The sequence below is a fragment of the Mycobacterium sp. SMC-18 genome, assembly GCF_045310895.1.
Lineage (GTDB): Bacteria > Actinomycetota > Actinomycetes > Mycobacteriales > Mycobacteriaceae > Mycobacterium.
In genome coordinates this window covers 1-56,406 of the sequence record NZ_JBJIAL010000030.1, presented here as the reverse complement: position 1 = coordinate 56,406, position 56,406 = coordinate 1, and the positions used below count along the sequence as shown (strand labels likewise).

Annotated in this window: 51 protein-coding genes and 1 pseudogene (1 of these 52 only partly in view); 37 read left to right on the top strand and 15 right to left on the bottom strand. The window is 68.4% G+C overall.

What is annotated here, in order from left to right; all coding sequences use genetic code 11:
* Both ACJH6J_RS21985 and ACJH6J_RS21980 read right to left on the bottom strand, forming a co-directional pair.
* On the bottom strand, positions 1-1,004 hold the 5' portion of the coding sequence (locus tag ACJH6J_RS21985; protein ID WP_212814085.1) for a winged helix DNA-binding domain-containing protein. The gene continues 175 nt to the left of window position 1, outside the view; only the first 1,004 of its 1,179 coding nucleotides appear in the window; it begins with the start codon at positions 1,002-1,004; its stop codon lies off the left edge, out of view.
* Position 1,005: 1 nt separating this feature from the next.
* Positions 1,006-1,293 (bottom strand): hypothetical protein, encoded by a 288-nt coding sequence (locus ACJH6J_RS21980; protein ID WP_212814087.1) that lies wholly within the window; start codon positions 1,291-1,293, stop codon positions 1,006-1,008.
* Between the two features lie 112 nt (positions 1,294-1,405).
* On the opposite strand from ACJH6J_RS21980, the gene ACJH6J_RS21975 reads away from it, so the two are divergent.
* The 5 genes from ACJH6J_RS21975 (at position 1,406) to ACJH6J_RS21955 (ending at position 7,198) form a co-directional block, all read left to right on the top strand.
* Positions 1,406-1,894: a lipoprotein LpqH gene (locus ACJH6J_RS21975; RefSeq protein ID WP_371824553.1), complete on the top strand. Its 489-nt coding sequence runs from the start codon at positions 1,406-1,408 to the stop codon at positions 1,892-1,894.
* Positions 1,895-1,960: 66 nt separating this feature from the next.
* A complete protein-coding gene (locus ACJH6J_RS21970) occupies positions 1,961-3,685 on the top strand; it encodes a hypothetical protein (RefSeq protein ID WP_212814089.1) in 1,725 nt (574 codons plus the stop codon).
* The gene (locus ACJH6J_RS21965; RefSeq protein WP_371824552.1) at positions 3,667-4,869 is read left to right on the top strand and encodes a CHAT domain-containing protein; all 1,203 of its coding nucleotides are present in this window, start codon (positions 3,667-3,669) and stop codon (positions 4,867-4,869) included. The genes ACJH6J_RS21970 and ACJH6J_RS21965 overlap by 19 nt, the downstream gene beginning before the upstream one ends.
* Entirely contained in the window at positions 4,869-6,161 is a 1,293-nt protein-coding gene (locus tag ACJH6J_RS21960; protein WP_212814095.1) for a hypothetical protein, read from the top strand. Before ACJH6J_RS21965 ends, ACJH6J_RS21960 begins: the two co-directional genes overlap by 1 nt.
* A complete protein-coding gene (locus ACJH6J_RS21955; protein WP_212814098.1) occupies positions 6,158-7,198 on the top strand; it encodes a hypothetical protein in 1,041 nt (346 codons plus the stop codon). The genes ACJH6J_RS21960 and ACJH6J_RS21955 overlap by 4 nt, the downstream gene beginning before the upstream one ends.
* A 1-nt stretch (position 7,199) precedes the next feature.
* Here the strand turns inward: ACJH6J_RS21955 and ACJH6J_RS21950 are convergent, their stop codons facing one another.
* The 3 genes from ACJH6J_RS21950 to ACJH6J_RS21940 are packed head-to-tail and all read right to left on the bottom strand — an operon-like array spanning position 7,200 to position 12,359.
* Positions 7,200-8,576 (bottom strand): alpha/beta hydrolase-fold protein, encoded by a 1,377-nt coding sequence (locus ACJH6J_RS21950; RefSeq protein ID WP_212814100.1) that lies wholly within the window; start codon positions 8,574-8,576, stop codon positions 7,200-7,202.
* A gap of 39 nt (positions 8,577-8,615) precedes the next feature.
* Complete coding sequence (gene lysX, locus ACJH6J_RS21945; RefSeq protein ID WP_212814103.1) at positions 8,616-11,948, bottom strand: bifunctional lysylphosphatidylglycerol synthetase/lysine--tRNA ligase LysX; 3,333 nt, start codon at positions 11,946-11,948, stop codon at positions 8,616-8,618.
* A gap of 51 nt (positions 11,949-11,999) precedes the next feature.
* On the bottom strand, positions 12,000-12,359 hold the full coding sequence (locus ACJH6J_RS21940) for a DUF1844 domain-containing protein (RefSeq protein WP_212814105.1): 360 nt from the start codon (positions 12,357-12,359) through the stop codon (positions 12,000-12,002).
* 260 nt (positions 12,360-12,619) lie between these two features.
* Here ACJH6J_RS21940 and infC point away from each other — a divergent pair, with 260 nt between their 5' ends.
* The 4 genes from infC (at position 12,620) to ACJH6J_RS21920 (ending at position 14,697) form a co-directional block, all read left to right on the top strand.
* Entirely contained in the window at positions 12,620-13,219 is a 600-nt protein-coding gene (gene infC, locus ACJH6J_RS21935; RefSeq protein ID WP_082981636.1) for a translation initiation factor IF-3, read from the top strand.
* Between the two features lie 69 nt (positions 13,220-13,288).
* Positions 13,289-13,483 carry a 50S ribosomal protein L35 gene (gene rpmI / locus ACJH6J_RS21930; RefSeq protein WP_020103309.1) on the top strand — a complete coding sequence of 65 codons (195 nt, stop codon included), beginning with the start codon at positions 13,289-13,291 and terminating at the stop codon, positions 13,481-13,483.
* A gap of 42 nt (positions 13,484-13,525) precedes the next feature.
* On the top strand, positions 13,526-13,915 hold the full coding sequence (gene rplT / locus ACJH6J_RS21925) for a 50S ribosomal protein L20 (protein WP_029121325.1): 390 nt from the start codon (positions 13,526-13,528) through the stop codon (positions 13,913-13,915).
* 41 nt (positions 13,916-13,956) lie between these two features.
* Positions 13,957-14,697 carry an RNA methyltransferase gene (locus tag ACJH6J_RS21920; RefSeq protein ID WP_212814108.1) on the top strand — a complete coding sequence of 247 codons (741 nt, stop codon included), beginning with the start codon at positions 13,957-13,959 and terminating at the stop codon, positions 14,695-14,697.
* A 7-nt stretch (positions 14,698-14,704) separates the two neighbouring features.
* Here ACJH6J_RS21920 and ACJH6J_RS21915 read toward each other — a convergent pair whose 3' ends face one another.
* Together ACJH6J_RS21915 and ACJH6J_RS21910 are read right to left on the bottom strand one after the other, a co-directional pair.
* Positions 14,705-15,946 (bottom strand): acyl-CoA dehydrogenase family protein, encoded by a 1,242-nt coding sequence (locus ACJH6J_RS21915; protein ID WP_212814110.1) that lies wholly within the window; start codon positions 15,944-15,946, stop codon positions 14,705-14,707.
* A gap of 4 nt (positions 15,947-15,950) precedes the next feature.
* Entirely contained in the window at positions 15,951-16,979 is a 1,029-nt protein-coding gene (locus tag ACJH6J_RS21910) for an oxygenase MpaB family protein (RefSeq protein WP_212814112.1), read from the bottom strand.
* A 203-nt stretch (positions 16,980-17,182) separates the two neighbouring features.
* Between ACJH6J_RS21910 and ACJH6J_RS21905 the strand changes: the two genes are divergently transcribed.
* The 3 genes from ACJH6J_RS21905 to pheT are packed head-to-tail and all read left to right on the top strand — an operon-like array spanning position 17,183 to position 21,671.
* Complete coding sequence (locus ACJH6J_RS21905; protein WP_212814114.1) at positions 17,183-18,085, top strand: adenylate/guanylate cyclase domain-containing protein; 903 nt, start codon at positions 17,183-17,185, stop codon at positions 18,083-18,085.
* A 56-nt stretch (positions 18,086-18,141) separates the two neighbouring features.
* Positions 18,142-19,185: a phenylalanine--tRNA ligase subunit alpha gene (pheS, locus tag ACJH6J_RS21900; protein WP_212814116.1), complete on the top strand. Its 1,044-nt coding sequence runs from the start codon at positions 18,142-18,144 to the stop codon at positions 19,183-19,185.
* Positions 19,185-21,671 (top strand): phenylalanine--tRNA ligase subunit beta, encoded by a 2,487-nt coding sequence (gene pheT / locus ACJH6J_RS21895; protein ID WP_406802541.1) that lies wholly within the window; start codon positions 19,185-19,187, stop codon positions 21,669-21,671. The genes pheS and pheT overlap by 1 nt, the downstream gene beginning before the upstream one ends.
* A 106-nt stretch (positions 21,672-21,777) precedes the next feature.
* On the opposite strand, the gene ACJH6J_RS21890 is transcribed toward pheT, so the two are convergent.
* Positions 21,778-24,480 (bottom strand): AAA family ATPase, encoded by a 2,703-nt coding sequence (locus ACJH6J_RS21890; RefSeq protein ID WP_346415125.1) that lies wholly within the window; start codon positions 24,478-24,480, stop codon positions 21,778-21,780.
* Positions 24,481-24,534: 54 nt separating this feature from the next.
* Between ACJH6J_RS21890 and ACJH6J_RS21885 the strand changes: the two genes are divergently transcribed.
* The gene (locus tag ACJH6J_RS21885) at positions 24,535-24,990 is read left to right on the top strand and encodes a helix-turn-helix domain-containing protein (RefSeq protein WP_061007338.1); all 456 of its coding nucleotides are present in this window, start codon (positions 24,535-24,537) and stop codon (positions 24,988-24,990) included.
* On the opposite strand, the gene ACJH6J_RS21880 is transcribed toward ACJH6J_RS21885, so the two are convergent.
* Entirely contained in the window at positions 24,977-25,798 is an 822-nt protein-coding gene (locus tag ACJH6J_RS21880; protein ID WP_061007337.1) for an alpha/beta fold hydrolase, read from the bottom strand. The genes ACJH6J_RS21885 and ACJH6J_RS21880 overlap by 14 nt on opposite strands.
* A gap of 160 nt (positions 25,799-25,958) precedes the next feature.
* Between ACJH6J_RS21880 and ACJH6J_RS21875 the strand changes: the two genes are divergently transcribed.
* Genes ACJH6J_RS21875 through ACJH6J_RS21855 form a run of 5 tightly spaced genes read left to right on the top strand, consistent with a single transcriptional unit; the run spans position 25,959 to position 30,746 of the window.
* Positions 25,959-26,822, top strand: coding sequence for an alpha/beta fold hydrolase (locus ACJH6J_RS21875; RefSeq protein WP_061007336.1), 864 nt, complete (start codon positions 25,959-25,961; stop codon positions 26,820-26,822).
* A 9-nt stretch (positions 26,823-26,831) separates the two neighbouring features.
* Positions 26,832-27,551: a hypothetical protein gene (locus tag ACJH6J_RS21870; protein WP_406804514.1), complete on the top strand. Its 720-nt coding sequence runs from the start codon at positions 26,832-26,834 to the stop codon at positions 27,549-27,551.
* A gap of 11 nt (positions 27,552-27,562) precedes the next feature.
* On the top strand, positions 27,563-28,393 hold the full coding sequence (locus ACJH6J_RS21865) for an alpha/beta fold hydrolase (protein WP_061007341.1): 831 nt from the start codon (positions 27,563-27,565) through the stop codon (positions 28,391-28,393).
* 5 nt (positions 28,394-28,398) lie between these two features.
* Positions 28,399-29,319: an NADP-dependent oxidoreductase gene (locus ACJH6J_RS21860; protein ID WP_061007340.1), complete on the top strand. Its 921-nt coding sequence runs from the start codon at positions 28,399-28,401 to the stop codon at positions 29,317-29,319.
* On the top strand, positions 29,319-30,746 hold the full coding sequence (locus ACJH6J_RS21855) for an NAD(P)/FAD-dependent oxidoreductase (protein ID WP_212814122.1): 1,428 nt from the start codon (positions 29,319-29,321) through the stop codon (positions 30,744-30,746). The genes ACJH6J_RS21860 and ACJH6J_RS21855 overlap by 1 nt, the downstream gene beginning before the upstream one ends.
* A gap of 58 nt (positions 30,747-30,804) precedes the next feature.
* Here the strand turns inward: ACJH6J_RS21855 and ACJH6J_RS21850 are convergent, their stop codons facing one another.
* Entirely contained in the window at positions 30,805-31,833 is a 1,029-nt protein-coding gene (locus ACJH6J_RS21850) for an alcohol dehydrogenase (protein ID WP_406784949.1), read from the bottom strand.
* A gap of 29 nt (positions 31,834-31,862) precedes the next feature.
* The gene (locus ACJH6J_RS21845; RefSeq protein ID WP_061010623.1) at positions 31,863-32,891 is read right to left on the bottom strand and encodes a zinc-binding dehydrogenase; all 1,029 of its coding nucleotides are present in this window, start codon (positions 32,889-32,891) and stop codon (positions 31,863-31,865) included.
* 174 nt (positions 32,892-33,065) lie between these two features.
* On the opposite strand from ACJH6J_RS21845, the gene ACJH6J_RS21840 reads away from it, so the two are divergent.
* The 14 genes from ACJH6J_RS21840 to ACJH6J_RS21775 all read left to right on the top strand — a co-directional run bounded on the left by ACJH6J_RS21840 (position 33,066) and on the right by ACJH6J_RS21775 (position 46,339).
* Positions 33,066-33,617, top strand: coding sequence for a TIGR03086 family metal-binding protein (locus ACJH6J_RS21840; protein WP_020103331.1), 552 nt, complete (start codon positions 33,066-33,068; stop codon positions 33,615-33,617).
* Positions 33,618-33,676: 59 nt separating this feature from the next.
* Positions 33,677-34,711, top strand: coding sequence for an N-acetyl-gamma-glutamyl-phosphate reductase (gene argC, locus ACJH6J_RS21835; protein WP_061007331.1), 1,035 nt, complete (start codon positions 33,677-33,679; stop codon positions 34,709-34,711).
* Positions 34,708-35,913, top strand: coding sequence for a bifunctional glutamate N-acetyltransferase/amino-acid acetyltransferase ArgJ (gene argJ / locus ACJH6J_RS21830; RefSeq protein ID WP_207546778.1), 1,206 nt, complete (start codon positions 34,708-34,710; stop codon positions 35,911-35,913). The genes argC and argJ overlap by 4 nt, the downstream gene beginning before the upstream one ends.
* A complete protein-coding gene (argB, locus tag ACJH6J_RS21825) occupies positions 35,910-36,794 on the top strand; it encodes an acetylglutamate kinase (RefSeq protein ID WP_064857959.1) in 885 nt (294 codons plus the stop codon). The genes argJ and argB overlap by 4 nt, the downstream gene beginning before the upstream one ends.
* Positions 36,791-37,978 carry an acetylornithine transaminase gene (locus tag ACJH6J_RS21820; protein WP_167837869.1) on the top strand — a complete coding sequence of 396 codons (1,188 nt, stop codon included), beginning with the start codon at positions 36,791-36,793 and terminating at the stop codon, positions 37,976-37,978. Before argB ends, ACJH6J_RS21820 begins: the two co-directional genes overlap by 4 nt.
* Positions 37,975-38,904, top strand: coding sequence for an ornithine carbamoyltransferase (gene argF / locus ACJH6J_RS21815; RefSeq protein ID WP_135355142.1), 930 nt, complete (start codon positions 37,975-37,977; stop codon positions 38,902-38,904). The genes ACJH6J_RS21820 and argF overlap by 4 nt, the downstream gene beginning before the upstream one ends.
* Entirely contained in the window at positions 38,901-39,374 is a 474-nt protein-coding gene (locus ACJH6J_RS21810) for an arginine repressor (protein WP_133428208.1), read from the top strand. The genes argF and ACJH6J_RS21810 overlap by 4 nt, the downstream gene beginning before the upstream one ends.
* A gap of 26 nt (positions 39,375-39,400) precedes the next feature.
* Positions 39,401-40,600 (top strand): argininosuccinate synthase, encoded by a 1,200-nt coding sequence (locus ACJH6J_RS21805; RefSeq protein ID WP_293022047.1) that lies wholly within the window; start codon positions 39,401-39,403, stop codon positions 40,598-40,600.
* An 88-nt stretch (positions 40,601-40,688) separates the two neighbouring features.
* Positions 40,689-42,107: an argininosuccinate lyase gene (gene argH / locus ACJH6J_RS21800; RefSeq protein WP_406804513.1), complete on the top strand. Its 1,419-nt coding sequence runs from the start codon at positions 40,689-40,691 to the stop codon at positions 42,105-42,107.
* 6 nt (positions 42,108-42,113) lie between these two features.
* Positions 42,114-43,547, top strand: a complete 1,434-nt coding sequence (locus ACJH6J_RS21795) for a tetratricopeptide repeat protein (protein WP_406804512.1) — start codon at positions 42,114-42,116, stop codon at positions 43,545-43,547.
* 124 nt (positions 43,548-43,671) lie between these two features.
* On the top strand, positions 43,672-43,962 hold the full coding sequence (locus ACJH6J_RS21790) for an HNH endonuclease (RefSeq protein ID WP_371824575.1): 291 nt from the start codon (positions 43,672-43,674) through the stop codon (positions 43,960-43,962).
* A gap of 4 nt (positions 43,963-43,966) precedes the next feature.
* Positions 43,967-45,526 carry an HD domain-containing phosphohydrolase gene (locus ACJH6J_RS21785; RefSeq protein ID WP_212814144.1) on the top strand — a complete coding sequence of 520 codons (1,560 nt, stop codon included), beginning with the start codon at positions 43,967-43,969 and terminating at the stop codon, positions 45,524-45,526.
* Positions 45,527-45,578: 52 nt separating this feature from the next.
* Complete coding sequence (locus ACJH6J_RS21780; protein ID WP_212814146.1) at positions 45,579-45,977, top strand: nuclear transport factor 2 family protein; 399 nt, start codon at positions 45,579-45,581, stop codon at positions 45,975-45,977.
* Positions 45,974-46,339 carry a DsrE family protein gene (locus tag ACJH6J_RS21775; protein WP_212814148.1) on the top strand — a complete coding sequence of 122 codons (366 nt, stop codon included), beginning with the start codon at positions 45,974-45,976 and terminating at the stop codon, positions 46,337-46,339. The genes ACJH6J_RS21780 and ACJH6J_RS21775 overlap by 4 nt, the downstream gene beginning before the upstream one ends.
* Here ACJH6J_RS21775 and ACJH6J_RS21770 read toward each other — a convergent pair.
* Complete coding sequence (locus ACJH6J_RS21770) at positions 46,333-48,126, bottom strand: ABC-F family ATP-binding cassette domain-containing protein (protein ID WP_212814150.1); 1,794 nt, start codon at positions 48,124-48,126, stop codon at positions 46,333-46,335. The two genes, ACJH6J_RS21775 and ACJH6J_RS21770, sit on opposite strands and share 7 nt — an antisense overlap.
* A 131-nt stretch (positions 48,127-48,257) precedes the next feature.
* Here ACJH6J_RS21770 and ACJH6J_RS21765 point away from each other — a divergent pair, with 131 nt between their 5' ends.
* The 3 genes from ACJH6J_RS21765 to ACJH6J_RS21755 all read left to right on the top strand — a co-directional run bounded on the left by ACJH6J_RS21765 (position 48,258) and on the right by ACJH6J_RS21755 (position 51,963).
* Entirely contained in the window at positions 48,258-51,230 is a 2,973-nt protein-coding gene (locus ACJH6J_RS21765) for an acyl-CoA synthetase (protein WP_212814152.1), read from the top strand.
* 88 nt (positions 51,231-51,318) lie between these two features.
* Positions 51,319-51,750, top strand: coding sequence for a hypothetical protein (locus ACJH6J_RS21760; RefSeq protein WP_212814154.1), 432 nt, complete (start codon positions 51,319-51,321; stop codon positions 51,748-51,750).
* A 6-nt stretch (positions 51,751-51,756) separates the two neighbouring features.
* Positions 51,757-51,963 (top strand): Trm112 family protein, encoded by a 207-nt coding sequence (locus ACJH6J_RS21755; RefSeq protein WP_212814156.1) that lies wholly within the window; start codon positions 51,757-51,759, stop codon positions 51,961-51,963.
* Here the strand turns inward: ACJH6J_RS21755 and ACJH6J_RS21750 are convergent.
* From ACJH6J_RS21750 to ACJH6J_RS21740, 3 genes and pseudogenes are all read right to left on the bottom strand, one after another.
* Positions 51,960-52,583 carry a TetR family transcriptional regulator gene (locus tag ACJH6J_RS21750; protein ID WP_406804511.1) on the bottom strand — a complete coding sequence of 208 codons (624 nt, stop codon included), beginning with the start codon at positions 52,581-52,583 and terminating at the stop codon, positions 51,960-51,962. The genes ACJH6J_RS21755 and ACJH6J_RS21750 overlap by 4 nt on opposite strands.
* The gene (locus ACJH6J_RS21745) at positions 52,580-53,398 is read right to left on the bottom strand and encodes an ABC transporter permease (RefSeq protein WP_406804510.1); all 819 of its coding nucleotides are present in this window, start codon (positions 53,396-53,398) and stop codon (positions 52,580-52,582) included. Before ACJH6J_RS21745 ends, ACJH6J_RS21750 begins: the two co-directional genes overlap by 4 nt.
* Positions 53,332-54,100 (bottom strand): annotated as a pseudogene (locus ACJH6J_RS21740) (ABC transporter ATP-binding protein). The gene ACJH6J_RS21745 and the pseudogene ACJH6J_RS21740 overlap by 67 nt, the downstream one beginning before the upstream one ends.
* A 69-nt stretch (positions 54,101-54,169) precedes the next feature.
* On the opposite strand from ACJH6J_RS21740, the gene ACJH6J_RS21735 reads away from it, so the two are divergent.
* Both ACJH6J_RS21735 and tyrS read left to right on the top strand, forming a co-directional pair.
* Entirely contained in the window at positions 54,170-54,781 is a 612-nt protein-coding gene (locus ACJH6J_RS21735; protein ID WP_406802552.1) for a DNA-3-methyladenine glycosylase, read from the top strand.
* Positions 54,782-54,819: 38 nt separating this feature from the next.
* The gene (gene tyrS, locus ACJH6J_RS21730) at positions 54,820-56,118 is read left to right on the top strand and encodes a tyrosine--tRNA ligase (protein ID WP_318987244.1); all 1,299 of its coding nucleotides are present in this window, start codon (positions 54,820-54,822) and stop codon (positions 56,116-56,118) included.
* Positions 56,119-56,406 lie beyond the last annotated feature (288 nt).

Below are 56,406 nucleotides of genomic sequence, written 5' to 3'. Positions count from 1 at the left end.
CCGACGACACGGCCGTCCCACCACACTGTGGGACCGGCGTTGCCCGAGCGGTCGAACAACTGGCCCGCGTGCGGGCCGAGATACCAGGAACGCACCTGCCAGCCCATGACGGTCGGGTCCAACCCGGGCAGCAGTGCGCCCCTGGGTGCAACCGGGGGAGTGTCGTCGAGATCGTCGGGTAGGACGAATCCGGCGTCATCGCAACCCTCGAGGGCGACCTGCACCGCGTCGATCGAGCGCAGTCCGTCACGCGCCCACGTCAGTGTGTGACCGAACCACCACTTGATGTCAGTGGCCGTGGCCGGCCCGAACGTGCGGAGCCAGGTCCGCAGCAAGGTGTCGCGTGCCGCATCAGGCTCCATCGCCACGACGGGTTCAGCCAGCCAGTGCGACGCCGCGGCCCACAGCGGCCGCGATGTCGTCCACATGCCGTCGTTGGGGCCGCGCAGGATGTGCCCCTGCGCGGACAGCACCGTCATCACCCGCGGGGCGACGGGAGTGCTTCCGCCCCAGGTCTTTCCGGGCGCCGGATCCCAGCTGCCCGCCAACTCGGGCAGCGCGGCCCGCAGCGCGGCAGTGCCGGCCGTCAAACCCGCTTCCAGGTGCTGACGCACCGCAGCCGATGCCAGCTCGAGCCACGCCGCGCCGTCGGCCGCGATACCGGACTTCTCGATGTCACCGATCAGCCGCTTGCGCTCGGTGGTGGCCACGCGGTCGCTGGCCGCCGCCTGGACCGCAGGCAGGTCCGCGGTGTGCACGACCCACAGCGTCCGGCGCATGGCCATGTGCTTGACCAACTGCCGGTCCCGGTACAACGCCGCATCGAGATCGTCCACGACGAAACCGGGCAGTCGGGCCCACAGGGAGAGGTACGGAGTTGCCGGATCGGTGCCGTGCAGGCCGACCAGCGCCCGGGTCACCTCGGCGGGGCTCGAGGCCGAATCGCTCAGGAAATGGCGTTGCGCCAAGCGTTTGCGGCGCTCGGCGATGGTGAAGGTACGCAAGTCAGCCGTCGTGCATCGAGCGACGGATCTGCTCGAGGCGTTCCGCGGCAGCTTTCTGGCGCGCTTCGTACTGTTCCTCGACCGAACGGCCCTCGGGGGTGTCCGCGGCCAGCTCGGCCGAGCCGATCGCGGTGCCGTACCGGTTCTCGATCTTCTCGCGCACCGACTCGAAGGTCGGGACACCGTCGGGGGTGTAGCCCGGATCGACAGGCGGGGACACCGGCACCGGGGCGGGCGCCGCATCCAATGGCACGATCTCGGCGTCGATGGGCTCGGTTTCGTCGGCCATGGCTTCACCGTACCGCGCCACAAAGTTGGGATCGGTAGCCGCGGCGCCCGCGTGTACTTACCGCACGACGACGCCACTGGGGCGGCGTAACGAAGAAGGGAAACCCTCTGACATGAACATCAATCGCACTCTGGCCGCTGGTATCGGCATGCTGGCCGTGGGCGCCACCCTCATCGGCTGCTCCACCGACAAGGCGGACGGCCCGAAGGCGTCCGGTCCGGGTTCGGTGAGCAACGGCGGCGGCAACACGGTCGTCAAGGTCGAGGGCCAGGACCTGGCCGGCCTGGACCTGAAGTCGGTGACCTGCGTGAAGCAGGGCGGCAGCATCAACATTGCCAGCGCACCCATCGGTGGTGGCGCGCAGGGCCTCGGCGTCGTCATGACGGACGCTTCGCCGCCGAAGGTGCAGTCCCTGGGCCTGGTGGTCGACGGCAACGCGCTCGCGGTGTCGGAGATGGGCGGCATGAAGACCGGCTCGGCTGACGTCAAGGTCGACGGCAGCACGTACACCATCACCGGGCAGGCCGCCGGTGCCGACATGAAGAACCCCATGGCGGGGATGATCTCGAAGAACTTCGAGATCAAGGTGTCCTGCGGCTGACATGCCCGGGGCTGCCCGAGCGGCGGGTGCAGACCATGCATCCGCCGCTCGACCTATGATTCGGCCGTGTCGATCACCGGCGAACTCGCCCGCGCCCGCGCGCTGATGTTCGCCGCCGACGAGCAGACAGCCAAAGAACTGCTGCTGTCGCTGATGCCCGCCATCGAAGCCGCCGACCGCGATGACCAGATGCTCGAGGTCTTCGCCCAACTCGGCGAGATCTATCTGATCCGCAGCGCCCTGGACGGGGTGCGCGAATGCATCCGTCGTATCGACGACTGCCTCGACATCTACGCATCGATCCTGGCCGGCCGCGCGCCGGCCGAGATCGTGGCGCAGATGACCATGACCCCGGAGGACGCGGATCACATGCTCAGCCGCTACCGCCGCCGGGCCACCTTCCTGCGGACCGGCCTGTCCGCCGCGATCGGCGACCACGAAGGGGCGGCCGCGTCCCTGACCGCGCTGGACGGCCCGTCCCCATACTCCGATCTGGACGACGAACACACCTATCTGCTGACCCACGCCCGCATCCTGTGCGCGCTCGCGCTCTGCGACGACGATCTGCACGTCCGTTCGGTGCCGCTGTGGGAGGACGTGCTCGCCGCGATCGCTCCGCCGGCCACCACCCCGGAGCGGGAATACCTCTGGCTCGCCGGGGCGCTCGGCTACGCACGGTTCTGCATCGACACCGGCAAGGTGGACGAGGCGTTGCCGTGGCTGCGCCGCGCCGAGGCCCGGGCGCAGGCTCGGGGCTGGGAATTGGCCGCGGCCCGAGCGAAATTGGAGCGGGCGGCGGTGAGCTGGCTGGCCGGCGACCAGGAGGGTACGGAGGCGCTGCTCACCGCCGCGTATCCGGAGATCGCTCGCCAGGCGCGGGCCCACGAGGTGTCGCGCTGCTGGCTGTACTTCGGACTCACCCGACTGGCCGCCGGTGCCCTGCAGGCCGCCGACGAATGCTGGGGACACGCCGAACGGCACTGGCGCGAGCTGGGCAAGCCGCTGCACGTGCACCGCATCTTGTTGCAACGCAGCTGGATCGCCATCTTCCGGGGCCGCTACGACGACGCCCGGGCTCTGATCGATCAGGCCCGGACCTGCCTGGATTCCTCACCGCGCAGCAGCTGGTTGCAGTACGCCCGGCTGGATGACCAACTCGGCACCGTCTGGCGTGCCGAGGGACTGGCGGATCTCGGCTTCGATGCCGCGGGTGATCCCGCCGACACCTGGGCACAGGCCGAAGCCCGCTACCGCGGTGGGCTCGGGACGTGGTCCACCGAACCCGGCACCGACCAATACCGTTCCGGCATGGACAAACTGGCCGCTGCTGCCGACCTGAAGTTGCCCGCGGCGCTGGCTGTCGACTCGGTGCGCTATTCGATCACCGACGCCGATGCCCGGTCGCGATGGGCTGCCGGGGTGGCGGCACCCCTCCTTGCCGGTGCGTTCGCGGTCGCCTGGGAATCGCAGGATCCGGCGCTGGTCGGCGAACTGATCGAATACCACAGCGCCCGAGGGGCATTCAGCGTCGACGCCGCGACGGGCGCCACGATGGAGTGGGCCCGCGCCACCACGACAGCCGCACCGGTTCTCGACGTCGACGAACTGGCGTCGGTCGCGTCGGGCCCGGTCGCCGTCGGCGCCGCCGGTCTCATTCGGCTCGGGCCGCTGCCGCCGCTGCAGATGGAGCCCGACGGTGCGCCGGTGCTGGCGCGCTACCGCGAGCTGGCCCAGACGCGCTATGGCCGCGCCGTCACCGCGGACCAGGAGGCGTGGTCGACATGCCCGTAACCCAGGACACCGCAACGACGTTGGTGCTCCGCTTCGCCGACATCGGTATCGCGACGTACGTCAGCCTCCGGGTCGTCGGCGCACCGGAGCGGCTGGTCACCTGGGTGGTGGCCGAGGATGTTCTGCTGGCGGTGACCTCCGCACTGGCCGAGGCCTTGCCGGATCCGCTTGACGGGGAACAACTTTCCGAGGCATTGACCCGGTCATTGGTGACCGGTCCGTTCGCTGCTGTGGCACGCGAGCGGGAGCTCGCCCGGCTGCTCGGGGCCCTGCTCCCTGACGAAGCGTGGGATCTGCTGCGGCAGTGCACCGCTGACCCGGAGCTGCCGGTGCTCTTTGTCTCGCCGAGCGCCCGCCTGAGCCGGGTGCCGTGGGGCCTGCTCGCGCAGTCCGGCGGAACTGGCGACGAGCGCCTGATCGAAGTCGCCGACCTCCTGCTGGCGGTGCCGCCCAACATCGCGAACGCGCCACGCAGGCAGCTCCAACCAGCGGACGGGCCGCCGCTGCTGGTGCTGGACCCGAAAGTGCCCGGCCAGCGGCCGGATTCAGCGCTCGGCTCGGTGCTCGGCCGGCCCGCGCCGGACACCGTGCTGGCCCGGCACTTCGGCGAGCGGCCGGCCCTCCCGGCGGTCAGCACCCCCGTGGAGCTCTTCCGCCGCGGCGACGCCGACCGGCACTGGCTGGCGGAGCAGCTGGCGCTGCGCCCGGCACGGCTCGTGTACGTCGGGCATGCCAGTGCCGCTCCCGACCGCGACGGCTCGGCCGACCAGGCGGCGCTGCATCTGGCGGAGCCCGAGCCACTGACGGCCGCCGACATCATGGTGATGGGATTGCCGATCCCGCCCCGGGTCGCGCTGCTGGCCTGCGCATCCGGCGCCGACTACCGGTTCGACGAGGCCACCGGACTGGTCGCGGCGATGATCCTCGGTGGCGCACAGGTGGTCACCGCGACTCTCTGGTCGCTGCCCACCACCGCCGGATACCGGACGGCCACGGCCGGCGCCGCCGACCCGATGGCGGAGGCGATCATCGCCGTCGACGCCGCGCACCAGGCGACGACACCGGCTCGTGCCGTGAACCGCTGGCAACGAGACTGCCTGCAGCGCTGGCGAACCGGAGACGCCACACTCAGCCCCGTGTACTGGGCCGCGCTGATGACCTTCTCCGTCGACGGGGCACGCTGATGACCGTTGGGCCACAACCACGTCGTGCCGTCATTGACGCCGCGTGGCGCGAGATCGGGCCCGGTCTCGAACTGCTGAGCAGTCCCGACGGCGGTCCGCTGAGCCGCGCGGTGAAGCGCATCATCGATCCGTTGGTGCTCCGGCTGCGGGCGCACCCCGAATACTCCGCGCCCGTCGTCGCCGCCGACGTCGCCGACGAGATGCGCCGGGTGATCGTCGACCACGCGGTTCAGTTGCGGGCCGCGGCACAGTGGTTCGCGTTGTTGAAGGCGCAGCGCCGGCGCGACCGGATCACCACCGGCAATGCCCAAGAGCTCTACTTCCCGGTGTGTTTCGAACTGGCCGCGACCAGAGGCGCTCCAGGACAGGATGATTCGCGCATCGTCGTGGAGGCGCTGCGCGACGTGCACGGCGATCGGGACCGCACCGCGGTCGAGCGGCTGCACGAGTACCTCGCCGATCCTGCGGTGCTGGAGACGTTGTCACGTCAGCTCGATGCCGGCTGGGACGATGTCAGGGCGGGTGACGCGCCGTACGAACCGTTTCTCGCCGGCCTGACGACGGTGCTCGGCCCGGACGGTGGTCACAACGCCGATGCTGCGCGGCAACGGGTCTGGACCACGCTGATCGCCGACAGCACCCCGTACAACTTCGGCGCCCGGATGCGGGACGCCGCGCCGGCCGCGCCGTGGTCGGTCGACCAGATCGGTTTGTGCGGTGCCGCACCGCAAGCCAAGCCGACGGTCGCCGGCTCCCGCGCCGCCGAACGTCCCCTCGACCGCAGCATCGTCGACCGGGTCCGGGCGACGCTGCGCCGTGCCCTCGACCGCGACGAGTTGCCCGACCTGCCGACCCTGTGCGCCGAAGAGGCCGACCGTGCGGCCTCGCCGTGGGGGCTACTGGCCGAGGACAACCAGGCCACGCTCGTCGCCGGCATCGAGATCGGGGTGGACCTGGCGCCGCTCGAGGTGAATCACCGGACGCGCTACCACCTTTCGGGCCAGATTCAGGCGCGGCTCCGCAAAGAGGCGTACGTGCTGCACGCCCGTCGCTATTTGACCGACGGCGGACCGGTGCACCCGCGGCAGCAGCAGGTGGTGGACGACCTCGGCGCGTTCGTCCGTCCCTATGTCTCGCGGCTGTGGGCCCGCCTGCACGGACGTGACGTCTGGCAGGAACCCTGTGACGACGCCGGCGAGGTGCGCGGACTGCTGGACGGGGTCGCCCGGTCGGTCAGTCTCGATCATCGCCAGCGCATCAAGGCGATGCTGGAATTGGAGGCGGCAGGATGAAACTCACTGTCGATTCCGGATTGTGGGCTTTGGGATCCGAGGTTGCGGCACCGCCGGAGGTGGCGGTGCTCGAGGTGAGCGGTGCGGTCCTCGCCTGGACGATCCACGATCCGGCGCAGGCGGTCCGGATCACGTTCACCGATCTGTCCGCGGCCGACTGGTTGTGGCGGCTGGTCGGCGAGGCCGGACACGTCGCGGTGGTCGCCGCCGCCGAGACTGCCGACGTGCTGCTGCTACCCGAACCCCTTGCCGCACTTCGCCGTCTGGCCGTCGGGCACTGGCTACGGCGGTGGTGGCCGGCCAGCGCCCGCGACGGCATCAACCCACTGGACCCCGCGGTGCTGGACGCCGAGGTGGCGCTGTCGACGGCGGCGCTGCAGGACTACTTCACCGAGGACACCCTGGATTCGGACATCGCCGGGCTGCTGGCGCCGCACCGACAGGCGTTGGCGAGTACGGCGGCATCCGGGGACCCCCGGATTCTCGGCCTCGTCCGCAGCTGTGTCGACCTCGCCGACGATGCCGGACTGGGGGACTGGTCGGAAGTCCTTGCGGCCCAGGGGCCACCGCGGCAGGACGACTATGCGCTCGCCGCCGGGCAACCCGGTGCCGTCGGCGACGGGGCCATCGCCGACGGCATCGCGTCGGTCTCGTGGACCGCAGTGCCACCGCGGACGTTCGACGCTGCCGAGCACACCATCGACTGGTCCGTGTGGGCCCGTGACGGTGCGGTGGTCGCCGACATCCGCGTGGCCACCATCGGTCCCGCGGACGGCATCCCGGTGCGGCTGGACTCGGGTTCGATCGGCGGCGGCGGCACGCTCGACATCGACGGAAACGCGACCGTGCCGCTGTCGGCCACCGAAAACCAAGCGTGGGGCCACGATTGGACGGACACCGCCGTGACGGTGGGTGCCGGGACCGGCGAGACGGCAGCGGTTCGGGACCGGGTCCGGCGCTACGTGCGGGCCCGGCTGGCGGCGCCCGGTGCCGACGCGTTCCTCGCCGAGATCCTGGCCGCCGAAGCCGACTACTAGGTCACCGGCGAGCGGCTTCGACCGGCATGGCGGGTGCCGTCGCGGCGGGCAAGGGCAGCCGCGGCACGCCCGGTGTCCCGAGCTGGCCGGCCAGCCACGGCAGCGCCGCGCTGAACGCCTGCGCCGCGAACGGCCAGTCGTGCTTGCCCGGCCGTTCGACGACCGCGCACCGGATGCCACGGGTGCTGCCGACGCCGCAGAGCGAGTGCGCCGCAACGGTTTGCGCGGGCAGCGGGCCGCGCGAGAGCTCCGGTCCGTTGATGTCGTACCAGGCCGCGATGTCGTCGTAGGTGTGACGGGACATCACCGTCATGGGGTCCCAGTCGGCGTATTTGGCGGTGCTGCCACCGAACAGTCGTTGCACGGTCTGCGGCCGGTCACCGGCGTTCGGCGCGATGTCCCCGGCGATGTCCTGGAACGCGCTGAACAGATCCGGATGCATCACCGTCAGGTCCACCGCGCAGGTGCCGCCCATGGACCAGCCGACGATGCCGCGGTGCCGGCGGTCGGTGCTCACGCCGTAGTTGGCGGTCATGAATGGCAGCACGTCCTTGATCAGATGGTCGGCGGAGTTGCCGCGCGGCCCGTTGACGCACTCGGTGTCGTTGTTGAAAGAACCGCCGGGGTCGACGAACACCAGCACCGGGGCGTTGCCCTGATGAGCGGCGGCGAAGGCGTCGACCGTCGTGATCGCGTTACCCGCCCGCAGCCAGTCGGCGGGCGTGTTGAATTCGCCGCCGATCATCATCACCATCGGCAGTCGCGGCGGCGGGTTGCTGGCGAACCAGGCCGGCGGCAGGTACACGTATTCGTCGCGGTGCTTGAATCCCGATGCGGCCGAGCCGGTTTGGATCTCCACGACACTGCCCTTGCTCGGTATCTGCCGTGCCTTCTGCATCGCGACCACGGTCTCGGGTCGCGTCTGGTTGGGCAGCGGCGCCGAGTTGACCTGTTCCCACGCGGTGTCGAGATTCGGGAAGTATCCGACCCAGGCGTTGAGCGTCAGCCCCGTGGACAGCACGCACAGCGGTACCGCCAGCATCGCCAGCCCGCGGCGCCACCAGCGGGTGGCCTGCCAGCCGACGATCAGCAGAACCACCGCGGCGCCGGTCACCGCGGTCCAGACCCACAGCCGGGTCGGCGCGGGTTCGTCGGACCAGCCCTGCGATGCCACGATCCAGCGGGCGGTGGCCGTCACCAGCAAGCCGGACGCGGCGGCGACGGGCAGCCAGACGGCGCGCCACCGGCTGTTACGCCAGCCGACCGCGAAGATCAGCACTGTCACCGCGAGGGCCTGGACGGTGCCGGGCAGCCAGCCGTGCGTCAACGAAACATGTTGCTCGCCATAGAGCCCGGCGTTCGTCGCCCCGATCGTCACGACGTCAGGGTGCCGCGCGAAGCTGGGAGGCTCCTGTGCTTACCGCGGCTTCGCGAGCGGGAATGGCAGCGTCTCGCGGATGCTGCGCCCGGTGATCAGCATGACCACGCGGTCGACGCCCATGCCGAGACCGCCGGTCGGCGGCATGGCGTATTCCATCGCCTGCAGGAAGTCCTCGTCCAGCTCCATGGCCTCGGGATCGCCGCCGGAGGCCAGTAGCGACTGTTCCTCGAGCCGCCGGCGCTGTTCCACCGGATCGGTCAGCTCGCTGTAGGCGGTGCCGAGCTCGACACCCCAGGCCACCAGGTCCCACCGTTCGGCAACGCCGGGGATGCTGCGGTGCGGCCGGGTCAGCGGCGACACGGAGGTCGGGAAGTCCTTGTAGAACGTCGGTGCCTCGGTGCGGTCTTCGACGAGGTGCTCGTACAGCTCCAGCACGATCGCGCCGGCGTCCCAGTGGGTCCGGTACGGGATCGTCGCGCCGTCGCACAGCTTGCGCAGCGTCGCCACATCGGTCTCCGGGGTGACGTGCTCGCCCAGCGCCTCGGACACCGCGTCGTGCACCGTCTTGACGGGCCAGTGGCCCGAGATGTCAACGGGCGTAAGGCTGCCGTCGGGTCCGGGGCGCATGACCACCTGCGCGCCGTTGGCGGCCGCCGCGGCGTTCTGGATGATCTCGCGGCAGCCGTCGATCCAGACGTTGTAGTCGGCGTGCGCCTGGTACGCCTCCAGCAGGGTGAACTCGGGGTTGTGGCTGAAGTCCACACCCTCGTTGCGGAACGCGCGGCCCAGCTCGAAGACGCGCTCGACACCGCCCACGCACAGCCGCTTCAGGTACAGCTCGGGCGCGATGCGCAGGTACAGGTCAAGGTCGTAGGCGTTGATGTGGGTCTCGAACGGCCGCGCGTTCGCGCCGCCGTGAATCTGCTGCAGGATGGGGGTCTCGACTTCCAGGAAACCCTTGCCCACCAACGTTTCCCGGATGGCGTGCAGCACCCGGCTGCGCGCGGTGATCAACTCCCGCGACTCGGTGTTGATCGCCAGGTCCAGGTACCTGGTGCGGACGCGGGCCTCGGGGTCGGTCAGGCCCTTCCACTTGTCGGGTAGCGGGCGCAGGCACTTGCCGATCAGGCGCCAGTTGTGCACCAGCACCGACACCGTGCCGTTGCGGCTGGTGCCCATGACGCCGGAGACCTCGATCAGGTCACCCAGGTCGATGGCGCCGGTGAATTCGGCCACGGTACTGCCGGTCAGCAGCGAATTGTCCAGTAGCAGTTGGACTTCGCCGGACCAGTCGCGCAGTTGGGCGAACAGCACGCCGCCGTAGTCGCGCAACCGCAGCACGCGGCCCGCGACGCAGACCGCGGTGTCGGCGGCCGACCCCAGCGCCTCGGCGACCGTGTGGCTGGGCGCCTGTCCCACCGGGTAGGCGTCGATGCCTTCCGCCTGCAACGCCTGCAGCTTGGCCATCCGGACCCGGACCTGGTCGGGCAGGCGCCGGGCCTCGGCGGTGTCGGATGCGCCGGCCGCCAGATCAGCGACATCGGGTGCGCTGCCGTCGGGATGCAGCCGTCCCGAATCGATCAGGTTCTTGGGGGCCGCGGTGTGGTGGCCGGTGTGGGGCTGTTCGTCGCGGCGGGAGAACGGCAGCACGAGGAAGCCCTCGGCGATCACCGACGCGACGCCCACACGCGGGATCAGGCGCGCGTCTTCGTAGCAGGCATAGCGCGGTACCCACTCGGGCAGGTACTTCATGTTGGAGCGGTACAGCGTCTCCAGCTGCCACCACCGCGAGAAGAAGATCAGCAGCGCGCGCCACAGCCGCAGGATCGGGCCCGCGCCCAGCTGCGAACCCTGCTCGAACGCCGAGCGGAACATCGCGAAGTTCAGCGAAATCCGGGTCACGCCAATCTCTTCCGAGCGCTGGCACAACTCGCTGACCATCAACTCGATGGTGCCGTTGGGGGAGGCGGGGGAGCGGCGCATCAGGTCCAGCGACACCCCGTTGTTGCCCCACGGCACCAGCGACAGCATCGCCACCACCTGGCCGTCACCCTGCACGGCCTCCACCAGCAGGCAGTCCCCGTCGGCGGCGTCGCCGAGCCGGCCCAGCGCCATCGAGAAGCCGCGTTCGGTCTCGGTGTCGCGCCAGGCGTCGGCATGCGCGATCACCTGAGCCATCTCGTCGGCGCTGATGTCGCGGTGCCGACGCATCCGTACCGTCAGCCCGGCGCGGCGGGCGCGGGTGACGGCCTGGCGGACGGCCCGCATGTCGGGGCCCGACAGCCGGAAGTTCTGCGGATGCAGGATGGCCTCGTCGCCGAGTTGCAGGGCGTTCAAACCACCCTGACGGTAAGCCTCCGCGCCGGTCGAGCTGGCGCCCATGACGCCCGGTGCCCAACCGTAGGTCTGGCACAGCGCCAGCCACGCGTCGATGGCCGCCGGCCAGGCCCGCGGGTCGCCGACGGGATCACCGCTGGCGAGGCACACGCCCACCTCGACCCGATAGGTGATGGCCGCACGGCCATTGGGTGCGAAGACCACGGCCTTGTCGCGGCGGGTGGCGAAGTAACCCAGCGAGTCGTTCTTGCCCCACAGCTCGAGCAGGCCGCGGATCGCGGACTCGTCCTCGCCGGTGAGGGCGTTCTCGGCGCGCTGGGACTGGAACAGCACGATCGCCGCCACGATCAGCGCCACGGCGCCGAACAGGCCGAACAGCGCGTTGAGGAACGCGTGCGGATGGCCGCCCTCGAACGCCTCCTTGCCGACCGCGGCGAAACCGCTGACCCGGTTCACCGCGTACGCCAGTCGGTAGTCGGGGTCCAGCGGCGGCCGGCCGGGGAACATCTCCAGCAGTCCCCAGGCCGCCAGGATGCCGACAGCCATGCCGGCGACCAGGGTCAGGGCCGCCTTGAGCAGCGCCCCGCGGCGGACCTTGGCCCAGAACTGATTCCGCGACAGCAGCAGGACGACGATGACGCCGATGTGGAACACGAGACCCAGCGCCTCGCCGAAGTCCTCCACGAAGGTCAGGTCGCCGTCGGGGAAGTTGTCGGACAGCAGTCCGTAGACGTTCCAGCCGATGTGGCCGACCATGTAGATCAGCAGGACCCACCAGGCGATCCGCTTACGTGCGGCGAGTGCCGCGGCCAGCAGGATCAGCACGAACGACCAGGCGAAGCTGGTGTCCGGGAAGTTGAACAGGTAGTCGTTGACGAACTCGCGGGGGATGTGGATCATCCACCGGATCAGCGGCGACAGACTGGCGAACAGCGACAGCGTCGCGACGACACCGACGGCCCAGCCGGCCGCGGCCGGAACCCACCCCAATGTCGTCGGGCGCTGCTGCTGTCTGCTCGGCGTCAACGTCATAAGTTCGGACAATATGCGGTGAAACCGGGAAGTGTCTGCAGGGCCCCTGAGCTACCAGACCGGGCCGGTGTACTTCTCGCCCGGACCGTGGCCGGGCTCGTCGGGCGCCGCGCTCGCCTCCCGGAACGCCAGCTGCAGGCTCTTGAGGCCGTCCCGGACCGGGCCGGCGTGCAGTCCCAGATACTCGGCCGAGGCCTGCACCAGGCCGGCCAGCGCGGTGATCAGGCGCCGGGCCTCGTCGAGGTCGCGGTGCGGGCTCTCGTCGGGGTCGGCGTCGGCCAGCCCGAGCTTCTCGGCGGCCGCGCTCATGAGCATGACGGCGGCGCGGGTGATCACCTCGACGGCGGGGATCTCGGCCAGCTCCCGTACCTGGGCTTCGTCGGCGTCACGCATTATGTTCGGGTCGGTCATGACTGCTAGAGTGTCATGCGCGACCGTCCTGGCTTACGTCAGGACAGCAAGTGGAGTCCCACCTCCCACCGTCGGCCTCACGGCTTGGCGGTCCGGTCACAGGCACATTGTGCCTGTTCTGCGTTGTGCGCAGGCGGCGTGAGCCGTGATCGGTCGGCAATGGGCCCTGCTATGTGCAGGGCTTTTCTGTTCATGCGAACAGATGGCTGAGCCGGGTGTGACCTCTACTGAACAAGTAATGGAACAACCCGGGAGGCCCCATCAGCACTGAGACACGCGTCAACGAGCGCATTCGAGTACCTGAAGTTCGGTTGATCGGACCGAACGGCGAGCAGGTAGGGATCGTGCGCATCGAAGATGCCCTCCGCGTCGCCCAGGACGCCGATCTCGACCTTGTCGAAGTTGCGCCAGGCGCAAAGCCGCCGGTCTGCAAGATCATGGACTACGGCAAGTACAAGTACGAGACGGCTCAGAAGGCACGTGAGTCTCGCAAGAACCAGCAGCAGACCGTCGTCAAGGAACAGAAGCTGCGTCCCAAGATCGACGACCACGACTACGAGACCAAGAAGGGTCACGTCGTCCGCTTCCTCGAAGCAGGGTCGAAGGTCAAGGTGACCATCATGTTCCGCGGACGTGAGCAGTCGCGGCCCGAACTGGGCTACCGACTCCTGCAGCGGCTGGGCGCCGACGTCGCCGAATACGGCTTCATCGAGACGTCCGCCAAGCAGGACGGCCGCAACATGACGATGGTGCTGGCTCCGCACCGCGGCGCGAAGACTCGCGCCAAGGCGGCGCACGACGCCGACGCGCCGGCCGGACGGCCGGCCCCCGCGGCACCTGAATCTGACGCAACCGCGTAACAGCAGTCGCGATTGCCCGCAGCGGTTCCAGCCGCCGCGAGCAACCGCATGGAAAGAAACTGAGGACACATGCCCAAGGCCAAGACCCACAGTGGCGCATCGAAGCGGTTCCGCAAGACCGGAACCGGCAAGATCGTGCGCCAGAAGGCCAACCGCCGCCACCTGATGGAGCACAAGGCCACCAAGCGCACCCGTCGTCTCGACGGTCGCGCCGTGGTTGCTGCCAACGACACCGCGCGTGTCGCCAAGATGCTGGCCGGCTAGTACCGCCCGCTCCCCTCTGAACACCGAAGGATAGGAAATCTCATGGCACGCGTGAAGCGCGCACTGAACGCTCAGAAGAAGCGGCGCACAGTACTGAAGGCCTCGAAGGGTTACCGCGGGCAGCGCTCGCGGCTCTACCGCAAGGCCAAGGAGCAGCAGCTCCACTCGTTGACCTACGCCTACCGCGACCGTCGTGCCCGCAAGGGTGACTTCCGGAAGCTGTGGATCACGCGTATCAACGCCGCCGCTCGCGAGAACGGCGTCACCTACAACCGCCTGATCCAGGGCTTGAAGCTGGCCGGCGTCGAGGTCGACCGTAAGAACCTGTCGGAGATCGCGATCAGCGACCCCGCCGCGTTCACCGCGCTGGTTGAGGTGGCCAAGGCCGCTCTGCCCGCCGACGTCAACGCCCCGTCCGGAGAGGCTGCCTGAGTCTGACTACAGACTCAGCGCTCACCGAGCGATCTGCCCGGGTGGTCGCTGCGGCCAAGCTGCAGCGCCACGTCGGGCGCAAACGCGCCGGGCGCTTCCTTGCCGAGGGACCCAACCTCGTCGAGGCGGCGCTTCGGCGCGGTCTTGTTTCCGAGGTCTTCGCGACCGCGGCCGCGCTGGAACGCTTCGGCGCGCTGCTCGACGGCGCCCCGGTCTCGGTGATCACCGACAAGGCTGCAAAGGCGTTGTCGGAGACCGTCACTCCCGTCGGGCTCATCGCGGTGTGCGCGCTGCCTTCGGTGACGCTCGACGATGTGCTGGCGTCCGGGCCGCGCTTGTTGGCGGTGCCGGTCGGCATGTCGGAGCCCGGCAACGCCGGCACCCTGATCCGCATCGCCGACGCCATGGGTGCCGACGCCGTGGTGTTCGCCGGACACAGCGTCGACCCCTACAACGGGAAATGCCTGCGGTCCTCGGCGGGCAGTATCTTCTCGCTGCCGGTCGTGGTGGATCCCGATGCGGCCGCGGTGGTTTCAGCGATTCGGGCCGGCGGCATCGAGGTGCTCGCGACGGCGCTGGACGCCTCCGTCGACATCCGCTCCGCCGACCTGTCGGCACGTACCGCGTGGCTGTTCGGACCCGAGGCGCACGGCCTGCCCGACGAGGTCATGGCGCTGGCATCGCAGCGGGTGCACATCCCGATGCGGGGGAGCGCCGAGAGCCTCAACGTGGCAGCCGCAGCGTCGATCTGCCTGTACGAGAGCTCCCGGGCCCACTCCTGATCCGGCCTCAGGCGAGCAGCCCCTTGGCGACGTGCGTGATCTGCACCTCGTTGCTGCCGGCGTAGATCATCAGCGACTTGGCGTCACGCGCCAGCTGCTCGACGCGGTACTCGGTCATGTAGCCGTTGCCACCGAACAACTGGATCGCGTCCATCGCGACGTCGGTGGCGGCCTGCGAGCAGTACCACTTCATCGCCGACGCCTCGGCCAGCGGAATCTGGCGGCCGGCCTGGCCGGACTCGATGACGCGGAACAGCATGTTGCGCACGTTCATTCGCGCCACCTCCATGCTGGCCAGCTTGAGCTGGATCAGCTGGAACTGCCCGATCTCCTTGCCCCACAACGTGCGGGTCTTGGCGTAGTCGATGCACAGCCGCAGACATTCCTCGATGATGCCCAGCGACATGGACACCACGCCGACGCGTTCGGCCGAGAAGCTCGACCGGGCGCTGTCGCGGCCGTCGCCGGCCTTGTTCTCCTCGGTCTCGCCGAGCAGCCGGTCGCGGCCCAGCCGCACGTTGTTGAAGAACAGCTCGCCGGTACGCGAGGAGTGAATACCCATCTTGCGGAACGGCTTCGACTGGACGAAGCCCTCCATGCCGCGGTCGAGCACGAAGGTCAGTACCTTGCGGTCGCGCTTGTCGGCCCCGTCACCCTCGTCCAGCTTGGCGTAGACGACGACGACGTCGGCGTCGGGACCGTTGGTGATGAAGGTCTTCTGGCCGTTGAGGATGTAGTCGTCGCCGTCACGCACGACGTAGGACTTCATGCCACCGAAAGCATCTGAGCCCGAATCGGGTTCGGTGATGGCCCAGGCGCCGACCTTCTCGTAGGTCACCAGTCCGGGCAGCCAACGCTCCTGCTGGGCCAACGTGCCGCGGCTCTGGATGGTGGGCACCGTCAGACCCAGGCTGACGCCCACGCCCGTCACCAGACCCGAACTGACCCGGCACAATTCGCTGATCAGCACCATGCCCATGCCGGCCTGGTCGGGTCCGCCGCCGAACATCCCGCCGGACGCCCGGGGCTTGCCGTCCGAGGCCTCACCGGACCGCAGCCGGGACAGCCGTCGCTCCAGCGCCTCCCGTGCCATGACGTCGATTCCGAAGGTGGCGAACAGTTTTCGGATGATCGGGTAGGGCTCCATGTCGCCGCCCTCGAGTTCGTCGAGGTGCGGCCGGATTTCCTTGTCCACGAACTCGCGAACGGCGTCGCGCACGGCAATATCGACGTCGGACCAATCAAGCATCTATTCAGGCAGCCTTTCCGGACACTGAACGGTTCCGCGCGGGACGCAGACCGGCCAACGAGAACGTGGTGTGCACCAGTGACCCGGCGCGCTCCATCAACGACTTGTGACGTGGGACATAATGCATCGGCAGGCCCCAGCGGTCTTTCGGCGGGGCCATGAATCCCGGCGCCTCGACCAGTGGCGCGTCGGCCGGCACGCGCCCGGCGGCCCGGCGATACGCCGCCAATGCTCTTGGGTGCAAACGGATTTCATCGGGGACGGCGAGGAAGGCGAGCTCGACGGCCTTGCCCAGCAGCCGCAGCACCACTTCATCGCCGGGTGTCCAGCGCATGCCGGCCCGTTCCCGGACGGCGGGGTCGAACACACCGGCCGCAACCCAGCGCTGCCCGGCCACGAGAGGCCTGAACATCTGGTCCCACACCGGGGTGGGCATCAGCACGAACCACGGCTTGGGGATTCGGATGGTGAAGATGTCGAGCGTGGCCCGGTTGATCTCCAGCTCTTCGGAACACTTGTGTTCCCAATAGGTTTGGAAGTCCTCCCAGGTCTCCGGGACCGGCCGCATGCTCATGCCGTACATGCGGTACCACTGCACGTGCTCGTCGAACAGCTGGCGTTTCTCGGCCTCGGTCAACCCGCCGCAGAAGTACTCGGCGGTCTTGAGGATCAGCATGAAGAACGTCGCGTGCGCCCAGTAGAACGTCTCGGGATTGAGCGCGTGGTAGCGGCGGCCGTCGTGGTCGACGCCCTTGATGGTCTCGTGATAGCCGCGGATCTGGGCGCCCGTGTCGGCGGCGCGGTCACCGTCGTAGACCACTCCCATGATCGGGTACACCGAGCGCGCGACCCGCTGCAACGGCTCCCGCAGCAGGATCGAATGATCCTCCACGCCGGCCCCCAGTTCGGGATACATATTCTGGATCGCGCCGATCCACACGCCGAGGATGCCGGTGCGCAAGTCGCCGAAGTACTTCCAGGTCAGCGAATCCGGCCCGAGGGGTTCGGCGGCGGGTGTCGTCCGTGGGGTCATGGTGTCCTCGCTCAACGTTGATACCGAGGGTTCTGTGTCGCCACGATAATCGTGACAACGTATGTTGTCCACGATTTGACGATGGTGTTGCCGGGACCGTTACAGAGCGTCCATCGGGTCGCCATAACTCAGTGACCAGCCAGTTTTCCGACGCGCGGCCACGGTCGTTGCCGGTGCCGCGGGCCGCCACCTAGGGTGGCGTCGTGGAAGTCGAATCGTTCGAAGAACGATCCGACGGTGTGGGAGAGATCGGCCCGGCGTCACACGCGGGGCCAGGATCAAGTGGACCGTTGGGGTGGTTGCAGAACACCAATCACAGTCCGGCTGTAATCGGATTCATCAGGCGGGCACGTCGTGCCCTGCCCGGCGACCCCGATTTCGGTGATCCGCTGTCGGTGGCCGGTGTCGGTGGCCCCAGCGCCGCGGCCCGCGCCGCCGATCGGCTTCTGCCACGCGGCGGGGCGTCCCACGAGGTGAGTCTCGCCGGCCTGCAGGTGTGGCAGGCCCTGACCGAACGTGTGTCGGGCCGGCCCGCGAACCCCGAGGTGACCATCGTCTTCACCGATCTCGTCGGCTTCTCCAAATGGTCGCTGAGCGTCGGCGACGAGACCACGCTCCGGCTGCTGCGTCGCGTGGCCCAGGTGTTCGAACCGCCGCTGCTGGAATCGGGCGGCCACATCGTCAAACGCATGGGCGACGGGTCCATGGCCGTGTTCAGCAATCCGGTGACCGCGCTGCGGTCGGTCATCCGCGCGCTCGATGCCCTGAAGGAAGTCGAGATCGACGGCTATCACCCCAAGATGCGGGCCGGCATTCACACCGGGCGGCCGCAGCGCATCGGGTCGGACCTGCTCGGTGTCGACGTCAACATCGCGGCGCGCGTCATGGAGCGGGCCACCAAGGGCGGGCTGATCATCTCGCAGTCCACGCTCGACCGGATCGACCAGCAGTACCTGGACGCCCTCGGCGTGACGCCCAAGAAGGTGCGCAAGCAGCTGTTCGGCCCGAAGACATCGGGCGTGCCCGAGGACCTCGCGATGTACTGGATCAGGCCGCGCAAGGACGCCGGAACCGAACCCGATGACGGGGAGCTCGCCGAAGCCTAGGGTCTGCCGGTCCCGGCGAGTGCGGTGGGCGCGACGCTCGTCGCTATGATCTCCGGGTGGCTGAGCAGGGTGAAGAACTATCGGAAGCAGCATTGACCGCGGCGGTCGAGGCCGCTCGTCTCGCCTTCGACCAGGCCGCTGACCTGGACGCTCTGGCTCGCGCCAAGACCGAGCACCTCGGCGACAAATCGCCCATCGCGCTGGCCCGTCAGGCACTGGGCAGTTTGGCCAAGGAGGACCGGGCCGACGCCGGCAAGCGCGTCAACGTCGCGCGCAGCGCCGCGCAGCAGGCGTACGACGACCGCATCGTGGTGCTGCGCGCCGAGCGCGATGCCGCCGCCCTGGTGGCCGAGCGCATCGACGTGACGCTGCCGACGACGCGGCAGCCCATCGGTGCCCGGCACCCCATCACGATCCTGGCCGAGAACGTCGCCGACACCTTCGTGGCGATGGGCTGGGAACTGGCCGAAGGTCCCGAGGTCGAGACCGAACAGTTCAACTTCGACGCGCTGAACTTCCCGCCGGACCACCCCGCGCGCAGCGAGCAGGACACCTTCCACATCGCGCCCGACGGCTCGCGACAGGTGCTGCGCACCCACACGTCGCCGGTGCAGATCCGGGCCCTGCTGGAACGCGAACTGCCCGTCTACATCGTGTCGATCGGCCGCACCTTCCGCACCGACGAACTCGACGCCACCCACACCCCGGTGTTCCACCAGGTCGAGGGGCTGGCCGTCGACAAGGGCCTGACCATGGCCAACCTGCGCGGGACCCTGGATGCCCTCGCGCGCGCCCAGTTCGGCCCCGAGGGCCGCACCCGGTTCCGTCCGCACTTCTTCCCGTTCACCGAGCCGTCGGCCGAGGTCGACGTCTGGTTCCCGGACAAGAAGGGCGGCCCCGGTTGGGTGGAGTGGGGCGGCTGCGGCATGGTCAACCCGAACGTGCTGCGGGCCTGCGGCATCGACCCCGACGAATACTCCGGATTCGCCTTCGGCATGGGATTGGAGCGAACCCTGCAGTTCCGCAACGGAATTCCCGACATGCGCGACATGGTGGAGGGCGACGTGCGCTTCTCCCTGCCGTTCGGGGTGGGTGCCTGATGCGTATTCCCTACAGCTGGCTGCGGGAAGCGGTCCAGGCCGGGGCTCCCGGCTGGGACGTGTCGCCGGAGGAACTGGAACAGGCCTTCATCCGGATCGGCCACGAGGTCGAGGACGTCATCGCCGCCGGGCCGGTCACCGGTCCGCTGACGGTCGGCCGCGTCGTCGAGATCGAGGAACTGACCGAGTTCAAGAAGCCCATCCGCGCCTGCAAGGTCGACGTGGGTGAAGCCGAGCCGCGCGACATCGTCTGCGGGGCACGGAACTTCGCTGTCGGCGACCTCGTGGTCGCGGCGCTCCCGGGCACCGTGCTGCCCGGTGACTTCAAGATCGCCACGCGCAAGACCTACGGCCGGGTGTCCGACGGCATGATCTGCTCGGCGGCCGAATTGAACTTCGGCTCCGACCATTCCGGCATCATCGTGCTGCCCCCGGGCACCGCCGAGCCCGGTGCGTCGGGCGCCGAGGTGCTGGGGCTGGACGACGTGGTGTTCGACCTCGCCATCACCCCGGACCGCGGCTACTGCCTCTCCATCCGCGGCATGGCACGCGAGATCGCCTGCGCCTTCGACCTGGATTTCGTCGACCCCGCCGACGTGCCGCCCCTGCCCGCCGAGGGCGAGGCCTGGCCGCTGACGGTCCAGCCGGGCACCGGCGTGCAGCGTTTCGGGCTGCGTCCGGTCGTCGGCATCGACCCGGCCGCGGTGTCGCCGTGGTGGCTGCAGCGCCGCCTGCTGCTGTCCGGCATCCGCGCCATCTCACCGGCCGTCGACGTCACCAACTACGTGATGCTCGAGCTCGGCCACCCGATGCACGCCCACGATCGCAAGCTGATCACCGGTGGCTTCGACGTGCGCTTCGCGAAGCCGGGGGAGACCGTCGTCACCCTCGATGATGTCGAGCGCAAACTGGATCCGGGCGACGTGCTGATCGTCGACGACGTGGCCACCGCGGCCATCGGCGGCGTGATGGGCGCCGGTACCACCGAGGTCCGCGACACCACCACCGACGTGCTGCTGGAAGCGGCGGTCTGGGACCCGGCCGCGGTGTCGCGCACCCAGCGCCGCCTGCACCTCGTGAGCGAGGCCAGCCGCCGCTACGAGCGCAGCGTCGACCCGGCGATCTCCCGCGCCGCGCTGGACCGTTGCGCCGCGCTGCTGGCCGAGATCGCCGGTGGCACCGTCGAACCCACGCTCACCGACTGGCGTGCCGAGCACACCGCGCCGGACTGGTCGCAGCCGCCGGTGACCATCTCCGTCGACCTGCCCGACCGCGTCGCCGGCGTCAGCTACCCGGACGGCACCACGGCCCGCCGCCTCATGCAGATCGGCGCGCACGTCACGGTGTCCGGCGCGACCGCCACCGTCGTGCCGCCGAGCTGGCGGCCCGATATGAAGCAGCCCGCCGATCTGGTCGAGGAGGTGCTGCGGCTCGAAGGGCTCGATGCCATCCCGTCGGTGCTGCCGCAGGCGCCCGCCGGCCGCGGTCTGACGGCGGCGCAGCAGCGCCGTCGTGCCATCGGTAAGTCGTTGGCGCTGGGCGGTTTCGTCGAGGTGTTGCCGACACCGTTCCTGCCCGCCGGCGTGCTGGACGCCTGGGGCCTGCCGGCCGACGACCCGCGCCGCGCCACCATCTCGGTGCTCAACCCGCTCGAGGCCGACCGGCCCGCGCTGGCCACCACGCTGCTGCCCGGCCTGCTGGAGGCGTTGGTACGCAACGTGTCTCGCGGTGCGGCCGACGTCGCCCTGTTCGGTATCGAGCAGGTCGTCCAGGCCACGCCGCACACCAAGGCGCTCGCGCCCATCCCGGTGGACCGGCGTCCGACCGACGCCGAACTGGCCGCGATCGACGAGGCGCTGCCGTACCAGCCGCTGCACGTCGCCGCCGTCCTGACGGGCCTGCGTGAGCCGGCGGGCCCGTGGGGCCCGGGTCGTGCGGTCGAGGCCACCGACGCCCTGGAGACCGTGCAGATCATCGCCCGGGCCTGCGGCGTCGACGTGACGCTGCGCGCGGCACAGGAACTGCCGTGGCACCCGGGACGCTGCGCCGAGGTGCTCGTCGGTGACACCGTTGTCGGCTACGCCGGCCAGTTGCACCCGGCCGTCATCGAGCGCACCGGCCTGCCGAAGGGCACGTGCGCCGTCGAGCTGAACCTGGATGCCATCCCGGTCGTCGAGCGCGCCATCGTGCCGTCGGTGTCGCCGTACCCGGCGGTCTTCCAGGACGTCAGCCTGATCGTCGCCGACGATGTGGCCGCCCAGGCCGTGGTCGACGTCGTGCGTGAAGGCGCCGGCGACCTGCTGGAGGACGCACGGCTGTTCGACGTCTACACCGGCCCGCAGATCGGGGAGGGTCGCAAGTCCCTGACCCTGGCCCTGCGGTTCCGGGCGCCCGACCGGACGCTCACCGAGGACGAGGCCAGCGCGGCCCGCGACGCCGCGGTGGCCCTGGCCACCGAGCGCCTCGGCGCCGAGCACCGCCGCTAGTTCAACTTCCCGCGAGCGGGCGTGTTTGTACGCAGACACGCCGCCTGCGGCGTGCATTTTGGGGCCGCTCGCCGGAGCTGCGTGCGCATCGTAGGCATCGGTCAGATCATTGTTGTTGGCCCAACACGGTGTGCAGTTGATTGCGGTTGGTGATGCCGAGCTTGGGGAACATCTTGTAAAGGTGGGCCGCAACGGTTCGGTGTGAAACGTAGATGCGGTCGGCGATCTCCCTGTTGGTCAGCCCTGCGGCGGCCAACTGAGCGATCTGAAGTTCTTGGGAGGTCAGGTCGGAAGCCGGGCCCTGACGCGGAGTCCCGGCAGGGGTGGCCACGCCTGCCGCACGCAGCTCGGCGGCGGCCCGATCGACGAACGGTGCCGCGCCGGCGGCGTCGAATACGGCCAGCGCCGACGACAGATGGGTGCGCGCCTCGGTGATCCGGCGCTGTCTGCGCAGCCATTGCCCATATGCCAGATGCGTTCGGGCCGTTTCGAGTTCGGCGTCCGCGTCATCTCCGGCGGCCAGAGCTGCCAGAAAATGGTCCTGTGCCGCATCATCGGTCTGGGCCAACAGCGCGTGTGCCCGATGCGCGAGCATCAACTCCAGGCCGGTCCCCAGCTGTCGCGCCTGATCCTCGATCTCCGCGAGCAGCGGTCGCACCAGTTCGGCTCGGTCGCTGCCGGCCGCGGCCTCGGCGAGATCGGCGACGGCCCACCGCTGGGATGTCCTGTGGCCGGTCATTTTCAGCAGGTGTCCCAATGCCTCGGCCGGATCGGCGGTAAACAGTGACAACAGGCCCGCTGCCCAGTGCGCGTCGTCATGCCACAGGATCGCGGGATCGGGAGCCAGCAGTCGACGCGCGGTGGCTATGGTCTCGTGGGCCTGGTCGAACCGGCCCTGCCATACCTGCACCCGGGCCAGGGTGGCCGCCGCCGAGGCCGCGGTCATCGGTAGCTTGATGTCCCGGGCCAGCCGCAGCGCATTCTCGGCCGCGATGGCCGCGGCCTGGATTCGGCCCTCTTGCAACAGCAGGTGCGACGCGCCGCGCTGACTCTCGCATTCGTCGGCGGCTGACCCTGAGGTCCTGGACCTGCTCTGGACCAGCTTCCAGCACTGCATGGCATGCGTGCGGTCGGCGACCGCCTCGGCGGCGAACCCGAGCGCCATCAACAGCAAGGGGTCGTCGGCAACCTCGTTTACGAACCGGGGCAGACGGGTGCGTAGGGCCTGACCCGCGCCGGTGTCGTCCAGCAACGCCATTGCCATGCATACCGCCGGATCGTCCGCGCCGCGATCGAGGCGGCTGATGGCCGCGACGATGTCGCGACGGGGCTCCTCGGCGAGGCCGTGCATGCGGCACTCGATGGCTGCAGCCCACAGCAACCGACGCTGTGCGGCGTCGCCGTCCGTGAACTTGCCGGCGAGCGCCACGAGTTCGGTCGCCGACTGGCCCGATAGCGCAGCGGTCGCATTGAGGACGAATCGGGTGATGGCCAATTGCTCTGCGCTGCAATGCTTGGCACCGAGATTCTCGGCTTCGCCGAGAATGCTGATGGACTCGGCGGTCAGTCCGGAGCTGCGGGCGATCTCGGCCGCTTCGGTCAACCGGCGCACCCGAGAAGACGGTTCTGGGGACAGCACGGCCGCCCGGCGCAGGGCCGCGGCGGATTCGGCGCCGGCGCCGCGCGCATGGGCGTGCCGCGCGGCGCCTTCCAAAGCTGTGGCAACTTGCTCATCGGTGCCGAATGTGGCTTCCGCGCGGTGCCATGCCGCGCGGACCAGGTCCACCGTCGCGTCGGCGAGTGCCCGGTGGACGACTGTCCTCGTGGACAGCGGAGCTGCGCCATAGACCGTCGATCGGATCAACGGATGGCGGACGTGGATCCGGTCGCCGCCCGCCCTGATCAGGCCCGCCCGCTCCAGCGGGGCCAATTCATCGGTGAGTACCAGGCCGAGAAGATCAGCTGCGACGTCGATGTCACGTAGCTGGCCATCACTGGCCGAGATCAATAGCAGCAGCAGGCGGCCGTTGTCGGTCAGGTCGTCGAGCTGGGACAGGAAAGCTCGTTCGACCCGGCGGGTCGTGGGCAGCGGCTCACCGGAGAAGGTGGCGCTGCTGCCGCGCTCGCTCAGGGCGCCGGACAGTTCGATGACTGCCAGCGGGTTGCCGCCTGCCTGCTCGAGTACCCGTTGCTGGAGCAGGGCGTCTGCGTCCTGGGCGGTGGTGCTCAACAGTTGACGGGCATGTTCGGGAGCCAAGGGACCCAATGACAATCGAGGCAGACCGTCCAGATATGCGGTGGCGCCATCGAGCCCCGTACGTTCGGCGCACAACATCATCAGCGGTGCATTACTGAGCCGGCGCGCCACGAACGCCAGAACCTCCAGCGAAGACTGGTCCAGCCACTGGACGTCATCGATGATCAGGACGATTCGGCGTCGGCTCGCCGATTCTTCGAGGAGTCCGAGTACCGCCAGGCTGACCATCAGCCGATCTGGCGTCGGGCCTTCGGCCAGGCCAAAAGCGGTCAGCAGGGCCGTGCGCTGGCGGGGTGGTAATGCCGGGGTGTGGTCGAGCACCGGGTGGATGAGTTCGTGGATGCCGGCGAAACCCACTTCGCTCTGGCTCTGCAGGCCCGAACAGCCCAGCCTGCTGTAGCCGTTGGCCACCGCCCAGTCGGCGATCGCCGATAGCAACGTGGACTTGCCGATACCGGCCTCACCGTCGACGACAAGCGCTGCGCCACTTGTGGAGATCGCGGCGAGCGTGTCGGTGACGCTTGACAACTCGGTTGACCGACCGATTATCACCGTTGCCAAGCTAGCAGCCTGAATTGGCATTGCCAACCTAGGTATGGTGTGAGGATGCGCACCGACCCGTGGTCCGACGACGCCTGCCCGATAGCCCGCACGATGGCGGTGCTGGGGCAGCGGTGGGCCATCCTGATCGCCCGCGAGGCATTGCTGGGGCGGTCCCGGTTCTCCGAATTCCGCGAGCAGCTCGGGGTGGCCTCCGATGTACTCAGCGCGCGGCTGGCCGAGTTGGTGGCCGCCGGCATCCTGGAGGTCGAGGATTATCGGGAGCCCGGCGAGCGCACGCGCAGTCGCTACGTGCTCACCGACGCCGGACATGATCTGGTGACAGTGCTCGCCGCGATGGGGCAGTGGGGTCGCAAACACCGGGTCACCACCAAGCGCAGCGGCTACCGGTTCATCGAGAAATCCACCGGCGAGCATGCACTGGTGGTCTTCCGTCGGCACGACGGCATCGCTGTACCTACCCGTGACGTGGCACTCATCGACTCGCTCAACTCCGAATGAAGTCCAGCAGATCGCGATTCAGCTGTTGCTGGTAGTCGCCGTGAATACCGTGGGGGGCGCCCGGATACACCCGTAGGGTGCCGTACCGCACCAGCTCGATCGATTTCGACGCCGCATCGTGGATCGGGACGATCTGATCGTCGTCGCCGTGGGCGATCAGGATCGGCGCTTCGAGGGCCCGCAGATCCGCGGTCAGGTCGGTTTCCGAGAACGCCTTGACGCAGTCGTACGCCGATGCGAGTCCCGCCTGCATGCCCTGGAGCCAGAAATGGTCGATCAGTCCCTGGGAGACGGTGGCACCGTCTCGGTTGAAACCGTAGAACGCCACCGCGAGTTCCCGCCAGTACCCGGATCGGTTGTCCAGTACGCGGGCCCGGATGTCGTCGAACACCGACAGCGGTGTGCCCTCGGGGTTTTCTGCTGATGCCACCATCACCGGTGGCACCGCGCCGACCGTGATCACCTTGCGCACCCGACCGGCGCCGTGGCGTGCCGCGTACCGCACCACCTCGCCACCTCCGGTGGAATGCCCCACAACGACGACGTCGGACAATCGGAGTCCGTTGATCAGCGCCGCCAGGTCTGCGGCGTAGGTGTCCATATCGTTGCCAGACCACGTCTGCTCGGACCGGCCGTGCCCCCGACGGTCGTGGGCGATGGCACGGAAACCGTTGTCGGCGAGGAGTTTCAGTTCCACATCCCACGCGTCGGCGCTGAGCGGCCAGCCATGACTGAAGACCACCGCCGGCCCGGATCCCCAGTCCTTGTAGTACAGCTGCGCCCCGTCGGAGCCCTCGATGAATGGCATGGGTGCCAGTCTGGCCTCAGCTGTCAGACGCGGCCATCAGTCAAACGACCATCGCGACACGCGGGCCCTCGTCCGCATACCCCCGTAGTCAATTGACGGATACCGGGAGCCGGGCCGAGAACGCAGGCTGGTGACAACGACGACAGCAGGGAGACACCACATGACGGAAGCCTCCACCGCGGTGGGCGCTGCGCACGCCGCCAACCTGGACATCGAGGTCGACGGTGAACGGTTCGCCTACCGGCGCTTCGGTGGTCCTTCGGCCACGGTGCCGCCACTGGTGCTGCTTCAGCATTTTCGCGGCAATCTCGATTACTGGGACCCAGCATTCCTGGACGTGCTCGCGGCCGACCGTGAGGTGATCACCGTCGACCTGCGCGGCGTCGGAGGCTCCACTGGCGCCACACCCGACAACATCGCGGACATGGCGCGCGACGCCCTCCGGTTCATCGACGCGCTCGGCCTGAAATCCGTTGATCTGCTCGGTTTTTCACTCGGCGGTCACATCGCCCAGGAGATCGCGCTGGTGCGTCCGCGATTGCCGCGCCGGCTGGTGCTCGCCGGCACGGCGCCGCAGGGTGCTCCCGATCTGCACAGGTGGTCCGAGGACGTCTACGCCTACGCCTGTGCCGACGAGATCACCGCCGAAGGATTCATCGCGCTCTTCTTTTCCGGCTCCGAGAAGAGCGTCCAGCGCGGTTGGGAGTACCTGGCGCGCACCCACGCTCGAGACACCGACCGTGACGCCGAAACCACTCTGGCCTGTCGTGACGCGCAGTACCAGGCGCTGATGACTTGGGGCATACCGGAATCGTCGAAGCTGGAACGGCTTTCGGCCATCACCCAACCGACGCTTGTCGCCAACGGCGACAACGACACCATGATGTCGACCAAGAACAGTTACTTGTTGGCCGAGAGGATCCGCGGCGCCCAACTGCGCATCTATCCCGATGCAGACCACGGATTCCTCGACCAGTATCCGGTCGAGTTCGGCCAGCACGTCCGCCAATTCCTCGGCCGCTAAGGAGAATTCATGACCGACCTGCTCACCTCTGTGCTGAATGCCTACGGCGGCGTCGACCGTTGGCGGGAGTTGACCTCGGTCACCGCGCGCAAACGGTTCGGGGGCGCCATCTGGGACATCAAGGCCGTACCCGGCATCGTCGACGACGGTGAGATCACGGTCTGGATCAAAGACCAACGCACCTCGCTGTCGCCTTTCACTGCGCCCGATTTGAAGACCGCCTACACGCCGCAACGGGTCGGTATCGAGACAACAGCCGGGGACATCGTCGAGATGCTCGACGATCCCAGAGCATCGTTCGCCGGGCATACTCTCGAAACACCCTGGAGCACATTGCAATTGGCGTACTTCACCGGGTACGCCATGTGGACCTACACGGCCGAGCCGTTCAATCTCACCTTTCCCGGTGTGCGTACCGCAGAGGGCGAATCCTGGACCGAGGACGGCCAGCAATGGCGCACCCTGCACGTCGACTACCCCGACGCGATCGCCACCCACAGTCCCCACCAGATCCTGTACATCGATTCCGACGGACTGATTCGACGTCGCGACTACCAGGTCGACATTGCCGGGGGATCCCCGGGCGCTCACTACGTTTCGGATTTCGATGAGATCGGCGGTCTGGTCATCCCAAGCACCCGGATGATCTACGTCCGCGACGCCGACAACCACCCGCTACCGGAGCAACTCGTGGTGTCCATCGAACTGACCGATATCACCGTCAACTGAAGGGAATGCCCATGACATATTTGTCCGATCAAGCAGAGGATCGCTTCGTCGGGGGCCCTGACGGCGAACGTTTCCACTACCGCCGATTCGGGAGGACCGGCGGAGTCCCGCTGGTGCTGTGCATGCGCCTGCGCGGAACTGTCGACCATTGGGATCCACAACTGCTCGATGCGCTGGCCGCCGAACGTGAGGTCATCGTCTTCGACAATCGGGGGACCAGCCTCTCCAGCGGTGCCGCGCCGACCACCATCGACGGGCTTGCAGACGGCGGTATCGCGTTCATCCGGGCGCTCGGGCTGACCGAGGTCGACGTGCTGGGATGGTCGTTGGGTGGCATTGTCGCCCAGGGCATTGCGTTGCGTGCACCGGAATTGGTGCGTCGGCTGGTGGTCGCGGGCAGCACGCCGGCAGGAGTGCCGGACCAGCCGGCCCCCGGGCCCCGGGTGGGGGAGATTCTCGGCCACCCCGTCAACGACGATGAGGACTACCTGTACCTGTTCTTCCCCGAAACCGATCAGGGTCGTGCCGCCGGACTGGCTTCATTGCGGCGCTTGGACACTCGGTTGCTGCAGTCCCAGGCCGCGGTGCAAGGGGACACCTATCGGGCCCAGTTGAGTGCCATCGCCGCGTTCGGTGGTTACTACCTGCGGCTGGCCGAACTGAAGCTGCCGGTGCTGGTCGTCAACGGTGCCCATGACGTGATGATCAATTCCTATGCGACCTACGCGATGTCGCAGCAACTGCCGGATGCCAAGGTGGTGCTCTACAGCGACGCCGGCCACGGATTCCTGTTCCAGCACATCGCGGATTTCGCGCACGACGTCAACCGGTTCCTGGGATGAGCGCCATGAGAGCTGTCAGCCAGGACGAACTCGGCGGGCCCGAGGTGCTACACGTGGTCGAGATCGACCGTCCTACACCAGGAATTGGGCAGATTCTGGTCCGGGTGCACGCCGCCGGTGTGAACCCGGTTGACGGGGTGAACCGTCAGAGCGGGGTACTCGTCGGGGCGACACCGTTCGTCCTGGGCTGGGATGTGTCCGGCACTGTCGAAGCCGTGGGTTTCGGCGTCACCCTCTACCGGCCCGGTGACGAGGTGTTCGGCCTGTTGCCATTCCCTCTGGGGCACGGCGCCTATGCCGACTATGTCGTCGCTCCGACTCGGGTGTTCGTGCCGAAACCGGCGAACCTCGACCATGTTCAGGCCGCCGCGTTGCCGCTGGCCGGGTTGACGGCCTACCAGGCACTGGTGGACACCGCCGGCATCGGAGAGGGCACCCGGGTGCTGATCACCGCCCCGGCCGGCGGGGTGGGACATCTGGCGGTGCAGATCGCCAAGGCATTCGGCGCGTATGTCATCGGACTGGCGTCACCCGATAACGTCGAGATAGTGACCGGCCTCGGCGCCGATGAGGTGATCGACTACACCACAACCGATTTCGCGACGGTGCTCAGCGATGTGGATGTGGTGTTCGACCTCATTGGTAACGACTATCAGCGCAAGGCGCTGCAGGTGCTCAAACCCGGCGGCACGCTGGTCTCGTCGCTGCCGCAGTCTCTGCCGGAGGTCGTCGCCGACGCTGTCGCGCGAGGTATCCGGCCGGCCGGACTGTTCGTCGAGGCCGACCGGCTGGGCATGACTGCGCTGGCAGAGCTTGCCGGCCGCGGGGCGCTGGTCCCGACGATCGCGGCCACCTTCCCGCTGGAACAGGCCGGGCAGGCGCAGTCCTACCGCGTCAGGACCGGCAAGGTGGTGTTGACCCTGTGATGGCGAACGAAGCTGGAACCGACGTCGTGGAGAGCACGGCGATCGAAGCCGATCTGCTCGTCATCGGTTTCGGTAAGGGTGGCAAGACGCTGGCCGGTGACGTCGGCCGGACAGGCCAACGGGTGGTCCTGGTCGAGCAGGCGGCGCAGATGTTCGGCGGCACCTGCATCAACACCGGTTGCGTGCCGACGAAGTCGATGGTCCATCAGGGCGAGAAGAACGCCGCGACAAACCTCCCGGGTGAACTGGCTTATGCCGCAGCGGTTGCCGCAACAGAGCGGTTGACCGCGGGGCTTCGTGCGGCCAACCTCGCTGCACTGGAAAGCATTCCGTCGGTCACGGTGCTGATCGGCACCGCCATGTTCGTAGATGCCAACACGGTGCAGGTCAGTTGTGATGCAGGTGCCGTGACGGTGAGCGCTCGTCAGATCGTCATCGGAACCGGGGCGCGCGCCGGCACCGCGGAGATACCCGGCCTGGCTGCTTGTCCGGTGGCCGTCACCAACGTCGAGCTGTTGCATCAGGCAGCTCGCCCGGAACGCCTCGTCGTTCTCGGTGGTGGATTCATCGGCCTCGAATTCGCGTCGATGTATGCCGCGTTCGGCTGCTCGGTCACGGTCCTCGAGAGGAATCCGGCAGTGCTCGCAAGCGAGGAGCCTGAGATCGCGGACATGGCGCGTTCACTGCTGTTCGCGCGCGGCGTAGATATCCAAACCGGCGCCGATGTCGTCGACGTGCAGACGATCCTCCGCCCCGGAGCCGCGCCGATGGCTCGTGTTCGGTACCTGAGCGATGGACGACCGGTGAGTGTCGACGCCGACACTGTTCTCGTCGCGCTCGGGCGCACCCCGAACACGGCTGCATTGCGCCTCGACCGGGCGGGAGTCGAGACGACCGACAGGGGTGCAGTGGTCGTCGATGACTACCGTCGAACCACCGTGCCGCACATCTTCGCCGTCGGTGATGTCACTGGGGGACCCCAATTCACCTATATCTCACTCGATGACTACCGCATCGTCGCCGACCAGCTATCCGGGGTCGATGAACCGCGGCGGGCGTCGCAGCGAACGGCAGTGCCTACGTGTCTCTTCCTCACCCCGCCGCTGGCCCGGGTGGGATTGACCGAGTCGCAGGCGCGCATTGCGGGTCACGACGTCCTCGTCGCCGCAAGTCCGGTCGCAAATCTCGCAACCGTGGCCCGTGCACGTATCGTCGAACAGACCGAAGGAATGATGAAGGTCGTCGTCGATGCCACCACCGGCAAGATTCTCGGCGCCACACTGTGGTGTCATGACGCCCAGGAAGTGATCAACATCGTCGCACTGGCGATGCGGCACGGTATCACCGCGCGTGCACTGCGCGACGAGATCTACACGCACCCTTCGATGTCGGAGTGCTTCAACCAGCTACTGGGACTATTGGCCTGAGCGCATTGCCCGGTGCGGGCGGTGCCCGCGCAACCACGCGAGGCACCGCCGCTACCGACTACCCGGCGTCGGTCATCGTCAGGACCACCCGAAAGCGCGCTTCATTGCGCATCATCCGGTCGTAACCGGCGGCCGCATCCCGCAGCGGCATCGGTTCAACCCACGGCCGAATGCCATGCAGGGCAGCGAATTCCAGGGTGTCTTCGGTATCCGCTGCGGTACCGGCAGGATGTCCATGAATGGTGCCTGAGGCGTTGATCAGTTGTAGCGGAGTTATGTCGAGTGGTTCGGCGAGCACGGCAAGCGTGAGTACCTCACCGTGTGGCGCGAGGCCGTCGCCCGCAACGCTGATCGCGGTCCGATTGGTGGCCGTCGCCGCCACCACCCGCGCGCCACCGAGCTTGCGCAGTTCGGCGGCCACGTCGGCGGCGGTCGAATCGATGTAATGGTGAGCGCCCAATTGATAAGCCATATCGGCCTTTTCGGCGCCGCGTGCGATGGCCACGGTCCGGAATCCCATGCGTGCGGCGAACTGCACGCCCAGGTGACCCAGTCCGCCGATGCCCAAGACGGCGACCACGTCGCCTGGGCGTGCACCACTGTGGCGCAGCGAATTGAACATCGTCACTCCGGCGCACGCGAGTGGTGCGGCTTCGACGGCGGTGAGGGCGTCGGGGATCCGTGCCAGTCCGGACTGGTGCACGAGCAGCATCTCGGCATAGCCGCCCGGAAACCCGGCCCCGGTCACCTTCGAGCGCGTGCAGTGCACGAAATCACCGCGGCGACAGCGGGAACAGCTCCCGCAGTAATACCCGAACCAGCCGACTGCGACGCGGTCGCCGATCTGCCAGTCGAGCACTCCGGGCCCGACCGCCACGATGTGACCGGCGACCTCATGACCGGGCGTCACCGGAAAGACCGTGTCGGGCAGGTGGCCCGCGGCGATCTGAGAGTCCGAATGGCACACGCCGCAGGCTTCGACGCGGACCAACACCTCGCCGTCGCCGGGTTCGTGCACCAGCCGGTCCGTGAGTGTGATTGCACCACCGGGTTCGGTGACCTCGACGCTCCGGTATGTGGCGACCATGAATGTGACTCCTTTGCGACAGAAACGGATCAGGCGGGGGTGGCGACGTCGAGCACCACGCGGAACCGGGCGCGGCCGGACATCATCCGGTCATACGCACGGGGTGCTTCGGTGAAAGGCATGGGCTCTACGAGCGGCGCGATCTGGTGCGTGAGGCTGAACGCCAGGTTGTCTTCGTTGTCGATCGCAGAACCGGTCAGACTGCCGAGGATGCTGCGGCCCCCGAAGATCAGGTCGGATGTGTGAACAGGCAGCGGCTCGGGGGATGCCCCGACAACGACCAAACGTCCGCGGGGCCGCAGTCCGGCGACCAACCCTGCCATCGACGGTCCGCTCGACGCCGTCGCGATGACGGCGGCGGCACCGCCGAGTGCGTTGAGCGTCGATGCGACATGTTCGGTCGAGCTGTCGATGAAATGGTCGGCGCCCAATGTCTTTGCCAGCTCCTCCTTCCCGGTGCCGCGCGCGACGGCGGCGACCTGGAATCCCATCTTCTTTGCGTACTGGATGCCGAGATGGCCGAGCCCGCCGATGCCTTGGATCGCCACCAAGCTGTTCAGCGGTGGCCCAGCGGCGCGTATCGCGTTGAACACTGTGACACCCGCGCAGAGCAGCGGGGCTGCGGTGAGCGCGTCGAAACCGTCTGGGACACGGACCAATCCGGTGGACCGGGCGTACATGATCTCGGCATAGCCGCCGTCTGTGGTGGTACCCGGCTGTGGTTGATCACTGCAGTTGACGAAGTCTCCGCGGCGGCAGAAGTCGCACTGCCCGCACTGCCCGCCGAGAAACCCCACTCCGACGCGGTCACCGGCCTGCCAGCGTGGATCGACGCCGGTGCCGACAGCGTCGATGATGCCGATCACCTCATGTCCCGGCACCACCGGTTCCTGCGGGTCGGTTCGCTGCCCCTCCACGGCGAGCACGTCGCTGTGGCACACCCCGCAGGCCAACACGCGGATGCGGACCTGCCCATGGTCCGGCTCCCGAAGTTCCCGTTCCACGAGGGTGAATTGCCGCTGTCCGGTCACCTGATACGCCCGATATGCCGTCACCACGTCAGGACATCAACCCGGACCGAATCGCGGTATCCGCACGGTGACCGTCGTTTGGCGTGCGGCGGGCGTGACGGTCTTCCAAGTGATCTGGCCAGGTTGGCAAGCGTTGTCCGCCGCGGCCGGCAGTCAGATTACTTATGCCGCGCTTCGCGATGCACGGCGAGAATCACCGGCATGAACGAATTGTCGAGCGCTGAAATGGCATTGGCTGCGATTCTCCCGGTGCTGGCCGCCGCCGTCGGCGAGAGTGTGCGATTGCCGACGCCCTGCCCGGGATTCGATGTGGCCGCGCTGGCGGATCATCTGGCGGGAACTGTGACAATGGTGGGCGAGGCGGCTGGGGCGCAGGTTTTCGTCACGCAGAACGCGGGCATCGGGACACGCATCTCGCAGACCACGAATTCGGTGATCGACGCCTGGCGCGCTCGGGGCACGGAAGGCGACGCGATGTTCGCCGGCAGGGTCATGCCTGCGCACCTGGCGTTGGGAGTGCTGTCGGTCGAGTTGGTGGTGCACGGTTGGGACTTCGCGCAGGCACTGGCACGCCCGCTGGCTGTCGCCGCCGCACACGCCGACTTCGTGCTCTCGCTTGCACAGCGCATCATCACCCCGGACAGTCGGCGTACTGCGGGGTTCGACCCTCAGGTACCGGTAACCACCGATGCCGAGGCTCTTGATCGCTTGGTCGCTTTCACCGGGCGTCATCCGCGACAACACGTTGCGTGACTCCAGAAGGCGCAGTAATTGGTTTGCAAGTTGATGCATAAACATGCAGAATCGCTCGTATGACTTCTGTGGCGGTGGCCGGCGCCAGTGGGTATGCCGGCGGCGAGATTCTGCGGCTCCTGCTGGGCCATCCGGCCTACGCCGACGGTCGCCTCACCATCGGTGCGCTGACCGCCGCGGGCAATGCCGGCACCACGGTCGGTGACCACCACCCGCACCTCCTTCCGATCGCAAACCAGGTGCTCCAGCCCACCGAGGTCGACGTTCTCGCCGGGCACGACGTCGTCTTCCTGGGTCTGCCGCACGGACATTCGGCCGCGCTCGCGCAGCAACTCGGCCCGGACACCCTGATCGTCGACTGCGGCGCCGACTTCCGGCTCACCGACGCCGCGGCCTGGGAGAAGTTCTACGGCTCCGAGTACGCCGGCAGCTGGCCCTACGGGCTGCCGGAGCTGCCCGGCGGCCGGGACAAGCTCGTCGGTACCAAACGCATTGCGGTTCCGGGCTGTTACCCGACCTCGGCGCTGCTGGCTCTCGTGCCGGCCGTCGCGGCCGGGCTCGTCGAGCCCAACGTCACCGTGGTGGCGGTCAGCGGCACCTCGGGCGCCGGCAAGTCCGGCAAGGTCGACCTGTCGGCCGCCGAGGTCATCGGCTCGGCCCGGGCCTACAACGTCGGCGGCGCGCACCGGCACACGCCGGAGATCGCCCAGGGCCTGCGGGCCGTCACCGACAAGGACGTGACGGTCTCGTTCACCCCGGTGCTGATCCCGACATCGCGCGGCATCCTCGCGACGTGCACCGCGCGCACCACGGCGTCCGTCGAGGAGATCCGGGCGGCGTACGAAAAGGCTTATGCCAGTGAGCCGTTCATCCACCTGCTGCCGGAAGGACAGCTGCCCAAGACCGGTTCGGTCGTGGGCAGCAACGCCGCGCAGATCGCCGTCGCGGTCGACGAGGACGCGAAGACCCTTGTCGCTCTGTGCGCCATCGACAACCTGACCAAGGGCACCGGCGGCGCGGCAGTACAGTCCATGAACATCGCGCTCGGCTGGCCGGAAACCGAAGGACTATCCACCGTGGGAGTAGCACCGTGACCGACACCCCGTCCCTGCATCGCAACCAGGGCGTCACCGCGCCGGAAGGCTTCCGGGCAGCCGGAATCGCAGCCGGCATCAAGGCTTCCGGGAAACCGGACCTGGCGCTGGTGTTCAACGAGGGACCCGACCTGTCGGCCGCCGGGGTCTTCACCCGCAACAAGGTGCGGGCCGCTCCCGTGCAGTGGAGCGAACAGGTCCTCAAGAGCGGCCGGTTGCGGACGGTCATCCTGAACTCCGGTGGCGCCAACGCCTGTACCGGCCCGGGCGGTTTTCAGGACACCCACCAGACCGCCGAGGCCGTCGCCGCCGCGCTGAGTGACTGGGGCACCGAGACCGGGGCCATCGAGGTCGCGGTGTGTTCGACGGGCCTGATCGGGGATCGGCTCCCGATGGACAAGGTGCTGGCCGGTGTCACCGAGATCGTGCATGAGATGGCCGGTGGGCTGTCGGGCGGTGACGAGGCCGCGCGGGCCATCATGACCACCGACACCGTGCCGAAACAGGTTGCGCTGCACCACCCGGGCAAGTGGACCATCGGTGCCATGGCCAAGGGTGCCGGGATGATGGCGCCGTCGCTGGCGACCATGCTGGTGGTCATCACCACCGACGCCGTCGCCGACGCTGAAGCGCTGAACCTCGCCCTCAAGAACGCGGCCGGCAGAACCTTCGACCGGCTCGACATCGACGGCAGCTGCTCCACCAACGACACGGTGCTGCTGCTGTCGTCCGGCGCCAGCGAAATCCGGCCCAGCCAAAGCGAATTGGACGAGGCCGTCCTGGCCGTCTGTGACGACCTGTGCGCGCAGCTGCAGGCCGACGCCGAAGGCGTCACCAAGCGCATCGCGATCACCGTCAAGGGCGCGGCCAGTGAGGACGACGCCCTCGTGGGTGCCCGAGCGCTGGCGCGCGACAGCCTCGTGAAGACCGCGCTGTTCGGGTCCGATCCCAACTGGGGCCGGGTCCTGGCCGCCATCGGCATCGCGCCCATCGAACTCGTGGCGGACCGGATCAGCGTGTCGTTCAACGGTTCCGCGGTGTGCATCGACGGTGCCGGCGCGCCGGGTGCCCGCGACGTCGACCTCTCGGGCGCCGACATCGAGGTCGTCGTCGACCTGCAGATCGGCGAGCACGAGGCCACCATCCGGACCACCGACCTCTCGCACGCCTACGTCGAAGAGAACTCGGCGTACAGCTCATGAGCACGGCCGGGCTCTCGACCGCGGTGAAGGCGGCGGTGCTTGCCGAGGCGCTGCCGTGGCTCAAGCAGCTGCACGGCAAGATCGTCGTGGTCAAGTACGGCGGCAACGCCATGACCGACGACACCCTCAAGGCGGCCTTCGCCGCCGACATGGCGTTCCTGCGCAACTGCGGCATCCAGCCGGTGGTCGTGCACGGCGGTGGTCCGCAGATCAGCGCGATGCTGAAACGCCTTGGTATCGAAGGTGATTTCAAGGGCGGCTTCCGCGTCACCACGCCCGAGGTCCTCGACGTCGCCCGGATGGTGCTGTTCGGGCAGGTCGGCCGCGAGCTCGTCGGGCTGATCAACGCCCACGGCCCGTACGCGGTCGGCATCACCGGTGAGGACGCACAGCTGTTCACCGCGGTGCGGCGCAGCGTGACGGTCGACGGCGTGCCCACCGACATCGGTCTGGTCGGCGACGTCGAACACGTCAACGCCGAGGCCATCCTGGATCTCATCGACGCGGGCCGGATTCCGGTGGTGTCCACCATCGCTCCCGACGCCGACGGCGTGGTGCACAACATCAACGCCGACACCGCCGCGGCCGCAGTCGCCGAAGCGCTCGGCGCCGAGAAGCTGCTGATGCTCACCGACGTCGAAGGCCTGTACACCGACTGGCCGGACCGCACCTCGCTGGTCACCGAAATCGACACCGCCGCACTGGCACAACTCTTGCCGAAGCTCGAATCCGGCATGGTGCCCAAGATCGAGGCATGCCTGCGGGCCGTGGAGAACGGTGTCCCGAGCGCGCACGTCATCGACGGCCGGGTCGAACACTGTGTCCTCGTCGAGCTGTTCACCGACGAGGGCACCGGAACCAAGGTCGTGTCACCCGCATGAAGGGAACCGAAGCAATGCAAGCCCGTTGGCAAGCGGTGATGACCAACAACTACGGCACGCCGCCCGTCGCGCTGGTCAGCGGCGACGGCGCCGTGGTCACCGACGCGGACGGCAAGAGCTACGTCGACTTCCTGGCCGGCATCGCGGTGAACGTGCTGGGACATCGTCATCCGGCGGTGATCGAGGCCGTCACCACGCAGCTGAACACGCTGGGCCACACCTCGAATCTGTACGCCACCGAACCGGGTATCGCGCTGGCCGAAGCCTTGGTGGCCCAGCTCGACGCGCCGGCGCGAGTCTTCTTCTGCAACTCCGGCGCCGAAGCCAACGAAGCCGCGTTCAAGATCAGCCGGCTCACCGGCCGCACCAAAATCGTTGCGGCCCAAGGGGCGTTCCACGGCCGCACCATGGGCTCGCTGGCCCTGACCGGCCAGCCCGGTAAGCAGGAGCCGTTCCTGCCGCTGCCCGGTGACGTCACCCACGTGCCGTACGGCGACGTCGAGGCGCTCGAAGCGGCCGTGACCGACGAGACCGCGGCGGTGTTCCTCGAACCGATCATGGGCGAGGGCGGCGTCGTCACCCCGCCGGCCGGCTACCTGGTCAAGGCACGAGAGCTCACCGCGAAACATGGTGCGCTGCTGGTGCTCGACGAGGTGCAGACGGGAATCGGCCGCACGGGCGCGTTCTACGCGCACCAGCACGACGGCATCACGCCCGACGTCATCACGCTGGCCAAGGGCCTCGGCGGCGGTCTGCCCGTCGGCGCCTGCATCGCCATCGGCGATGCGGCCGAACTGCTGCAGCCGGGCATGCACGGCAGCACCTTCGGTGGTAACCCGGTGTGCACGGCTGCGGGCCTGGCGGTCGTCAAGACCCTCGCCGATGACGACCTCGTGCACCGCGCCGACGCCGCCGGCAAGACGCTGGCACACGGTATCGAGGAGCTGAACCACCCGCTGGTCGACCACGTGCGTGGCCGCGGGCTATTGCTCGGCGTCGTCCTGACCGCGCCGCAGGCCAAGGCTGTCGAGAACGCCGCGCGCGACGCGGGTTTCCTCGTCAACGCCGCGGCTGCCGACGTCGTGCGGCTGGCGCCGCCGCTGGTCATCACCGACGCGCAGATCGACGCGTTCCTGACCGCCCTACCCACCGTTCTCGACACCGCAGCAGGGGAGTCCCAGTGATCCGCCATTTTCTCCGTGACGACGATCTGACGCCTGAAGAGCAGGCCGAGGTCCTCGCGCTGGCCGCCGAACTCAAGAAGGCGCCGTTCAGCCGTCGTCCGCTCGAGGGCCCGCGGGGCATCGCCGTCATCTTCGAGAAGAACTCCACCCGCACCCGCTTCTCGTTCGAGATGGGCATCGCCCAGCTCGGCGGGCACGCCGTCGTCGTCGACGGTCGCAGCACGCAGCTGGGCCGCGAGGAGACCCTCGAGGACACCGGCGCCGTGCTGTCGCGCTACGTCGACGGCATCGTCTGGCGCACGTTCGCGCAGGAGCGCCTGACGGCCATGGCGTCGGGCGCGACCGTACCGATCGTCAACGCCCTGTCCGACGAGTTCCACCCCTGCCAGGTGCTGGCCGATCTGCAGACCATCGCCGAGCGCAAGGGCAAGCTGGCCGGGCTCAACATGAGCTACCTCGGCGACGGCGCCAACAACATGGCGCACTCGCTGATGGTCGGCGGCGTCACGGCCGGCCTCAACGTGACCATCGCCGCGCCGAAGGGCTTCGAGCCCGACCCGCAGTTCGTCGAGGCCGCCAAGAAGCGCGCGGCGGAGACGGGCGCGACCGTCACCGTCACCACCGACCCGCAGGCCGCCGCCGACGGCGCCGACGTCCTCGTCACCGACACCTGGACCTCGATGGGCCAGGAGAACGACGGCCTGGACCGCGTGCGGCCGTTCCGCCCGTTCCAGGTCAACACCGCGCTGCTGGGCCGCGCCAACGATGACGCCGTGGTGCTGCACTGCCTGCCGGCGCACCGCGGGGACGAGATCACCGACGAGGTGATCGACGGCCCGCAGAGCGCGGTGTTCGACGAGGCCGAGAACCGTCTGCACGCGCAGAAGGCCATGCTGGTCTGGCTGTTGGAGCACAACGCACGATGACCGCACCGACCCGGGCCGGACGACAGTCGCGCATCGTGGCGCTGCTGTCGGCGAACCCGGTGCGCAGCCAGACCGAACTCGCGGCCCTGCTCGCCGCGGAGGGCATCGACGTCACCCAGGCCACGCTGTCGAGGGACCTGGAGGAACTGGGTGCGGTCAAGCTGCGCGGTGCCGACGGCGGCACCGGCGTCTACGTCGTCCCCGAGGACGGCAGCCCCGTCAAAGGCGTCTCCGGCGGCACCGAGCGGCTGTCCCGACTGCTCGGCGAGCTGCTGGTGTCCACCGACGCCAGCGCCAACCTGGCGGTGTTACGTACGCCACCTGGGGCCGCGCAGTACCTGGCCAGTGCAATAGATCGGGCGGCTCTGCCTTATGTTGTGGGCACGATCGCCGGTGATGACACCCTTTTGGTTGTCGCCCGCGAACCGATGAGCGGCGCCGAGCTCGCCGCCACCTTCGAGAACCTGTAGCAGTACTAGAACAAGGAGATTGACACATGTCCGAGCGCGTCATCCTGGCGTATTCCGGCGGTCTGGACACTTCGGTCGCGATCAGCTGGATCGGCAAGGAGACCGGCAAAGAGGTCGTCGCCGTGGCCATCGACCTGGGCCAGGGCGGCGAGGACATGGAGGTGGTGCGTCAGCGTGCCATCGATTGCGGCGCTGTCGAGGCCGTGGTGGTCGACGCCCGCGACGAGTTCGCCGACGAGTACTGCCTGCCCACCATCAAGGCCAACGCGCTGTACATGGACCGGTACCCGCTGGTGTCGGCCATCTCGCGCCCGCTGATCGTCAAGCACCTGGTCGAGGCGGCCCGCAGCCATGGCGGCACCGTCGTCGCGCACGGCTGCACCGGTAAGGGCAACGACCAGGTCCGCTTCGAGGTCGGCTTCAACACCCTGGCCCCGGAGCTGGAGGTCATCGCCCCGGTCCGCGACTACGCCTGGACCCGCGAGAAGGCCATCGCCTTCGCGCAGGAGAACGACATCCCGATCAACGTCACCAAGAAGTCGCCCTTCTCCATCGATCAGAACGTGTGGGGCCGTGCCGTCGAGACCGGCTTCCTCGAGGACCTGTGGAACGCCCCGACCAAGGACGTCTACGACTACACCGAGGACCCGACGGTCCACTTCAACACCCCCGACGAGCTGATCGTCAGCTTCGACAAGGGCCGCCCCGTCGCCATCGACGGCCGCCCGCTGAGCGTGCTGCAGATCATCCAGGAGCTCAACACCCGCGCCGGTGCGCAGGGCGTCGGCCGCCTGGACGTCGTCGAGGACCGCCTGGTGGGCATCAAGTCCCGCGAAATCTACGAGGCCCCGGGCGCCATGGTGCTGATCACCGCGCACACCGAGCTCGAGCATGTCTGCCTGGAGCGCGAGCTCGGCCGCTACAAGCGCGGCGTCGACCGCAAGTGGGGCGAGCTGACCTACGACGGTCTCTGGTACAGCCCGCTGAAGGCCTCGCTGGAGGCGTTCGTCGAGCACACCCAGCAGCACGTCTCCGGCGACATCCGCCTGGTCCTGCACGGCGGCCACATCACCGTCAACGGCCGGCGCTCGGGTGAGTCGCTCTACGACTTCAACCTCGCCACCTACGACGAGGGCGACAGTTTCGACCAGAGCGCGGCCAAGGGCTTCGTCCAGCTGCACGGCCTGAGCTCCAAGATCTCCGCCAAGCGCGATCTGGGTTTGTAAATCTCCCGCGAGCGGCCGCGTTTGTACACCGACACACCGTGTTCAGCTGTACAAAAGCGGCCGCTCGCACTCGACGAGGGGCATGTTAATGAGCACCGGTGGGACCAACGAGGGTTCGCTGTGGGGTGGCCGGTTCGCCTCCGGCCCGTCCGATGCGCTTGCCGCACTGAGCAAGTCGACGCACTTCGACTGGGCGCTGGCGCCATATGACGTCACCGCGTCCAAGGCGCACGCCCGCGTGCTGCACAACGCCGGGTTGCTCACCGACGAGCAGCGCGACGGGCTGCTGGCCGGCCTGGACAGCCTCGGCAACGACGTCGCCGACGGTTCCTTCGGGCCGCTGCCGACGGACGAGGACGTGCACGGCGCACTGGAGCGCGGCCTGATCGACCGCGTCGGTGAGGACCTCGGTGGCCGGCTGCGCGCCGGCCGGTCCCGCAACGACCAAGTGGCGACGCTGTTCCGCATGTGGCTGCGCGACGCCATCAAGACCGTCGGCAACGGCGTGCTCGACGTGGCGGCCGCGCTGGCCGGCCAGGCCGCGGCGCACCCCACGGCGATCATGCCCGGCAAGACGCACCTGCAGTCGGCGCAGCCCGTGCTGTTGGCCCACCACCTTCTCGCGCACGCGCACCCGCTGCTGCGCGACGCCGACCGGCTGCTCGATCTGGACAAGCGGGCGGCGGTGTCGCCCTACGGTTCCGGTGCGCTCGCCGGTAGCTCGCTCGGCCTGAGCCCCGACGCCATCGCGGCGGATCTAGGATTCAATGCGGCTGCGGACAATTCGATCGACGCCACTTCCTCGCGCGACTTCGCCGCCGAGGCGGCGTTCGTGTTCGCGATGATCGCCGTGGATCTGTCCCGCCTGTCCGAGGACATCATCCTCTGGAGCACAACGGAATTCGGCTACGTCAAGCTGCACGACTCCTGGTCGACCGGCAGCTCGATCATGCCGCAGAAGAAGAATCCTGACATCGCCGAACTGGCCCGCGGTAAGTCCGGCCGCCTCATCGGCAACCTGGCCGGCCTGCTGGCGACGCTCAAGGCGCAGCCGCTCGCCTACAACCGGGATCTGCAGGAGGACAAGGAGCCGGTCTTCGACTCCGTCGCTCAGCTCGAGCTGCTGCTGCCCGCGATGGCCGGCCTGGTCGGCACCCTGACCTTCGACACCGACCGGATGGCCGAGCTGGCGCCGCTCGGCTACACCCTGGCCACCGACATCGCGGAATGGATGGTGCGCCAAGGTATTCCGTTCCGCGTCGCGCACGAGGCAGCGGGTGCGGCGGTCAAGGCCTCAGAGGCCAGGGGAGTCGGGCTGGAAGAACTCGCCGCCGACGAACTCGCCGGCATCCATCCGGGTCTCACCGAGGAAGTGCGGGACGTCCTGACCATCGCCGGTTCGGTCGAGTCGCGTGATGCCCGCGGCGGCACGTCGCCGGCGAGGGTTGCCGAGCAGCTCACCATCGTGCGGGATCGGGCGGCGCAGCTGCGGTCGCAGCTGGGGTAGGCGCTGGTGGACGTCGAGGCGGTGGTGCTGCGAGCCCAACTGCTCGGCGACCTCAGCCAGTGGCAAGCCGCCGCCGACCTGCTGTCGTCCGCACTTGCCGAGCACCCGCACGAGGGACGGCTGCTCGACGCATTCGCCGTCGCGGTCTACAACGTCGGAGATCTGGACCGTGCGCGCGCCGCCGCAGATGCGGCGATAGCGCAACACGGCACGTCGCTGTTGGCGTTGCAGGTGCTGGCGCGCGTCAGCCTCTCGGCGAGCCGCACCGCAGACGCGGTCCGATATGCCCGTAGGGCTGTAGAAGCGAATCCCCATGACGCCGACGCGCACATGCTCCTCGCGACCTGCCTGGCGGAGGTGCCGGATCGACGTGCCGCGAGGACGGCCCTGGATCGGGCGTTGGAACTCGAATCCCATGACGCTGAGCTGTTTTTGGCCGCAGCACGCGTGGCCCGCCGGTGTGGCGACGACCGCGCTGCGCAATTCATCGCCACCGGATTGAGCCTCGATCCATCAAGTGCTGATCTACAGACCGAGGCCGCCGCGGCTCGGCCTTTCGCCGGAGGGCGCGTGGCGGGTCTGTCCGCGGTTCTCGTCGACGAACCCACCCACGGCGCAGCACGGCACACTCTCGCGCAGACCGTGTGGGGCACCATCGCTCGGCTTGCCAGCGGCGTCTGGATCTACACGTTGGCGGTGGTCCTCTTCTCCGCGTGGGTGCCGCCGTCGGTGTTGCGTCATCTGGCCCCGGTGTTGATGGCGCCGCTGCTGGTGCACTGGATTCGCACCTTCTCTCGAGTGCGCAAGCAGCTTCCGCGCGGTTACCTGGCCCGGCGGCTGTGGCGCCGTCCGATTGCGTTGGCCGGCATCGGGTTGGCCGCATTGGCCGCATTCATCGCCACGGTCGCACCTGTGCTGATCATCGTCGGATGGAGCCCAAATGGTGTACGCCTCGGGTATCAGGCACTGATCGTCGCGTGCCTGCTGGCCGGTCTCGCTCACGTCATGGTGACCATCGGGCGCCTTCGCAGCGACCGCGACGTGAGCTTGGGCGACCATCTGACCGAGCAATCGGGCTACTGGTTGGTGTGGCTGCTCGGCTTGGGACTGCCGGTCGGCCTGGGATGGGCGTGCTACCGATTGGCGGCGCAGCCCGGCGCGCTGTGGTTCGCACTGATGGTGCTGCCGATCGTGTTCGGGGTCCGCTGTGTGGAGTACGTCGTGGCCCTGGCCGGCCGGGGTCTGCGATGGTCGGGGTATGTCATGGCGGCGCTGTTCCTCGCCGGTTGTGCGTGGCTCGTGCTGTGGTGTGGTCACCGGGCAGCGAGTGTCGATTTCACGTATCAGCCGGGGCCGTTGTCACCCGGCAACATTCAGGTGCCGACGTTCAGCCCATTGCCACCCATACCGACCTTCACGGTGCCGGCGCCCAGCCGCTGAAGCAGCCGACACCGCCGGCCGTCTGCGGGCCCGCCTGCAGGGCTGAGGCCGTCGGCGGCCGTAGGCTCGGGCGGTGCCAGCTCGCAGCCGCGCCGCGGTCTACGCCAGACGACGCAAACGTCGGATGGCGAAGGTCGAGCACGACCTGACGACGCAGCAGTGGGCTGTCCTGCAAGAGATCTGGGGCGGCTGCGCCTACTGCGGCGCCGACGACGCCGATCTGCAGAAGGATTGCGTGCAGCCCATCTCCCGCGGCGGGCGGTACACGCTCGACAATGTGGTGCCCGCCTGCCGGTCGTGCAACGCGAGCAAGTGCAACGCCGAGGTCACCGGCTGGTTGCGCCGAAAGAAGTTGGACGAAGGCAGGTTTCTGCTCAGGAAGGCCACCATCGCCAGGGAACTGGCGCAATACTGAGCCGATGGCCGGTACCCAGACGCCCGAAGTGCGCCTGGCGGAGCTCATCGCCGCGCTGTCGCTGGCCACCGATCTCGGTCTGGGGCAGCCGCAGGAACACGTGTTGCGCCAGACGGTCATCGCGACGCGCCTGGCCGCCGCGGCGGGGATGGCGCCCGAACATCAGGCCGCGGCCTTCTACGTGTCGCTGCTGGCCTGGATGGGGTGCGTCGCCGACTCGCACGAGCTGGCGCACTGGTTCGCCGACGATCTCCAGATGCGTGCCGACAGCTACCAGGTGGACAAGGCCGGCCCCGGCATGGCGCGGTTTCTGCTCGGACACCTCGCGCAGGGGCAGCCGGCGTTGCAGCGCATCACCATGGTCGGCCGCTTCCTGGCCCAGGGCGTCGCCGATATGCCGAAACTCTTAGTCAGCCACTGTCAGACGGCCAGCGACATCGCCGACCGCCTGGACCTGCCGCCCGAGGTACGTGCCGCACTGCTGGACGCCTTCGAGCGCTGGGACGGCAAAGGTGTGCCGGGGCGGGCCCGGGGTGCGGATATCCAGCCGGTGATGCGCGTCGTCCACATCGCGGACGACGCCGAGGTGCACCACCGCGCCGGCGGCGCCGAAGCGGCGCTGGAAATGCTGCGCAGCCGCCGGGGGACCGAGTTCGACCCGGAACTCGTCGACCTGTGTTGCAGCCGTCCGGACGAGATCTTCGGGGGACTCGACACCGTCGACGCCTGGGGTTCGGTGATCCAAGGCTGCACACCGCTGGATCGCACTGTTCCGGACGCGGAGCTGACTGCGGTGCTGCGGGTCTTCGCCGACTACGCCGACCTGAAATCGCCTTGGTTCCTGGGCTATTCACGCCGCGTCGCCGAACTCGCCACGGCAGCGGCCACAGTTGCCGGCCTCAGTGCGGACGACGTCGCCCTCGCCGAGCGTGCGGCGCTGGTGCACCGGATCGGGGCCATCGGCGTGTCGACGGGCATCTGGAACAAGCCCGGCCCCTTGACCATTTCCGAGCGCGAACGCGTCCGCACGGTCCCGTATCTCACCGAACGCGTGCTGTGCCGCCAACCGCGGCTGTGCGAGATCGGCGCGATCGCCGCGGCCGGCCACGAACGCATGGACGGCAGCGGATATCCCCGCGGCCTGACCGGCACGGCGATTCCCGCGCCCGCCCGGCTGCTGGCCGCCGCGGTGGTCTACCAGGCGCTCGGCGAGGATCGCCCGCACCGGACGGCGTTCGCGCCCGCCGACCGCACCGCGGCCATGCACGCCGAGGTCACAGCGGGACGGCTCGACGCCGACGCCGTCGCCGCGGTACTCACCGCCGCAGGCTGCCGACCGGGTCGCCGCCCCCGGCTCGTCGCCGGCCTGACCGGCCGCGAACTCGAAGTGCTCGAGCTACTGGTCCGTGGGTCGTCGAATCGGCAGATCGCGCAACACCTTTCGATCACGCCGCGCACCGTCGGCACCCATGTCGAACACATCTACACCAAGATCGGGGTGTCGACCCGCGGTGCCGCCGCGATGTTCGCCATGCGCCACGGGCTGGTCAGCGCGGCCGAATAGATCGGGTATTCACCCGATGTGTCAGGGTGCCTGCGGGTCGTAGAACCGATACATGGACCACGACACCGGCACGGGATGGGCCGTGGCGGGCGCCTTCCTGGAGGCCTTCGCCGGCCAGGATTTCGCCGCGCTGGCCGAATGCCTTGATCCCGACGTACATTTCCGCGCCCTGATCCCGCCGGGTCTGGTCGACGTGACCGGGGCCGACGACACCGTCGGCCGCTTCCGGCACTGGTTCGGCGCCGACACCTTCGAACTGGTCGACGCCTCCGTCGGCCGCGTGGGGGACCGCGTCGCGTTGAGCTGGCGGGTCCGCACCTCGCCACCCGGTGACCCGACCGCCGTCAAGATCGTCGAGCAGCGCCTGTTCGCCGCCGCCGATGAGCGCATCCATTCAATCGACTTGCTGTGCTCAGGATTTCAGCCCGAACCGAAGGAGAACCGCTCATGAGCTCCAAAGTGGCGATCAGCCTCACCACCGGTCTTGAGGACGCCGAGAAGGTCACCATCGCCCTGCTGATGGCGGTCGGCGCGGCCGAACAGGGACACCCGACCATGATGTTCCTGGCCAAGGAAGCCGTGCGGCTGGGCCAGCCCGGATTCGCGCTCGGCGTCGCCTGCGACGGCTGCCCTCCGCTGCCGGATCTCATGGCCCGTTACCAAGCCGCCGGCGGCAGGTTCCTGATCTGTCCCATCTGTTTCAACGCCAAAGCCCTTGACGCAGAGAATATTCTGACCAACGCCGACCTCGGCGGCACCGTCCCGCTGTGGCAGTGGATCGGCGACGAGCCGGCCACCACGTTCAGCTACTGAACTTCCTCGGACAGTTCCATCCAGCGTTCCTCCAGCTCGGTCACTTCGCCTTCGAGCTCGCGCAGCGAGCCGGTAAGACGTTGCAGCCCTTCGTAGTCGCCCTGGTCGTGCGCGGCGAGACGCTGGTGTGCGGTGTCGATCTGGCCGGCGAGCTTCTCCAGCCGCCGTTCGATGGCGGTCAGTTCCTTCTGCGCCGCACGCAGCTCGGCACCCGACAGCCCCTCAGGTGCCGCCGCGGCCGGTTTGGCTGTGGCGGTACCGGTTTGGGCTGCGTGCGTCGCCCGCAGGCGCAGGTACTCGTCGACCCCGCCGGGCAGGTGCCGCAACCGGCCACCGAGGATGCCGAACTGCTGATCGGTGACGCGCTCGAGGAAGTACCGGTCGTGGCTGACGACGATCAGCGTGCCGGGCCACGAGTCCAACAGGTCCTCCATGGCCGCCAGCATGTCGGTGTCCAGGTCGTTGGTCGGCTCGTCGAGGATCAGCACGTTGGGCTGTTCGAGCAGGATCAGGAGCAGCTGTAGCCGGCGCTGCTGCCCACCGGACAGATCCTGCACCGGCGTGGACAGCTGCGCGCTGGCGAAGCCGAGGCGCTCCAGCAGCTGACTCGGGCTGAGTTCCTGTGCCTTGGAACCGGATCCGAACGTGTACGTCGTGGCCAGCCGACTGAGCACCACACGTACGGGTTCGTCGAGATGCTCGGCCAGCTTGTCCACGCCCTGGGTCAGCGTGGCAATCTGCACCGTCTTGCCGTGTTTGACCCGGCCCTCGGTCGGCTCGACCGAGCCGTCGATCAGTCCGAGCAGCGTCGACTTGCCGGCGCCGTTGACGCCGAGGATGCCCGTGCGCTCGCCGGGGGCGATCCGCCACTCGACGTCCTGCAGCACCTGCCGGTCTCCGTAGGTCACCGACGCGTCCAGAATGTCGACGACCTGCTTGCCCAGCCGGGTCACCGCCAGCGACTGCAGCGCCACCTTGTCGCGGATCTCGGGCACGTCGGCGATCAGCGCGTTGGCGGCGTCGATGCGGAACTTCGGCTTCGACGTCCGTGCGGGTGCACCGCGGCGCAGCCACGCGAGCTCCTTGCGGGCCAGGTTCTGCCGCCGTGCCTCACTGGCGGCCGCCTGCCGGTCCCGTTCGACGCGCTGCAGGATGTACGCCGCGTAGCCGCCCTCGAACGGCTCGACGATGCGGTCGTGCACCTCCCATGTGGCGGTGCAGACCTCGTCGAGGAACCACCGGTCGTGGGTGACGACGAGCAGGCCGCCGGCATTGGCGGCCCAGCGCTTCTTGAGATGCGCTGCCAGCCAGGTGATCGCCTCGACGTCGAGGTGGTTGGTGGGCTCGTCGAGGATCAGGACGTCGTGGTCGCCGGCGAGCAGGCGGGCGAGCGCCACGCGGCGGCGTTGCCCACCCGAGAGCGTGCCGATCACCGCATTCCAGTCGAGGTCGCCGAGGAGCCCGGCGATGACGTCGCGGCCGCGGGGATCACCCGCCCACTCGTGCTCGGGAACGTCGCCGACGACGGCGTGCCCGACGGTGTCGGTGTGGTCGAGGGTGTCGGCCTGGTCGAGCATCCCGATCCGGACGCCGCCGCGTACCGTCACCCGCCCGGAGTCGGGCTTGAGCCGGCCGCCCAGCATTGCCAGCAAACTGGATTTGCCGTCGCCGTTACGGCCGACGATGCCGATTCGGTCGCCCTCCTCGATCCCGACCGTCAGCGAATCGAAAACCACACGGGTCGGAAATTCCAGATGCAGGGCTTCGGCCCCCAATAGATGCGCCATCAGGCGCAGATTCTAGGCGTCGGTCGCGGGTGCCCCTGCCACGCCGTAACCACGAGGTAACCAGCGCGTTGTGCCATGATGGCGTCGTAATCAGGGGGATTTGTACTTATTTGACCAAAAGGGAGTACCCGGTGGTGGATTTTTCGGTGATCACCGGGCCGGTGGAGCGGTTGGTAGCTACCGCGCAAAACGGCCTGGAAGTGCTGCGCTACGGCGGGCTGGAGACCGGCGCCGTGCCGTCGCCGTTCCAGATCGTCGAGAGCGTGCCGATGTACCGCCTGCGGCGCTACTTCCCGCCCGACGCGCGTCCGGGTGCGGCGCCGGCCGGTTCGCCGGTACTGATGGTGCATCCGATGATGATGTCCGCCGACATGTGGGACGTGACGCGCGACGACGGCGCCGTCGGCATCCTGCACGCCGCGGGCCTGGACCCGTGGGTCATCGACTTCGGCTCGCCCGATCAGGTCGAGGGCGGCATGGACCGCAACCTCGCCGACCACGTGGTGGGGCTCAGCGCGGCCATCGACACCGTCAAGGCGACCACGGGCAAAGACGTCCATCTGGCCGGCTATTCGCAGGGCGGCATGTTCGCCTATCAGACCGCCGCGTACCGGCAGTCCCGTGATCTGGCCAGCATCATCGCCTTCGGGTCTCCCGTGGACACCCTGGCCGCACTGCCGATGAACATGCCGGCGAACCTGGCATCCGGCGTCGCCGACTTCATGGCCGACCATGTCTTCAGCCGCCTGAACATCCCGGGGTGGTTGGCGCGCAACGGTTTCCAGATGCTGGACCCGATCAAGACCGCGCAGTCGCGCCTCGACTTCCTGCGCCAGCTGCACGACCGTGAAGCGCTGTTGCCGCGTGAGCAGCAGCGCCGGTTCCTGGCCAGCGAGGGCTGGATCGCCTGGTCCGGCCCGGCCATCGCAGAGCTGCTCAAGCAGTTCATCGCGCACAACCGCATGATGACCGGCGGGTTCGCCATCCACGGCAATCTGGTGACGCTGTCCGACATCACCTGCCCGGTCCTCGCCGTGGTCGGCGAGGTCGACGACATCGGTCAGCCCGCCGCGGTGCGCGGCATCAAGCGCGCCGCACCGGAGGCCGACGTCTACGAATACCTCATCCGTGTCGGGCATTTCGGTCTCGTCGTGGGTTCCAAGGCCGCCAGCCAGAGCTGGCCGACGGTCGCGTCGTGGGTCAAGTGGCTCGACGCCGGCGGACCGATGCCGGCCGACGTGGTGCCGATGCCGCTGCAGTCCGAACTGCCGCGCGAGTCGGTGCCGTTGGCCATCCGCGTGGCACACGGTGCCGCCGCCGCGACGGAGATGGCATTCAGCCTGGCCAACACCGCGGCCGACGCCGTGGTGACGGCCGGCAAGTCGACGCGCGCGCTGGCCATCGAGACCGTCCGGACCCTGCCGCGGCTGGCCCGTCTCGGCCAGATCAACGACCACACGCGAATCTCGTTGGGCCGCATCATCTGCGAGCAGGCCCAGGGCGCGCCGGACGGTGAGTTCCTGCTGTTCGACGGCCGCGTGCACACCTATGAGGCCGTGGACCGCCGCATCAACAACGTCGTGCGCGGTCTGATCGAAGTCGGTGTCCGACAAGGCGTTCGGGTCGGCGTGCTGATGGAGACCCGGCCCAGCGCGCTCGTCGCCATCGCGGCGCTGTCGCGCCTCGGCGCAGTGGCCGTGCTGATGCCGCCCGACGCCGACCTGGCCGTAGCGGCCCGCCTCGGCGGCGTCACCGACATCATCTCCGACCCGGCCAACCTGGATGCCGCGCGACAGCTGCGGACCCGCGTCCTGGTGCTCGGCGGCGGCGAGAACCGTGACCTGCACGTGTCCGACGACGCCGACGTCATCGACATGGAGCAGATCGACCCCGACGTCGTCGAGCTGCCCGGCTGGTACCGGCCCAACCCGGGTTACGCGCAGGACCTCGCCTACGTCGCGTTCGCCAACGTCGGCGGCGAGCTGGTGGCCCGGCAGATCACCAACTTCCGCTGGGCGCTCTCGGCATTCGGCACCGCATCGGCAGCGAACCTGGGCCGCGGCGACACCGTCTACTGCCTCACCCCGCTGCACCACCAGTCGGGCCTGCTGGTCTCGCTCGGCGGCGCGGTCGTCGGCGGTGCGCGCATCGCGCTGTCCCGGGGTCTGCGGCCCGAGCGCTTCGTGCACGAACTGCGGCAGTACGGCGTCACCGTGGTGTCCTACACCTGGGCGATGCTGCGCGACGTCATCGACGACCCGTCGTTCGTGATCAACGGAACCCACCCGGTACGCCTGTTCATCGGCTCGGGGATGCCGGCCGGGTTGTGGCGCCGTGTCGAAGAGGCGTTCCAGCCCGCACACGTCCTGGAGTTCTTCACGACCACCGACGGTCAGGCCGTGCTGGCCAACGTGTCGGGTGCCAAGATCGGCAGCGAGGGCCGGCCACTGCCGGGTGGCGGTCAGATCGCGTTGGCCGCTTACGACGTCGACGACGACCTGATCCTCGAGGGCGACGACGGTTTCGTGGTGCGCGCCGAGCCCAACGAGGTGGGCGTCCTGCTGGCCAAGCCGCGTGGCCCCGTCGACCCGACTGCCGCGGTCAAGCGCGGTGTCTTCGCGCCGGGGGACACCTGGGTGTCCACCGAGTTTCTGTTCCGCCGGGACGACGACGGTGACTACTGGATGGTCGACAACCGCCGTTCGGTCATCCGCACCCCGCGCGGCGCCGTGTTCGGCAAGGAGGTCGGCAATGCGCTGGGCCGCCTCGACGCCGTCGACATCGCCGTCACCTACCGGGTGCCGGTCGGTGATCGGGAGCTGGCGGTGACGGCCTTGAGCCTGCGTCCGGGTGGCAGTGTCCTGCCGGCCGAGCTCCGTGAGGCGTTGGCCGATCTGCCGGTCGGGGTGGAGCCGGACCTCATCCATGTGGTGCCGGAGCTGAAGCTGAACGCCTCCTACCGGCCGGTGCTCGCCGAGTTGCGTGCCGCCGGCGTGCCGGAATCGACGGACAACTCGTGGCAGTTCGACGTCGACAGCGACGCGTTTGTGCCGTTCACCGCGGCTGCCCATGCCGAGCTGACCGGAGCGAGCAGTCTGTCGTGACAGCCTGCCGGTACCGGTCGTCGCTGTTAGGCTGCGGTTTGTCAGTCGGGGTTCACGCCGTCGGGCGCAGATATCGAATGGAGAACGCATGACGTCACACACCAGCCGCGGGCGGCGTGGTGTTGCCGGCGCGATTCTGGCGGGAGCCGTGGCTGCCGGGATGCTGCTCACTCCTGCCGCGGCACACGCCGACATCCTCGACGACCTCGATGCCGAGTACGACATCGGCGCCAGTGGCGGCGACCTCGCGAAGCTGCTGCACACGTCGCTCAAGCTGCGTGCCCAGGGCTTCGGGCCGTCGCGGGGCAACCTCGCCGATATCGAGGCGGCGCTCGACCAGCGTCCCAACCAGGTGCCGCTGATCCACGCGCTGCAGGACACGGTGAAGTTCCAGAAGCGCAATCAGGCCCGCGCCGCCGGCGCGAAGCCGCAGAACCCTATCGTCATCGGTGGCCCGGGTGGCCTGCCGCCCGGTCTGGTGCCGGGTACCGGTGGCTCGCAGATTCCGTTGGGTGGCTGACGCGCGGTGATCGACGAAGCATTGCGCGCGATTTTGGTGTGCCCGCAGGACCGCGGTGAGTTGCTGCTGGTCGGAGACGAATGCCTGTACAACCCGCGGTTGCGCAGGGCGTACCGCATCGACGGCGGGGTACCGGTGCTGCTCATCGACGAGGCGGTCGACGTCACTGACGACGCCGAGCACCAGCGACTGCTCGCCGCCGCCCGGCGTTAGTCCAGCGCCGGCAGCTCGCCGGTGAGGTAGCGCTGCAGGTTCGGCGCGATCGTCTCCGCGATCTGGTGCACCGGAAGCGATCTGAACGGTTCCAGCTGCAGGATGTAGCGGGCCATCACGACGCCGATCAACTGGGAAGCGACGAACTGCACGCGGATTCGTCCCGTGCCGGGTGGATTGTCAACGCGCGCACCGACTTCGGCGGTGATGACGTCTTCCAGGAAGATGCGGATCAGGTTGACATCGTCGCCCGCGAGCATCGAGCGCAGCGCCGCGATGAACCCGACACCGAGCTCGGAGTCCCAGATCGGAAACAACAGCGACGGCAAGGTGCGGCCGAGTTCGTCGACAGGGGTGTCCCGCAACGGACCGAGCACCATCTGCGGGTCGATGGGAATGTGCACCGCGGCGGCGAAAAGCTGCTGCTTCGTTCCGAAGTAGTGATGCACCAGCGCCGCGTCGACACCGGCGGCGGACGCGATCGCCCGCACCGATGTGTTGTTGAAACCGTTGCGGGCGAACAGGTCCCGCGCACACGCCAGGATCGTCTCCTTGGTGTCCGACGTTCCGCTGGGCCGGCCGGGCGGCTTGCGGCGCGGCCGCGGCTGTGCCGCGGTCATGGGGTCCGGCGGCGCAGGGTCGCAGCGGCCAGGCACATGGTGACGACCGCGAACGCGATCACGATGACGATGTCGCGCATCGTGGTGCTGGTGATGTCGGCGTGGTCGGCCACCTGTTGGAGGGCCTCGAGCGCGTAGGTCGCGGGCAGTGCGTCACTGATCCACCGTAACCAGTCGGGCAGCATTTCGCGGGGAACGATGATGCCGCACAACAGCAACTGCGGGACGATCACCACCGGCATGAACTGCACGGCCTGGAACTCGGTGCGCGCGAAGGCACTGCACAGCAGGCCCAGACCGACGCCCAGCACCGCGTTGATGATCGCGATCAGGAAGACCAGGGCGGGGCTGCCCGCGGTGTCGAACCCGAGGAACCAGAACGACACCAGGCAGGCCAGCGTCGCCTGGGCGGCGGCGGCCACCGAGAATGCCGATCCGTAGGCGGCCAGCAGATCCAGCCGGCGCAGGGGAGTGGTGAGGATCCGTTCCAATGTGCCCGAAACCCGTTCGCGCTGCATGGTTATCGAGGTGATCAGGAACATCACGATCAGCGGGAAGACGCCCAGCAGGATCAGACAGGCGTTGTTGAACGGCGACAGCGTGCCTGGGCGGTGTGGCAGCTCGCCGAACATGAAGTACATCAGGGTGATGACGGCGCTCGGCACCACCAGGATCATCGCCATGCTGCGATGGTCGGCGGCGAGCTGACGCAGGATGCGGGCCGTGGTGGCCAGATAGGGCTGCAACGTCAACCGGCTCTGGCTGCGGTGCTGCGCCGGATGATGGTCAGAAACGCTTCCTCCAGCGATGAACATCCGGTGTCCTCTCGTAGTTGGGTGGGCGTGGTGTGTCCGAGCAGGCGACCCTCGCGCATCAGCAGCAGTTCGCCGCAGTGGTCGGCCTCGTCCATCACATGGCTGGACACCAACAGGGTGGTGCCGCCGCGGGCCAGCTGATCGAACTGCTCCCAGAGGTCGACGCGCAGTACCGGGTCCAGCCCGACGGTGGGTTCGTCGAGCACCAGCAGGTCAGGTTTGGACACCAGCGCACAGGCCAACGATGCGCGCGTCCGCTGTCCGCCGGACATGTTGCCGCACAACGCAGTTCGGTGATCCTGGAGACCGACGGCGGCTATCGCCTCGTCGGCGGCGGTCTTCCCGGCGCCCGTCAATGCGGCGAAATAGCGCACGTTGTCGATGACGCGCAGATCGTTGTACACCGTCGGCTCCTGGGTCACATATCCCACGCGCCGACGCAGATCTGCCGATCCGCCGGGCTTCCCGAGGACCGCGACCGTGCCGCTCGTGATGATCTGGGTGCCGACGATGGCACGCATCAGGGTGGTCTTGCCGCAGCCGGACGGACGGACCGAGCAATCCCGTGATGCTGCCACGCCGGACCTGCAGGGACACGTCGTCGACCGCGCGCCGATTACCGCGGACGACGGTCAGGTTGTCGATCCGAATCGCCACGTCAGAGCGCTGATCCAGTAATTCACCATTCGATGAACTCATCATATGGTGAATAATCCGCTCGTGGCGTGGGCATGTCAATGGCCGGCGCCGGACCGGGCAGAATGGCAGGCCATGAGCGCCGAGTCACTCGCCGTCGATCCGGTCACCGCGGCTCGGCGGCTGCTCGGTGCCACGTTGTACGGCCGGGACGTGGTCGCCACCGTCGTGGAAGTCGAGGCCTATGGCGGTCCGCCGTCGGGGCCGTGGCCGGATGCGGCTGCGCACTCGTACCGCGGGCCGACGCCCCGGAGTGCGGTGATGTTCGGGCCGGCCGGGTACTTGTACACGTACCGCAGCCACGGCATCCATGTGTGCGCCAACGTCGTGTGTTGCACCGACGGGGTGGCGGGTGCCGTGTTGCTCCGTGCGGCCCGCGTGGTCGACGGTTGTGGTGTCGCCGCGGGCCGGCGGCGCGCCGGCATCATGCCCGTCGCATACGCCCGGGGCCCGGGCAACCTGTGCGAGGCGCTCGGAATCACGTTGGCGGACAACGGTATTGACCTGTTTGATCGGCAATCGCCGGTCCGGATCGAACTCAACCCGCCACAGGAGGGCAGCGCCGGGCCGCGCGTGGGGGTCAGTCAGGCCGCCGACCGGGCCTGGCGGTTCTGGTTGCCGGGTACCCCCGAGGTGTCGAACTACCGGCGCAGTCCCCGGGCGCCCGCACCGGGCGAGAGCGACTGATGGCGGTCGGTGACCTGCGATAGGGGAAGATCGACGTCGTGAGTACTGGCATTCTCGATGAACTGGACTGGCGCGGCCTGATCGCGCAATCGACCGACCGCGAAGCGCTCGCCGCCGCGACCACCGATGGACCGCTCACTCTCTATGCCGGCTTCGACCCGACCGCACCCAGCCTGCACGCGGGACACCTGGTTCCGCTGCTCACGCTGCGGCGATTCCAGCAGGCCGGACACCGGCCGATCGTGCTGGCCGGTGGTGCCACCGGCATGATCGGCGATCCCCGCGACAACGGTGAGCGGACGATGAACACCGCCGACACCGTCGCGGACTGGGCCGAACGTATCCGCGGCCAGCTCGAGCGGTTCGTCGAGTTCAACGATTCGGGCAACGGTGCGATCGTCGAGAACAACCTGTCCTGGACCGGGCCGATGTCGGCCATCGAATTCCTTCGTGACCTGGGCAAACACTTCTCGGTCAACGTCATGCTCGATCGCGACACCATCAAGCGGCGCCTCGAAGGCGACGGGATCTCGTACACCGAGTTCAGCTACATGCTCCTGCAGGCCAACGACTTCGTCGAGCTGTACAAGAAGCACGGCTGCAGCCTGCAGGTCGGTGGCTCTGACCAGTGGGGAAACATCATCGCGGGCGTCCGGCTGGTGCGCCAGAAACTGGGTGCGACCGCGCATGCGCTGACGGTTCCGCTGGTCACCTCGGCCGACGGCAAGAAGTTCGGCAAGTCGACCGGCGGCGGCAATCTGTGGCTCGACCCCGAGCTGACCAGCCCCTATGCCTGGTACCAGTACTTCGTGAACGCGGCCGACGCCGATGTCGTGGGCTACCTGCGCTGGTTCACCTTCCTGTCCGCCGATGAGCTCGGTGAACTCGCGACCGCCACCGCGGAGCGGCCCCACGAGCGCGCGGCGCAACGGCGGCTGGCCCGGGAATTGACCACGTTGGTGCACGGCCAGGCGGCGACCGACGCTGTCGAACTGGCCAGTCAGGCGCTGTTCGGCCGCGCCGAGCTCGCGGATCTCGACGAGTCGACGCTCTCGGCGGCGCTGACCGAGGCCAGTAATGGCCAGGTCGCCGAGCTGACACCGGGTGGTCCGGATGGGATCACCGACCTGTTGGTTGCGACGGGGCTGTCCAAGAGTCGTGGGGAAGCGCGCCGGACGGTGGCAGAAGGCGGCGTCTACGTGAACAACGCACGCGTCGAAAGCGACGAGTGGGTACCACAGCCGACGGACTTTCTCGGTGAACGCTGGCTGGTGTTGCGGCGTGGCAAGCGCCACATCGCCGGGGTACGGCGGGTTGGCGGCTCCGGCCAAGGATGACGGCCCCTCTGACCAGGGGAAACGCTCCGCTGACCTGGCGATTTGACTCGCTGTTAGCCCTGCCGTAACTTATTCCAGGTCAGAGCGACACGGACAAGCGCCGGAGAGCGAAGACCAAATCCGAGAGTAACACCCATTAAGTTGGGAGTTCCTCACTGCCCGCACTACGGACCGCGGCTTTTAGCCGCGGGTTTGTTGCGCGGTCAGGCCGGGCGTGTTGTTTGAGAACTCAATAGTGTGTTTGGTGGTTTTTGTTTGTTGTTTTTTGACTGCACCTCGTGTTTTCCC

Excerpts from the sequence above, each read along its gene's own strand:
- ACJH6J_RS21820 (WP_167837869.1), top strand. The coding sequence starts at position 36,791 with ATGAAGGGAACCGAAGCAATGCAAGCCCGTTGGCAAGCGGTGATGACC.
- rpmI (WP_020103309.1), top strand. The coding sequence starts at position 13,289 with ATGCCCAAGGCCAAGACCCACAGTGGCGCATCGAAGCGGTTCCGCAAG.
- ACJH6J_RS21770 (WP_212814150.1), bottom strand. The coding sequence starts at position 48,126 with ATGGCGCATCTATTGGGGGCCGAAGCCCTGCATCTGGAATTTCCGACC.
- ACJH6J_RS21865 (WP_061007341.1), top strand. The coding sequence starts at position 27,563 with ATGACATATTTGTCCGATCAAGCAGAGGATCGCTTCGTCGGGGGCCCT.
- ACJH6J_RS21960 (WP_212814095.1), top strand. The coding sequence starts at position 4,869 with ATGACCGTTGGGCCACAACCACGTCGTGCCGTCATTGACGCCGCGTGG.
- ACJH6J_RS21915 (WP_212814110.1), bottom strand. The coding sequence starts at position 15,946 with ATGCTTGATTGGTCCGACGTCGATATTGCCGTGCGCGACGCCGTTCGC.
- lysX (WP_212814103.1), bottom strand. The coding sequence starts at position 11,948 with ATGACGTTGACGCCGAGCAGACAGCAGCAGCGCCCGACGACATTGGGG.
- argB (WP_064857959.1), top strand. The coding sequence starts at position 35,910 with ATGAGCACGGCCGGGCTCTCGACCGCGGTGAAGGCGGCGGTGCTTGCC.
- ACJH6J_RS21810 (WP_133428208.1), top strand. The coding sequence starts at position 38,901 with ATGACCGCACCGACCCGGGCCGGACGACAGTCGCGCATCGTGGCGCTG.
- ACJH6J_RS21785 (WP_212814144.1), top strand. The coding sequence starts at position 43,967 with ATGGCCGGTACCCAGACGCCCGAAGTGCGCCTGGCGGAGCTCATCGCC.
- ACJH6J_RS21805 (WP_293022047.1), top strand. The coding sequence starts at position 39,401 with ATGTCCGAGCGCGTCATCCTGGCGTATTCCGGCGGTCTGGACACTTCG.
- ACJH6J_RS21955 (WP_212814098.1), top strand. The coding sequence starts at position 6,158 with ATGAAACTCACTGTCGATTCCGGATTGTGGGCTTTGGGATCCGAGGTT.
- ACJH6J_RS21860 (WP_061007340.1), top strand. The coding sequence starts at position 28,399 with ATGAGAGCTGTCAGCCAGGACGAACTCGGCGGGCCCGAGGTGCTACAC.
- pheT (WP_406802541.1), top strand. The coding sequence starts at position 19,185 with ATGCGTATTCCCTACAGCTGGCTGCGGGAAGCGGTCCAGGCCGGGGCT.
- ACJH6J_RS21850 (WP_406784949.1), bottom strand. The coding sequence starts at position 31,833 with ATGGTCGCCACATACCGGAGCGTCGAGGTCACCGAACCCGGTGGTGCA.
- ACJH6J_RS21760 (WP_212814154.1), top strand. The coding sequence starts at position 51,319 with ATGACGTCACACACCAGCCGCGGGCGGCGTGGTGTTGCCGGCGCGATT.
- ACJH6J_RS21840 (WP_020103331.1), top strand. The coding sequence starts at position 33,066 with ATGAACGAATTGTCGAGCGCTGAAATGGCATTGGCTGCGATTCTCCCG.
- ACJH6J_RS21975 (WP_371824553.1), top strand. The coding sequence starts at position 1,406 with ATGAACATCAATCGCACTCTGGCCGCTGGTATCGGCATGCTGGCCGTG.
- ACJH6J_RS21735 (WP_406802552.1), top strand. The coding sequence starts at position 54,170 with ATGAGCGCCGAGTCACTCGCCGTCGATCCGGTCACCGCGGCTCGGCGG.
- ACJH6J_RS21790 (WP_371824575.1), top strand. The coding sequence starts at position 43,672 with ATGGCGAAGGTCGAGCACGACCTGACGACGCAGCAGTGGGCTGTCCTG.
- ACJH6J_RS21775 (WP_212814148.1), top strand. The coding sequence starts at position 45,974 with ATGAGCTCCAAAGTGGCGATCAGCCTCACCACCGGTCTTGAGGACGCC.
- ACJH6J_RS21910 (WP_212814112.1), bottom strand. The coding sequence starts at position 16,979 with ATGACCCCACGGACGACACCCGCCGCCGAACCCCTCGGGCCGGATTCG.
- ACJH6J_RS21875 (WP_061007336.1), top strand. The coding sequence starts at position 25,959 with ATGACGGAAGCCTCCACCGCGGTGGGCGCTGCGCACGCCGCCAACCTG.
- ACJH6J_RS21870 (WP_406804514.1), top strand. The coding sequence starts at position 26,832 with ATGACCGACCTGCTCACCTCTGTGCTGAATGCCTACGGCGGCGTCGAC.
- argC (WP_061007331.1), top strand. The coding sequence starts at position 33,677 with ATGACTTCTGTGGCGGTGGCCGGCGCCAGTGGGTATGCCGGCGGCGAG.
- argH (WP_406804513.1), top strand. The coding sequence starts at position 40,689 with ATGAGCACCGGTGGGACCAACGAGGGTTCGCTGTGGGGTGGCCGGTTC.
- ACJH6J_RS21780 (WP_212814146.1), top strand. The coding sequence starts at position 45,579 with ATGGACCACGACACCGGCACGGGATGGGCCGTGGCGGGCGCCTTCCTG.
- ACJH6J_RS21980 (WP_212814087.1), bottom strand. The coding sequence starts at position 1,293 with ATGGCCGACGAAACCGAGCCCATCGACGCCGAGATCGTGCCATTGGAT.
- ACJH6J_RS21855 (WP_212814122.1), top strand. The coding sequence starts at position 29,319 with ATGGCGAACGAAGCTGGAACCGACGTCGTGGAGAGCACGGCGATCGAA.
- ACJH6J_RS21880 (WP_061007337.1), bottom strand. The coding sequence starts at position 25,798 with ATGCCATTCATCGAGGGCTCCGACGGGGCGCAGCTGTACTACAAGGAC.
- ACJH6J_RS21750 (WP_406804511.1), bottom strand. The coding sequence starts at position 52,583 with ATGACCGCGGCACAGCCGCGGCCGCGCCGCAAGCCGCCCGGCCGGCCC.
- ACJH6J_RS21885 (WP_061007338.1), top strand. The coding sequence starts at position 24,535 with ATGCGCACCGACCCGTGGTCCGACGACGCCTGCCCGATAGCCCGCACG.
- rplT (WP_029121325.1), top strand. The coding sequence starts at position 13,526 with ATGGCACGCGTGAAGCGCGCACTGAACGCTCAGAAGAAGCGGCGCACA.
- ACJH6J_RS21940 (WP_212814105.1), bottom strand. The coding sequence starts at position 12,359 with ATGACCGACCCGAACATAATGCGTGACGCCGACGAAGCCCAGGTACGG.
- ACJH6J_RS21745 (WP_406804510.1), bottom strand. The coding sequence starts at position 53,398 with ATGTTCATCGCTGGAGGAAGCGTTTCTGACCATCATCCGGCGCAGCAC.